The following is a 53,770-nucleotide window of genomic DNA, read 5'->3' on the forward strand; positions in this document are numbered from 1 at the left end:
CTATCAGTACAAGACGCGCAGTTCAGAGCCGGTGACGGTCGGCCAGCAGGTATGGCTGGCGCTCCGGCCCGAGAAGATCCGTATCTCGCATGAGCAGCCCTCCAGCACCGTCAACGTCATCCCGGGCAAGGTCGAGGACATCGGCTATCTCGGGTCGATCTCGCATTACCATGTGCGCACGGCGCCCGGCGAACGGATCACGGCGCTGCGGGCGAATTCTGCACACACCGTCGAGCGGCCGATCAGCTGGGAAGATAATGTCTGGCTCGACTGGCCGATCGACGCGGGCGTGGTTTTGACGGGCTGAGGCAAGGCATGAGCACAAAGACCTCCAGCCTCAAACGCTGGTACGTGATCGCGGCGCCCTATCTGTGGCTGCTCGTCTTCTTCCTCATTCCGTTCTTCATCGTCTTCAAGCTATCGCTTTCCGATCTCGCGACGGCCATTCCGCCGTACGTGCCTGTCTTCAGCTGGTCGACAGGTATTCGCGAATTCATCTCGCAGCTCGATTTCGAGAACTACTCTTTCATTTTCGGCGATCCGCTCTACGTCAACGCCTACTTCTCGAGTTTGAAGATCGCGGCGATCTCGACGGTTCTGACGCTTCTCGTCGCTTATCCGATGGCGTACGGGATGGCGCGGGCGCCGAAGTCCTGGCAGCCGACGCTGCTCATGCTCGTCATTCTGCCGTTCTGGACCTCGTTCCTGATCCGCATCTACGCGTGGATCGCGATCCTGAAGCCGGAAGGCTTTCTTTCGATGTTCCTGATCAAGCTTGGCATCATCAGTGAGCCGCTGCAGATCATGAACACGACGACGGCGGTCTATATCGGCATCGTCTACTCGTACCTGCCGTTCATGATCCTGCCGCTCTATGCGAGCCTGGAGAAGATCAACCCGTCGCTGCTCGAGGCGGCGCAAGACTTAGGCTCGCAGCCGTGGCGGGCCTTCTGGCAGATCACGGTTCCGCTGTCTCTGCCGGGCGTGTTTGCCGGTTGCCTGCTCGTTTTCATTCCGGCTGTCGGCGAGTTCGTGATCCCCGATCTTTTGGGTGGATCCGACACATTGATGATCGGTAAGACGCTGTGGAACGAGTTCTTCAATAACCGCGACTGGCCGTTGTCATCGGCCGTGGCCGTGATCCTGCTGCTCGTGCTGATCATCCCGATCGTGATTTTCCAGCGGCAGCAGGAGAAGGTGCGGGAGGCCGGCCGATGAACCGTCGCTTTTCCTGGTTCAACCTGACGTCGATCACGCTGGGCTTCGCGTTCCTCTACATTCCGATCCTGCTGCTCGTCATCTACAGCTTCAACGAATCCAAGCTCGTGACCGTTTGGGGTGGCTGGTCAACCAAATGGTACAGCTCGCTTCTGGAAAATCAGTCGTTGAAGGATGCCGCGTGGGTGACGCTTCGCGTCGGCTTCATCTCGGCGACCGTGGCAACCGTGCTCGGCACACTTGCTGCGATCACGCTCGTTCGGATGGGGCGCTTTCCGGGGCGGACGCTGTTCTCGGGCATGATCTTCGCCCCGCTCGTCATGCCGGACGTCATCACGGGCCTGTCGCTGCTGCTCGTCTTCGTGGCGCTCGGTTTCGACCGAGGGTTCTGGACCATCACGCTGGCGCACATCACGTTCACGATGTGCTTTGCTGCCGTTGTCGTGCAGGCGCGGCTGCAGGATTTCGATAAGTCCATCGAAGAGGCGGCGATGGATCTTGGCGCGACTCCCCTCGGAACCTTCTTCCAGGTGACGCTGCCGATCATTGCGCCTTCGGTCATCTCAGCGTGGCTCTTGTCCTTCACGCTGTCGCTCGACGACCTCGTGATTGCGAGCTTTACCACGGGGCCTGGTGCCACGACGCTGCCGATGAAGATCTACTCCCAGGTGCGCCTTGGGGTCACGCCAGAGATCAACGCGATCTCGACGATCCTGATCGGCATCGTGACGACGGGCGTTCTTGCCGCGGCCATTTTCACGAGACGTCAGCGCGTCAGGGCCGAACGGGAAGAGCGCTGGGCGTTCGGGGCTACCGGTTGACAATGTCACCCGGCATTGTGTTTGCGAACGCGGCGCGCTAATCACCGGCTCATCGTGACGGCTCAAGATTACATACGCTCGTACTACGCGGCGACCGCAAACGACCAGACGCGCTATCCGGCGCTGGAGGGTACGGTCAAGGCGGACGTGTGCGTCATCGGAGGCGGCTTTTCCGGCGTCGCCACCGCGCTGACGATGGCCGAACGCGGCCGCTCGGTGGTCCTCCTCGAAGCCAAGCGCATCGGCTGGGGCGCGTCAGGCCGCAACGGCGGCCAGATGATCGGCGGCATCAGCGGCGAAGCAACGATCAAGAAACAGCTCGGTGCGGCGGGTGCGAAGCTGGTGCGCGACATTCGCTATCGCGGGCACGAGATCATCGAAAGCCGGATCGCGAAATACGGCATCGCCTGCGATTTGCAGTACGGGTGGATGGAAGTTGCGGCGCGCCCTCGACACATGAACCATATGCGCGCCTATGTCGAAGATCGCATCAAGGATGGCGATGGCGGCGGGCTGGAGATCGTCGAAGCCGATCAGATGCCGCGCGTGCTCGGCACCAGTTCCTATTACGGCGGTTACATCGACCGGCGCAGCGGCCACCTGCATCCGCTCAACCTGGTCCGGGGCGAAGCCAATGCCGCGGCACAGCTCGGCGTGCAAATTTTCGAGAATTCGCCAGCGATCAAAGTTCACGGCGGCGCTAAGCCCTGGGTCGAAACCGAGCGCGGACGGGTGGAAGCGGGCTCCATCGTCATCGGCGGTGAAATTTTCAATCGCTTCGGCCAGCCAGCGCTCAAGGGCCTGATGCTGCCTGCGGGCAGCTACATCATCGCGACCGAGCCGCTCACGGGCAGCGATACGGCGAGCGTCGATCCGCAGAACTTTGCGGTGGCCGACAGCAATGTCGTGCTCGATTATTACCGGATGACGCCGGACCGCCGGATGCTCTTCGGCGGCCGCTGCAACTATACGAACCGCGATCCAGCGGACATTGCCGGCACCATGCGCCCGCGCATGATCGAGGTCTTCCCGCAGCTGAAAGATGCGCGGGTCGAGTTCTCTTGGGGCGGGACGATTGCGATCGTGGTCAATCGCGTCCCGGCCATCGGGCGGCTCGAGCCCAACCTCTATTATCTGCAGGGGTATTCGGGGCATGGTGTCAACGCCACGCACATTGCGGCGGAGATCGTGTCGGATGCGATTTGCGGGACGACGGAGCAGTTCGATCTCTTCGACCGCATCAAGCACACGCGCTTGCCGTTGAGCGATATCGCAGGCAACTACATGCTGGCTCTGGGCATGCTCTACTATCGCATTCGCGATCTGCTTTAGAAAGCTGTCACCAGCGCAGGATGCGAGATCCCGCGAGCGCGCCGATCCCTGTCATCAAGACGAAGCCGATGGTGTACCAGGCTGCAAGAAACAACGGGCTGTCGTCGCGGCAATGGCTGGCGTAGAGGGTCGCCGCGATGCTGGCCGACAATAAACCGCCGATAGCCCCGGCGAGTGCCGGGTTGGCGGGCGCGCCTTGGCGCAGCGCATAGAGAACGGCAGCCAGCGGCGCAAAGGAAAGCAGAGGGATAACGACCAGGCAGGTCAGCGAATTGTAGCCGACCATCTTGGCGTGCCACTGATCGGATGGCACTGCGAGCATCTCGAGACCCATTGCGCTCAAAAGCAGCGCCGGGGCGAGCGCTAGCCACCAGAGCTTATTTCCAGGCTGGAAGTCCGGCCGCGACAGCCCGCGAACGAGAACGTAAGCGGGGATGGCAAGGCTGAACGTCAGCACGTATTTGAAGAGAAACCGGAGCGAAGACACAGCCGACTCCGCGAAGTTGGCGCGCAAGCCCAGGGACCAGAAGAAGATCAGCGTTGAAACCAGCGCGCCCACTCCGACGGCGATCGCGACCGTTTGCGCAATCGGCCGTTCGACGCTTTTGGCGTCGGCGGCGAGGGCATTGATGAGATCGTCCGTCTTCATGCTTTCTTCTCTTGATAGGTCTCTGCGAGAGACTTCAGGCTTCGGTGCAAGGCGACGCGAACGGCCACTTCACTCATTCCCAAACGCATTGCGACGTCCCGGGCCGATTGTCCGTCGATGCTGATCGAGCGGACGATGTCGCGATTCTTGTCCGAAAGCCGGTCAAGTACGCGTCCGACATCGTGGGCATCGATCGACGCTTGCTGATCTTCGCCTTCGAACTCGAAGTCATTCAAATCCACCGGGACCTCAGGACGGCGGCCGCGCCGGCGCAGGTCGTCGATCATCTTGTTGCGGACGATCGCCATGACCCAGGGGCCGAGCGGCAGGGACGGGTCCCAGGTATGCCGCTTCAGGTGGATTGCGAGAAGCACGTCTTGCACCACATCCTCCACGTCGCCGCGGGGCACGCCGACACCGGCAAAGCCTCGGCGGACCACGCCTCTGAGGACCTGCGAAAGCTCAGACAGCAAACGGCGATAGGCGTCCTGATCGCCCGCGATTGCGGCGCGCATTAAGCCTGTCCACTCAGCGTCACGAGCCTTCCGGTCCAAAATCACCCCTTCAAGGTTGTTTTCGGCAGGTGGGAGAGAAACGTTACGTGCGTTCGATAAAATTTAATTGCGCTGTCAGGTTGGCGCGCCATCCCGCGGCTCCGGCCATATGCCAGGGGCACGCGAGGGTGCGCAAGATGCGCAAAAGGGCGCGGGGGCAGCTGTGGTCCGGGCAGGTCTGGGCGGGTCAGGCCAGGGGAAGCCAAATCCAGAGGATGGCGATGTAGGTCAGTCCGTGCAGCAGCTGATCGGTCCCGAGCGCCCACCAGAAATATTTGTCCTTGGGCGTCCAATTCTCGCTGCGAACGATCTGCTCTTTGGTCCAATCAATATGATAATGCAGCACAAATTCGGCTGCGAGGAGGGCCGCCGCGAGCATCGGCCCGCCGCCGGGAAAGAGAAAAACGGGCGCGGTCAACAGGATGTGGATCAGCGCGTGGCACAGCCCGCCTGCGGCGCCGTAGGATCCCTTCTGACGGAAGATCTGATCCGTCTGCAGGATGAAATCGGCAACCGCGTGCTTGACGAGGAGATATGTGACCGCGGCCAAGGCCACGTGAACGGGTGACATAGGTTCCATCGCTGCCTGGCTGCCGGTCCGAGCGCTCTGATCGGAAGCTCCGTGAGGCACGCCGGCCTTAAGTTCACCGGCATGTATAGCGCGATGGTCTACCTGGAGCTGTCACCCAGGGAACAGCGGTCTGCACAACTTGGCGTCGTGCAGACCTGTTTTCTATTTGCAGGCGGTCTGCGGATCAGTTCACGCGCACGACCTCGACCAAGTTATCCGAGTACGTCGGCGCCCGGCCGAGTCCGCTCCAGGCGTCGGACGAGATCGAGTTGACCGACCCATCCGAGCGGTTGAGCGAACGCCAGTAGCCGAGCGTGGCGACGACGACGCCATCCGGCACATCATCAGTCACGCGGGCGACGCCTTCGAAATCGCCGCGATCGTTATAGACGCGGACCGGATCGCCATCGCGCACCGAGCGGCGGACCGCATCGCGCGGCGAGATCATGACGAACTGCTCGCCTTGGATTTTGATCTTGTGCGGCTCGTTGGCGTAGCACGAGTTCAGGAACGCGTGGCTCTTCGGCGAGATGATGTTGAGCGAGTAGAGCTTGGCGCGGGCGGGATCGGCTTCCGCCGTTTCGCGCGGCGCGACGTAGCCTGGCAGCGGATCGACGGGTTCGCCCGACTGCTCGCCCTCGTACATGGCGCGGAAGGGGCCGGCGACGAAGTTCTTGGCGTCGTGCAGCAGGAACTCGACCTTGCCGGACGGTGTTGGGAACTTGCCTTCAGCGTGGGGCGCGCGCGTATCGGCGGAGCCCACGTCGATTTTGAAGTAGCCGTGCTCCTTGAAGTAGTCCATGCCGACGCCGCTCATCTTCGGGTCTTCCCAGTTGATGTAGGCAGCGCACAGTTCGCTGTCGGTCATTTTGAAGACGGGGTCGTCGAAGCCCATCTCCTTGGCGAGCAGGCGCCACATCTCGCTCGTCGGCTTGCATTCGCCCGGCGGATCGACGGCCTTCTCATTGTACGTCAGGTAGAAGTGGCCCCACGACCACATCATGTCCTCGGCCTCGCCCGCCATCGCAGACGGGAGGATGATGTCGGCGTATTTCGCCGTGTCCGTGATGAAGTGTTCGGCAACGACCGTGAACAGGTCTTCGCGCTTCAGGCCTTCGACGATCTTGTTGGTCTCGGGCGATTGGCTGACCGGGTTCGTGCAGAAGACGAACATGCTCATGATCGGCGGATCGAGCTTCATTTCGCCGGTGAGCGCCTGGCCGAGCCGCAGATTGTTGACGACGCGCGTACCGGGCTTGATCCAGTCGGGCCGCGCGGCCTTCACCCAATCGACGGGGAAGTCCCACAGCGGCAGCTGCAGCATGCCGCCGCCGACGTGGCGCCAGGAACCGCAGACAGCGGGAATTGCGTAGACGGCACGGGCCGCCTGCGCGCCGCCGGCTGAGCGCTCGATGGCGACGCCGATGCGGATGGCGGACGGCTGCGAGGTTGCGAATTCGCGGGCGAACGTGGCGACGTCGGCCGCTTTGACGCCGGTGACGCGCTCGACGTATTCGGGCGTGAATTCTGCGGCGCGTTCCTTCAGCTCAGGGAAGCCGTGCGTGTAATTGTCGACGTAGTCCTGGTCGACCAGGCCTTGCTCGACCATCGAATTGATGATGCCGAGTGCGAGGGCGCCGTCCGTGCCGGGCTTCGGGCAGATGTGCCAGTCGGCGGCCTTGGCGGTGCGGGACTTGTAGGAATCGACGACGACGATCTTGGCGCCACGGCGCTGGGCTTCGAGCACGAACGGCCAATGGTGCAGGTTGGTCGAGATCGAGTTGCACGCCCAGATCACGATGTACTTGCAGTGGACGAAGCTTTCCGGATCGACGCCACCCGTGGGCCCGTGCGTCAGCAGCCATGCGGTCGAGGAGCCCGACGTGCAGTAGGTCTTCTCGTTCACCGTGGAGCCCAGGCGATTGAAGAATGGGTCGCCGGAGTTGATGCCCTGCACGAGGCCCATGTTGCCGAGATAGCTTTGGGGCATGATGGCTTGCGCGCCGTAGGTCGCGATGATCTCGCGCCAGCGCCGGCCGATCTCGGAGATCGCTTCATCCCACGTGATTCGTTCGAAATTGTTGCCGCCGTTCGGGCCTGAGCCCTTGGGGCCAACGCGGCGGAGCGGATACATCAGCCGATCGGGATTGGCGTGGTGCTGGGCGAAGTCCTTCAGCTTCACGCAGAGGCCGCCGCGCGTGAACGGGTGTTCCTTGTTGCCGCGCACCTCGACAAGCCGGCCATCCTGGACTTCGTAGATCATCGAGCAGGTGTCCGGACAATCGTGCGGACATGCACCAAAGAATTTCTCGCGGGCCGGTTCGATGTTCATTCATTCCTCTCCAGTCGATGTCAGCCGTTGATCGGCTGTTTTGTCTCGCGACAATCTGACATCGAAATGGGGGTGCGTCCAATCGAAATAAGCCTTGGCTGGTCTGAGCTTTAAGTGGCCTGGGGGCAGGCGATTTTTCCCGCCGAAATGGCGTTCAGCGCGGGAGGGCTCGCCCGAGTTATGGAATTTCCGGGGCGGCGCAGGCGTCTTCGTAGCGATGAGCGCGGCCATTGCGGTCGGAAAAAATTTCAGCGCCGTCCGCGCCGGCCGCCGAGTGACGCTCGATCGGCACCTTGCCGAAGGCACCGGGGAGATCGAGAACGTAGGTCGGGAGGGCCAGACCTGAGAGCCTCTGGCGCAGACCGGCCATCAGCGCGCGGCCTTCGGCGATGGTCGTGCGGAAGTGGGCGGTGCCGGGCGCGAGGTCGCCGTGGTGGAGGTAGTAGGGCTTCACCCGCAGTTCGACGAGGCGGCGCATCAGGGCCTCGAGTGCCTCGACGCTGTCGTTGATGCCTTTCAGCAGGACCGTCTGGCTGACGAGCGGCAGGCCCGCATCGGCAAGGCGCGCAATCGCAGTGGTTGCCGGACCCTCGAGTTCGCGGACGTGGTTGGTGTGCAGGCCGACGAAAACCGTTTTCGTTGTGGCTTTGAGCGCGGCAACGAGATCGTCATTCACACGCTGAGGATCGACGACGGGGACGCGCGTGTGCCATCGCAAGATCTTGACGTGCGGGATGGCCGATAGCGCCGTGGTGACGTCGCGTATACGGCGGGGCGAGAGGACGAGGGGATCGCCGCCTGTCAGGATCACTTCCCAGATGTTCGGATTGGCGGCGATGTAGTCCAGCGCCGCCGCCAGATCTTCAGCCGAGAGGGCTTCGCCGTTCTGGGGGCCGACCATTTCGCGGCGGAAGCAGAAGCGGCAGTAAACCGGGCAAACGCTTGCGATTTTCAGAAGCACGCGGTCGGCGTAGCGGTGGACAATGCCGGGCGCGGGGCTTTTCAGGTGATCCCCAATCGGATCGGCGACTTCGCGCGGATGGGTGCCAAGTTCCCTTTCGCTTGGAACAAACTGGCGCGCGATTGGATCGTCGACGTCAGCTGGGTTGATGAGGTTGGCGATGACGGGCGTCAGCGCAATGGCGTAGCGGGCGGAGACGGCGGTCAAGGCAGCGCGCGCATTCTCGGACGCAAGTTCGGCGGCGATCAGATCATCGACAGAGGTCAGCTTGCGTTCGATGAGTGTCATTTAGGCGGCCAAACATCCGTGTCGCGATCGGGGTGCTGATAGGAAACCAGCGTCTTCAGGAAGGTTCCCGCGTTTCCGTCTGCGAGTGTGTCGTGCTGCGGCAGGCTCGGAATGGTGTCCGTAAAGGCAAGCTTCGCTTCGACGCCCCACTGGACCTTGGGTGCGAGGTTTGCCGGGTTGTCGAATGCTCCGATGGCCAGCGCGATGCCGTCGGGTGCTTCATAGGTGAGCGGCGTGCCGCAATCGGCGCAGAACCCGCGAGCGACGGCATTCGACGATTGGAATTTCTTAGGCTCTCCACGCGTCCAGACGAGTTTGGCGTCGCGTACGCTGACGAGGGGCGCGTAGAACGCGCCGAATGCCTTCTGGCACATGCGGCAGTGGCAGACCGACGCCTCTGTCAGCGCGCCTTCGATGCGAAAGCGGATCGCTCCGCATTGGCACCCGCCTGTATGCGTGTCGTCTGACATCGTGCTCACTCCCTGCTGTCGCCCAAGGTCAATGGCGTCCAGATGACTTGATCGACCCGCTCGGCGCCCGTTGCAAGCATGGCGAGACGGTCGAAGCCAAGCGCGCATCCCGATGCCGGCGGCATGTGAGCGAGGGCTGCCAGAAAGTCCTCATCAATCGGATAGCGCTCGCCGTAGATGCGCTGCTTCTGATCCATCCAGGCTTCGAACCGGCGGCGCTGCTCGGCGGCGTCGGTCAATTCGCCGAAGCCGTTCGCCAGCTCGACGCCGCAGGCATAGAGCTCGAACCGTTCGGCGACCGCGGGATCGTTCGGCACGGGGCGGGCGAAGGCGGCTTCCTCAACGGGATATTCGTAAAGAACAGTGGGGACGGGTGAGCCGAGAAAGGGTTCGATCTTCTCGACGAGGACGCGGCTGAAGATGTCCGTCCAAGTGTCGTCGCTCTCGCAACGGATGCCTTGGGCTTCTGCGCGCTGCAGAAGCTCTTCGCGGGTCGCGCCCTTCAAAGCGACGTTGGCGAACCTCGCGAACGCCTGATCTAGTGTGAGGTGATCGAAGATCGCGTGGGGATCACACGTCTTGTTGCGGAAGCTCCATGGCGTATGTCCCGTCGCCTCGGCGGCGATCCGCAGAATAGCGGCGCAGTCTTCCCACAGTGTCTGGTAGGGCTCGTTCGCCCGATACCATTCGAGCATCGTGAATTCGGGTGCATGCAGGTTTCCCTGCTCGCGATTGCGGAAGACGGGTGCGAACGCGAATATTTTCGTCTCCCCCGCCGCGAGAAGCTTTTTCATCGCGAACTCAGGGGAGGTGTGCAGATAAAGCTCTCGACGCCCAAGATCAGTCTGGATCAGGTCCGTGCGGAAGGCATGCAGATGTGTCTCGTTACCGGGGGAAACCTGCAACAGGCCCGGTTCGACTTCGAGAAAGCCTTGCGAAAGAAACCAACTTCTTATCGCGGCCTTGATGCGGCTCCGGCCAATGAGGAATGGCCTGCGGTCGGCATGGCGATCAGGTCGCCACCAGGGAGAAAGCTGCGACATTCGTACAAGTTGAGGGTTCAGCACAGGGTTGCCGCACTTGGCGGCAAAGAACTTAGCGGGTATGAGACGCGACAGATTCCCTGAAGGCTTCCGCCGGCCGGCCGTCCCACGAGGCGGCTTTAGCGCATGAAATTCAAGATCGGAGACGTTACGTGGTGAAGGTTATTGCAAGCTCGGTTCGTAAAGGCAACGTGCTCGATCTCGACGGCAGGCTTGCTGTCGTCATGCACGCTGAAAACATCCATCCGGGCAAGGGTACTCCTGTCACCCATCTCGAAATGCGGCGCATCGCGGACGGCGTCAAGGTCGTTGAGCGCTACCGCACGACCGACCAGGTCGAGCGCGCTTATCTCGATGAAAAAGACTACAATTTCCTCTACGAAGACGACATGGGCTACAACTTCATGCAGCCCGAGACCTTCGACCAGATCACCATTTCGAAGGACGTTGTCGGCGACCAGGGCCAGTGGCTGCAGGAAGGCATGACGTGCCTCGTGTCGCTGCACGAAGGCAACCCGATCTCGATCGAACTGCCCGCCCGCGTGACGCTCGAAATCGTGGAAGCCGACCCGGTCGTTAAAGGCCAGACGGCGTCGTCGTCGTATAAGCCGGCAAAGCTTTCGAACGGCGCCCGCGTGATGGTGCCGCCGCACATCGGTGCTGGTACGCGCGTCGTCGTCATGACGGCGGACGGCTCCTACGTCGAACGCGCGAAGGACTAAGCGTCCCTCGCGTCTCGCCCCTTACCGTCAGGCCGCCCGGGACGTCAGTTGCTGGGCGCGCTGGGGATTAACTTCCTCGCAGACGACTTTGAATTCGCTCAGGTAATGCTGGCCGAACGAGGTGATCATCGCCACGTCGGCCGCATCGCGTCCGCGCGCGATCACGACGCGGCCGGTGCGCGGGATGTTGTGCCGAGCGTCGAACGTCACCCAGCGATGGTCGATGTAGGCTTCGAACCAGGCGCTGAAATCCATTGGCGCCGGATCGGCCGGCACGCCGATGTCGCCCAGGTAGCCGTTGACGTAGGCTGCCGGGATGTTCAGGCAGCGGCAGAACGCAATCGCCAAGTGGGCGAAGTCGCGGCAGACGCCGGTGCGTTCTTGATAGGCTTCTGCGGCGGTGCGGGTCGAACGGGCGGCCTGATAGTCGAATTTGATGTGGTTGTGCACGAAATCGCAGATGGCTTTGACGCGGGCGAAGCCCGGCTCAACGTTGCCGAAGAGCTGCCAGGCGAGCGGCGTCAGCTCGTCGGTCTCGCAATAGCGGCTGCCGCTGAGGAAATGCATGGCGGAATTCGGCAGCTCGGCCACCGGAATTTCCCGCGCGTTCCAGGGCTGCTCTTCGGGAACGCCGGAGTCGCGCACGACGGCGCGATAGCTCAGCTTCAATGATCCCGGCTGTGCGATGAGGCGCTGCGTCCGGTTTCCATAGAGATCGAGGCCGTGCTCGACCGGAATATCTGGCTCGTTCCGCACGTCTTCATAGACGATATCGCGGCGGCGGCTCGGGTGGACATCGAGAAGCAGAAGAAGCGGGGTCGGCGCATGGAGTTGCAAGCCGATATCATAACCCACATGGATAAGCATTGTGCGTCGCCCCTTGACCCTTAAGTGCAGAGATCGCGAAACGCCGCGGCTGGCTTAAATGTTCCTGTGCTGATTATGGATATTCGCGCCACTATCACGGGAAAACCCGCGAATTGGTTCGCATGCGTCGTAACGCGATTGTGCGCCGCTGAGGCACCCCGGGATGCCTGTCGAGGCTGCCTCAAATATCGAGCTTCAGCACCTGTACCGGCGTTCCGGCGTCTTGGGCGGGTGCGTTCGCCGGGATTACTACAAGACAATCGGCGCGCTGCAGGGATTTGATCAACCCACTGTCCTGGTTCTTGAACGGCGTCACGCGCGGCGGAGCGGCGGACGTGTCGAGCAGTCCTCGCATGTAGTGCTGGCGGGGGCCGTTTGCGGCGAGCGGTTCGGCGAGCACGGCTTCGACGGCTTCGAACGCGGTTTCGCGTCCGAGGAGGCGTCCGATCAGCGGCACGAGGAATACGCGTGCGCAGATCATCGACGACACGGGATTGCCCGGCAAGCCGATGCAGTATTGCGTTTTGCCAGCGGCCGCGCGCAGTCCGAAGAACAGCGGTTTTCCGGGGCGCATCGCGATTTTATAGAACTCGAGCTTGGCGCCTGCCTTTTCGAGGGCGGGGCGGACGAGATCGTGATCGCCCACCGACGCGCCGCCGCTCGTCACGAGAATGTCGGCGCCGTCTGACGCGGCGATGCACTCTTCAAGCGACGCCATTGTATCACGTGCAATGCCGAGAATGCGCGCTTCGCCGCCGGCGGCTTCGATGACGGCTGCGAGGCCGTAGGCGTTCGACGACGAGATCTGCCCCGGCCCGAGCGGAGTTCCGGGGAGAACAAGTTCATCGCCGGTCGATAGAATTGCGACCACGGGCTTGCGCACGACGGGCAACTTCCCGTGACCGCAGGATGCGCCAATCAGCACGTCTCGCGCGGTCAGCAAGCGGCCAGGTTCGAGAAGCGTCTCGCCGGTCCTGAAGTCTTCTCCTTGCGGCCGGATGTTGGCGCCGGTTTTAGCCGTCTCGCGCACGGTGATGGCCGCGCCCGCTGCATCGACGTTTTCCTGGATGACGACGGCGTCAGCGCCGGCAGGCAGTTGGCCGCCCGTGAAAATGCGTACGGCTTCGCCATTCTTCAGCGTGCCGCCGAACGGCCGGCCGGCGCCCGCTTCGCCGATGACGGTCAGGTGAGCCGGAACGTTGGCGACGTCTTCGGCGTGGACGGCGTAACCGTCCATCGCGGAGGCGTCGAAGGGGGGATTGTCGAGCTTGGAAACAACCGGCGCAGCAAGGGTGCGGCCGCGTGCGTGGAGAAGATCGACGTCTTCCGTTTCCAGCGTTGCGGCGGACTCCAGGATGCGCTTCAGCGCATCTGCGACGGGCAGCAGCGCCATGTATCAGGCGCCTCCGGGGCGCTCTGCAGCACGGTAGACGCCGGATTTGCCGCCGTCCTTGGCAATGAGGCGAATGCCCTCGATCACCATGGATTTATCCGCCGCCTTGAGCATGTCGTAGAGCGTGAGGCAGGCGACCGATACGGCGGTTAGCGCTTCCATCTCGACGCCGGTCTGGCTCGAGACTTTCACTTCCGCCGTCACACGGATGCCGGGCGGCGATTGGCTGAGTGCGAAATCGACGGTCGCTTTGGTGATCGCTAAGGGATGGCAGAGCGGAATCAGTTCGTGCGTGCGCTTGGCCGCCATGATGCCGGCGATACGGGCGGTGCCAATGACGTCGCCTTTGTGCGCCTCGCCCTTTTCGACGAGTTCGAGCGTGCTCGGCCGCATCGCGATGAAGCCTTCGGCCACGGCGCGGCGCGCGGTGGTCGGCTTCTGCGAGACATCGACCATCCGGGCTTCGCCCTTCTCGTTGATGTGGGAAAGCTCACTCATGATGCGGTTACCGGCTGGAGAAGGGCCTTCGTAGCGGCGGCCACATCGGCTTGCCGCATCAGACTTTCGCCCACGAGGAACGTTTCGACACCGACTTTCGAGAGGCGCGCCATGTCGGCGGGCGTGAAGATGCCGCTTTCGCCGACAACGATGCGGCCGGGCGGTACCTGGGGTGCGAGAATTTCCGTCGTTTCGAGCTTCACTTCGAAGGTCTTGAGGTTGCGATTGTTGATGCCGATGAGGCGGCAATCGAGTTTCAGCGCGCGTTCCAACTCGGCCGCGTCGTGGACTTCGGCGATCGCATCCATGCCCCAGTCGTTGGCGGCGGCGGCGAGATCGTGCGCGGTCGCGTCATCGACTTCCGCAAGGATGATGAGGATGCAATCGGCGCCCCAGGCTCGGGCCTCGGCGACCTGATAGGTGTCGATCATGAAGTCCTTGCGCAGAACGGGCAGCGATGTGGCTTCGCGTGCGGCGGTCAAAAATTCCGGTGCGCCCTGGAACGAGGGACGGTCGGTGAGGATCGACAGGCAAGCCGCGCCGCCTGCCTCATAGGCTTTGGCGAGCGCGGGTGGATCGAAATCGGCGCGGATCAATCCCTTCGAGGGCGACGCCTTTTTGATCTCGGCGATGAGGGCTGGCTGCTTCTTCGCATGCTTGGCTTCGATGGCCCCCGCGAAGGAGCGGACCTTTGGCGCCGAGCGCGCGTATTCGGCAATTACGCGCAAAGGCTTCAGCGCTTTGGCGCGGGCGACCTCTTCGCGTTTGTAGGCTGTGATCTTGTCGAGGATGTCCGCCATCTTCAAACCCGTTCGTTGGTGACGGCGACAAGCCTGTCGAGGGCGCGCGCGGCGCGGCCACTGTCAATTGATGCTTCGGCCTTCTCGATGCCGTCGGGGAGGCCGTCGGCCTTACCGGCCACGATGAGTGCTGCGGCGGCATTCAAAACGACGATGTCGCGATAGGGACCCGTTTCGCCTTGCAGGAGCGCATGGATGGCAGCAGCGTTGGTTGCTGCATCGCCGCCTCTCAGCGCCTCCATGTTGCTGCGGGGGAGGCCCGCGTCTTCCGGCGTCAGGTCGAAGGCGAAGATATCGCCGTCCTTCAATTCGGCGACGTGGGTGACGCCCGTCGTCGTCAGCTCGTCCATGCCATCGGCGCCATGGACAACCCAAGCGTGAACGGAGCCGAGCTTGCGCAAGACTTCGGCAATCGGTTGGACGAGCTTGGCATCGTAGACGCCGAGCACCTGTCGCGTAACGCGAGCGGGATTGCAGAGAGGCCCAAGCAGATTGAAGATCGTGCGCAGGCCCAAGTCGGCGCGGATGGGCGCCCAGGTCTTGAATGACGGGTGATAGAGCGGCGCCCACAGGAAGCCGACGCCCGCATCGGCAATCGCGAGCGATACGACAACAGGCGGCACGTCGAGTTTGACGCCCAAGGCCGCTAGAACGTCGGACGCTCCCGATAGCGAGGTGACGGCGCGATTGCCGTGCTTGGCGACGATGGCACCGGCTCCGGCTGCAACGAACGTGGCTGCGGTCGAAATGTTATAGGTCCCGCGGCTGTCGCCGCCCGTGCCGACGATGTCGATGGCACCGGGGGGCGCATCGACCGTCGTCATGCGTCCGCGCATGAACTTCGCCGCGCCGGTGATTTCCTCGGTCTTCTCGCCGCGAACGCGCAGGCCCATCAGGAATGCGCCCATCGCCACCGATGGGGCGATGCCCGACATCAGGAGATCGAGCGCCTGCTGCATGCCCTCGTCGCCCAGGGTTTCCCCTTCGGCGATGCGGTTCATGAGGCTCTTCAATTCGCGCGCCGGATTGGCGACGTTTGCTGTCGTTGTCACGGTTCAGGCTGCCTTACGGCTTTTGGGCTCAAAGCCTGCCAGCGAAAGGAAGTTGGCAAGCAGCGCGTGGCCCTGCTCGGAGGCGATGCTTTCCGGGTGGAACTGAACGCCATGGACGGGATGCGTCTTGTGCTGCAGCCCCATGATGATGCCATCGTCGGTTTCGGCCGTGACTTCCAGGCACTCGGGAAGCGTGGCGCGGTCGACGATGAGGGAGTGGTAGCGCGTGATGTCGAAACGCGGCGGAAGACCCTTGAAGATGCCTTTGCCGGTGTTCGAAATCGTAGACAGCTTGCCGTGCATGGGCGTGGGCGCGCGAACGACGTTGCCGCCGTAGGTCTGGCCGATGGACTGATGGCCGAGGCAGACGCCGAGCAGCGGGATCGTGGCGCCCGCCTTCTTGATGAGATCGAGGCAGACACCGGCTTCGTTGGGCGTGCAGGGTCCGGGCGACAGGACGATCGCCTGAGGCTTCATGGCGAGCACTTCCTCGGCCGTCACCTTGTCGTTGCGAATGACGACGCTCTCGGCCCCGAGCTCACCCAGATAATGGACGAGATTGTAGGTGAAGCTATCGTAGTTATCGATCAGGATCAGCATGTTGGCCCTTGGTCTGCTCGCGCGCATCTTCAAGCGCGGAATACGCCCCTTCTAGCAGACCCTGGACGCACCGCGACACGGAAAATATGGCCCGGGAAGCGCTTGATTCAACGGCCACGCCGTTTGGCCGCCTCAAGCGCGGTCGCGGGGCGTGACAAAGGCTTCGAGGTGGCCCGAGGCCGGCGCCACGTCGCGCCAGGTGACCTGGGGGAAGGAGAAGACCGCAAGTGCGCCGGTCGGAAATTTGTCTTCCAGCTTGGAGATCGACTTCGCGTCACCCGTGCCGGCTAGCATCAAGGCGAGGCTGTGGAGACCGGGGTTGTGGCCGACGACGAGGACGCGGCTGACGCCCACAGGAACGGCCTTCAGGCGCTCCAGAATCGTATCCGGGCTCGTAAGATACAACTGCTCGTCAAACGTCACTTCGCCGTCTTTGAGGAACGGCTGGACCAGCGCCAGCGTCTCCCGGGTCCGTTTGGCCGGAGAGCAGAGAATGCGCTCGGGTGCGAACTGGAGTTCCTTCAGAGCCGCGCCCATCACCGGCGCCGCGTTCCGGCCCCGCTCATTCAGGGCACGATCGAAATCGTCGATGTCCGTCGCGTCCCAGCTTGATTTGGCATGGCGGAGGAGGGCAAGAGAGAGCATTGCGGCCTTGGGCTGGCGTTGCGCGACGAACGGACCTTATAGCAGGCCGTCGGTGCCGTTAAGCGATAGGCCATAGATTCGCGCTGCGGTGATGACAAGGTCCATCCGCAATGGATTATCTACTGGCACCGCTTTTTTGGCTCTTGAGCCTTCTCCTCAGCATCGTCTGGTGGATTTTCACGCAACTTCTCTGGATTGTGCTCTGGCTTTTGCTGCCGGTCGCCGTCATCGCCTTCGTTGCGTTGCGGGTGGCCGAGCGCGTGCTGGGGCAGGAGAAGGTCCGTACGTGGGTTAAGGCGCGGAGTCAGAAATACGGGGCATCCGCATCAAACCGGATCCGCCGTGTCGTCTTCGCGCTCGGCGTGCTGCCGATCCGGGTGCTGTTCTGGCTGCCGGTTTACGCGCTCTGGCACAGCATCGTCAGCCTGCTGTGGCGGCCCAAGTGGTCGCCCTGGCAGCGGGCGTGGGCCAAGCGCTGGCGCGCACAGCCGAAGGTCCGCTGATCGATCAGGGGAGCATCCCCGATCAGCGCGCGTTGGATGAACGCGAGGCGAAGCGGACGGCTTCTTCGGCGGCGCGGACGACGGCTTTTGCCTTATTGATGCATTCCTGCTGTTCGTTCTCGGGAATGCTGTCGTGCACGATGCCGGCCCCGGCTTGGACGTGGATCATGCCATCCTTGAGGATGGCCGTCCGGAGCACGATGCAGGTGTCCATCTCGCCGCTTGCCGAGAAGTAGCCGACGCAGCCCGCATAGGGTCCGCGCTTGGCCTTTTCGACTTCGGCGATGATTTCCATCGCTCGGACCTTCGGCGCTCCGGAAACGGTGCCCGCGGGGAAGCCCGCCATGAGCGCGTCGATCGCGTCGTGATTTTTCTCATCCAGCTTGCCGATCACATTGGAGACAATGTGCATGACGTGGCTGTAGCGCTCGATGACGAATTTGTCGGTGACGGTGACGCTGCCTGGTTCGGAGACGCGGCCGACGTCATTGCGGCCGAGATCGAGCAGCATCAGGTGCTCGGAGCGTTCCTTCGGATCGGCGAGGAGGCGTGCCGCCAGTTCCTTGTCTTCGGCCTCGGTTGCGCCACGGCGGGCCGTACCGGCGATCGGCCGGATGGTGACGACGCCGTCGCGGGCGCGAACGAGGATCTCGGGCGAAGACCCAACGAGCTGGAAGTCGCCGAAGTCCAGATGGAACAGGAAGGGCGAGGGGTTGAGCCGGCGCAGCGCGCGATAGAGCGCAAATGAGGGCAGGGCGAACGGCGCCGAGAAGCGCTGAGACAGCACGACCTGAAAGATGTCGCCGGCCTTGATGTACTCCTTCGCCTTCGCGACCATCTCCATGTAGTCGGCAGGCGACGTGTTCGATTGCGGCTCCGGCAGCGTAAGGGCGGGCTGCGGCGCGGGAACGGCGCGGGGAAGGGGCGTATCGAGCGCGGCGATGGCGCCTTCGATGCGAGCTTGCGCTTGCGCATAGGCTTCCGCAGCGGAGGTGTTCTCGCGCGGGCGCACCGGCGTCACCAGGATCATTTCATCCTTGACGTTGTCGAAGATGAGCATGAGCGTCGGGCGGATCAGGATGGCGTCGGGAACGCCGAGCGCGTCCGGCTTCATTTCCGGCAGCTTTTCGATCAGCCGCACGGTGTCGTAGCCCATATAACCGAAAATTCCGGCTGCCATCGGGGGCAACGTTTCGGGAAGTGCGATGGTGCTTTCGGCGAGCAGGTGGCGCAGCGACTGCAGCGCGGGACGGTCCTCGCGCGTGAAGGCGTTAGCGTCCAATTCCGGTGCGCGGTTGATCTCCGCGATGTCGCCGTTGGCCTTCCAGATCAGGTCCGGCGCGAAGCCGATGACGGAGTAGCGGCCGCGTGCCGATCCGCCTTCGACTGATTCCAGGAGGAAGCTCATCGCGCGCTGCTCGCCGAGCTTCAGGTAGGCCGAGACGGGCGTCTCCAAATCGGCGATGAGGCGCGTCCAGACAACCTGGGCTGCGCCGTCATCGTAGATTTTCGCAAACTGATCGGGCGCGGGAAAAATATCCGCGCGCCCTGAATTTGTGCTCGCCTCTGTAATGGAGGAGGAGCCGACAGACGAAGTTTTGGCCGATGCCGGCGCTGCCGTCGAGGCGGTCACGTCAGTTTCACTCTTCGCTTAGGCCGAGGGCCGACTTCAACTCAGCAGCGTTCACGGTTGCGCCGAACCGCTTCTTCAGCGCTTCGGTATATTCCGTCACCGTCTGGTTTGCGAGTTCGGCGTTGAGTTCGCGGGTCAGCTGGTCGGTCTCGGTGAGCGAGGCTTCGGGCGCTGCGATCACATCGGCCACCTGGAAGACGATGTCCGTCGAGCGATCGGGAGAGGCGCCATGACCCGCCTTGCCTTTCGACACCGCAAAGGCCTGTGCGACGATCTCCTCCGATAGGCTCTGCGGCAGGGTCTTGCGCGTCAGAGGCTCTGTCTTCTCGACCTTGTTCTTGGCTTCGGCTTCGAGTGCGGTCATTGGCTCGCCGGCGTTGACGCGGTCGGTGAGCTTCTTGGCAAGCTCGTCAATCAGGCGGTGACGCTCGGAGGTGGTGTAGTCGTTCTTCACCTGCTCCTTCACCTCTTCGAACGGCTTCTGCTTGGGCGGCTCGGCGGAGAGCACATTCACCCAGGCGTAGCCGCCTTCGGCGAGTTCGATGGCGGTGTCGTCCGAGCTGTTGTCGGGTGCGAACGCGCGGGCGACAATCTTGCGAAGGTCAGGCGTTTCCATCACGGGCTTGCCATCGGGCGCGAGGCCCGTTGCGTCCGTCGCCGGGATTTCCTTGAAGGTCAATTTCGAGCTTTCGGCGATCTCCTGCAGCGTCTTGCCGGCGATGCGGTTGTCTTCGACCTCGTCGTGCTTGTTATGCAATTCGGAGCTGGCCTTCTCGGTCGCAAGCTTGTCGCGCACCTGATCCTTCACGTCATCGAGCGTGCGCTTGATGCCGGGATCGATTTGCGTGACGCGCAGGATGACCGTCGCGAAGCGGCCTTCGACAACGTCGGAGAACTTGTCCTTCTCGAGCGAGAAGGCGACGTCGGCGATTTTGGGGTCGATCAGGTTCTTCTTGGCGACAAGGCCGAGATCGACGTCGGTTTCCTTCGCACCGGCTTCCTTCGCAACATCGCCGAAGGTTTTCTTGCCGTCGCGAAGATCCTTCAGCGCTGCTTCCGCCGTCGCTTTGTCCTTGAAGGCGATCTGCTGAATACGCCGCTCTTCGGGCTTGTCGTAGGTATCTTTGGTCGCCTCATAGGACTTGGCGATTTCTTCGTCCGTGATCGTGATCTGCTTCTTGAGATCATCGATACCGAGCGTGAGCACCTGCACCTTGCGGTACTCGGGCGTCATGTATTTCGCCTTGTCCTTGTCGTAGGCCTCTCTAAGCGTGTCCTCGGAGGCTTCCGCGACAGTCACGGCCTCGGGATCGATCTTGACCCACTCGATGACGCGCTTTTCGTCGTTGTAATTGTGCATGAGGTCGAGAAGCGGCTTCGGCACCGTCTGGCCCGTCACCAGCGACCGGACGATCGCCGCGCGCAGCTCATCCTTGCGGCGCAGGTTCAGGAAGCCTTCTTCTGACATGCCGATCTGGCGCAGCAGCGCGTCGAAATCGTTCTTGGAGAATTTGCCGTTGACCTGGAAATCCGGGTCCGACTGGACGCCTTCGACCAGGGTCTTGTCGGAGAGGGCGAGGCCCAGCTTCTTGGCGTGGGCTTCGACGGCGGCGCCACCGAGCATCTGCGCCAGCACACGCTGGTCAAGACCGAAGGCGCGGCCCTGTTCGGCCGTGATGCGCTGGCGGGCCTGCTGCGATACGCGGTCGAGCTCGTTCTGGTAGGCGCGGCGGAATTCTTCGTCGGAGATCGAGGTGTCGCCGACCTTGGCGACGGCGCCACGGCCCCAGCCCCGGAAGACGTCGTTGATGCCCCAGATGGCAAAGCTCAGCACCAGCAATCCGAACAGCAGCTTGGCAACCCAAGTCTGGGTGCCGCGTCTCATAGCTTCGAGCATAGATAAAGACGTCCCGTTGATGGAAGCGTGACGCTGCCGCGGGAGGGCGTTAGGTCATCGAGCTTCGGATGGCATGAGCACTCCGCGGAGCGAAGCGATTGGCGTGATATGAAGCGCAGCCCGTTTCGGATTGCAAGGGCGACCGGGATGAGGTTACGGAGTGTTCACTCCGGCGGGCACTCGCAGTGGCGTTTTCGCGGCTGCAAAAAGAAGGGATAAGAATGGTGAACGAACGGCGCGAGATAAGGCCTCTGGTCGCGGGCAATTGGAAGATGAACGGGCTGAAGGCGAGCGTCGGCGAGCTGCTCGCAGTCGGTGACGCCCTTTCAGGACCGATGGCATCTATCCCAGCCGACGTCATGATTGCGCCTCCAACGACGCTTCTAGCGGGTTTTGCGGCCTCTCTGGAGGGGCGCCCCGTGTTGCTCGCCGGCCAGGACTGCCACGCGGCTGCGAACGGGGCTCATACGGGCGATATTTCGGCGGAAATGCTCAAGGATGCGGGTGCGACGGCCGTGATCGCCGGCCATTCGGAGCGGCGCGCCGACCACGGGGAGACGAACGAGCAGGTGAGGGCGAAGGCAGAGGCTGCTCATCGCGCCGGGCTCATTGCGATCGTCTGCGTGGGCGAAACCAAAGAGGAGCGGGTCTCGGGTGCGACACTCCGCGTGGTGTCTGAGCAACTCAAGGGATCGTTGCCCAAAGGCTCGACCGCGGCCAATACGGTTGTGGCTTACGAGCCGGTGTGGGCGATCGGCACGGGGCTGACGCCAACGCCAGAGGATGTTCGCATCGTGCACGAAGCCATCCGTCGCGATCTCGTTGATCTATTCGGCACGGAAGGTGCGGGCATGCGCATTCTCTACGGCGGCTCGGTGAAGCCGGATAATGCTGCCACGTTGATGTCTGTGGAGAACGTCAACGGCGCGCTGGTGGGAGGCGCCAGTCTCAAGGCTCACGATTTTCTCGCCATAGTTCGCGCGTATGAGTCGACGTGATGCCGCTTTCTCTTCGCCACGCGATTGGGTTTGCAATCGGCGCGATGATTTGCGCGCCCGTTTCCGCGTGGGCGACACAACCCAAAGTCGATCCTGAGACGTGCAGCGCGCTGCGTCTGGAGCAAATCCGGTTCCGGGCATCCGGCGTGCTCGACGACATGAGCAAGGGTGCGCAGTGGGCAAAGGCCAATCTGCCGCCCGAGCGGCTGCGCGAGATCGAGCACTACATTCAGCTCGACGAGCAGGTGAAATTCGGCTGCCGCGACGCCAAGCTCTCGCCTGAGGCGGAGCGGGCGAGCGAGGCAGCCGCTCGCATCGAAATCAATTCGGACGCCGATCCGACCGCGCCCGCCGCAAATGACCCGCCCAAGCCCGGCGCGTCCGCCAAACCGGCAGCGGCCGAGAAAAAGAAACCCGCCAAGCCGGCTGCCGATAAAGCTGCCGAGAAGCCTGAAAAGAAGGACCCGCCGAAGAAGGCGAAGCCGCCGCCGCCCAAGGCCGAGAATGCGGCGCCGGCCAAGCCAGCGAAGCAGAAGGTTTCCCAGGAACGGGCTGCGCCGGCCCCGCCGGTCATCGTGGAACGTAGCGCAGGCACGCGGGCCTCGGACGCATACAGTCCACCTTACGTGCCCGACCCCTCACTGCCCCAGTTCGGTTTTGGCGAAACGGTGGTCACGCCGCACGCGGGTGACTAATAGTCCCAAAACCGCCGCCCGGCCTCAAGGGGCTTGAAACGGGCACCATAGCGCCCGAGGTCGACTGGGTTGACATTCGCGGCCCTTTGAACGCACCCAAGGGCTGGTTCATCGCCCCAGGCTAGTGTATACGCGCACGCTTGCAGGGCCTGCCGCCCGCTCAATCCGGATCAAAATACCTATGGCTACCGTACTGCTCATTATCCATTTGATGATCGCCGCGGCGCTCGTCGCTGTCGTGCTTTTGCAGAAGTCCGAGGGCGGTGCGCTCGGCATGGGCGGCGGCGGCGGTGGTGGCGGCGGCTTCCTGACGGGCCGGGGAACGGCCAACCTTCTGACGCGTACGACGGCCGGCCTTGCCGCCGCGTTCTTCGCGACCAGCATCCTGCTGACGATCCTGGCGAATCACTCGGCCCAGCGGGGTTCCGCCTTCGATCGCGCTCCCCAGACCGGCACGCAGGCGCCGGCGACCGGCGGCGAAGCACCAACGACCGAGCCCGGCCGTGGCGGCATTCTGGACAAGCTCGACGCGCCCCGCGCGCCACTCGTCCCCCAGAATCAGTAAGGCACGCCTCAGTTTCATGTGCGCGGCCGGGTCCATGCGTCCCGGCCAGCTAGACCCTCCGCGATTTCCCTGCGACACTGGGGAAATCTCGGGGGAGACAACATGGCTGACCTCAATTCGATCCGGCTGAGAGGGTTACACCTCGGTGCGTGGCGCATTCCGGCGTTGGGCGCAGGAGCAGCCGCTCTTCTTCACCTTGGCGGCTGTGGCGCCTCTCTCGGCGATCTGACGACGGCGTCGGTGACGAATTACCAGGCCGCCAATCTGTTCGCTCCGGCCGGGTACAGCATCTCGAACAACCCAGACGGCAGCATTCACGTCACGGCTGCCGGATCTCCCGGAACGCCCTCCGATCGGCTTGAGAAGATCGCTCTCGCTGCTGCGGCCGACTATGGCTTGGCGCAGCATCAGAAGACGTTCACGGCGACGCCCCCGCAGACGACGTTCAAATGCGGGAAGACGAAGACGACCGACAAAGGCAACCAAATCTCGATCAAGCCGGTCGATCTCCGCGTCGTCGCGATCGACGTTACCTATGGCCGCGACGGCATCGCACCCGCGGCGCGCAACACGCGTGAAACGGCCGACGCCCTCAAAGCGCAGATCGCCAGCGAAACGGTGCCTCCGGACGTGCAGGCTGCCGCAACGCAAGAGGTTTCACAGCAGTGCGGCAGGCCGCTTTAACGCCGCACTCCGTTAACGTCTGAGCCTTGCGACCTTTTCGTTTGGTGAAGGTGCAAAAAAGCCGCTTCCGAATCCGGGGTCGGCTGTGCCAGAACCAAGGCCCATGCAGCGGTATATCTTCATCACCGGCGGCGTGGTCTCCTCCCTCGGCAAAGGCCTCGCGTCCGCAGCCCTAGGCGCGCTTCTACAAGCGCGCGGCTATTCAGTTCGGCTCAAGAAGCTTGATCCCTATCTGAATGTCGATCCCGGGACCATGAGCCCCTATCAGCACGGCGAAGTTTTCGTCACCGACGACGGTGCGGAGACGGACCTGGACCTTGGCCATTACGAGCGCTTCACGGGCGTGCCGGCGAAACAGTCGGACAACGTCACGACGGGGCGCATCTATCAGGACATTCTCGCCAAGGAACGGCGCGGCGATTATCTCGGCGGCACGGTGCAGGTCATTCCGCACGTCACCGACGCGATCAAGAATTTCGTGCTGTCGGGCAACGAGGACGTCGACTTCGTGCTCGTCGAGATCGGCGGCACGGTCGGCGACATCGAGGGCCTGCCGTTCTTCGAAGCGATCCGCCAGCTCGGCAACGAGTTGCCGCGCGGCGCGTCCGTCTTCATTCATCTGACGCTGATGCCGTATATACCGTCGGCGGGCGAACTGAAGACGAAGCCGACGCAGCACTCCGTCAAGGAACTGCGCTCGATCGGCATTCAGCCGGACATTCTGCTCTGCCGCTCGGATCGCGAAATTCCCGTCGGCGAGCGCAAGAAGATCGCGCTCTTCTGTAACGTGCGGCCCGAGGCTGTCATTCAGGCGCTCGACGTGGCCTCGATCTACGATGTGCCGCTCGCCTATCATCGCGAGGGGCTCGATCGCGAGGTGCTCGCCGCGTTCGGCATCACCGGCGCGCCGAAGCCGGATCTGATCCGCTGGGAGACGATCTCGCGCGGCATCGCGCAGCCCGAAGGCGAAGTAACGATCGGGATCGTCGGCAAATATACCGGTCTCAAGGATGCCTATAAGTCGCTCAACGAAGCGCTCGTCCACGGTGGCCTTGCCAATCGCGTGAAGGTCAAGCTCGAGTGGATCGAAAGCGAGATCTTCGAGCGCGAAGATCCCGCGCCCTATCTCGAAGGCCTCAACGGCATTCTGGTGCCTGGCGGCTTCGGCGAACGCGGTTCCGAAGGCAAGATCCTGGCGGCGAAGTTCGCGCGCGAGCGGCGGGTTCCCTATTTCGGCATTTGCTTCGGCATGCAGATGGCGTGTCTCGAAGCGGCGCGCAACTTGGCGGGCATCAAAGACGCCAGCTCGACGGAATTCGGCGACACGGGCGAGCCCGTCGTCGGCATGATGACCGAGTGGATGCGCGGCAACGAGCTCGAAGAGCGCCGCCAAGGTGGCGAACTCGGCGGCACGATGCGGCTTGGCGCTTATGAGGCCACGCTCGCCGAAGGCAGCCACATCGCGAAGATCTATCATTCAACGCAAATCTCGGAGCGCCACAGGCATCGCTACGAGGTCAACATGCGCTATCGCGAAGCGCTCGAACGCGCTGGGCTTAAGATCGCCGGCTTATCGCCGGACGGTCTTCTGCCCGAGACGGTCGAATATCCCGATCACCCGTGGTTCATCGGCGTGCAGTATCACCCGGAATTGAAGTCGCGGCCGTTCGATCCGCATCCGCTGTTTGCGAGCTTCATCGCGGCGGCCGTGGAGCAGTCGAGACTGGTTTAAGCCAGATCTCGACCGGTCCCTCGGCTCTGTGTGTCAGCGGGTCTGGTTGTGGAGCTCGAACGCGGCGGCGAGTGCTTTAGCGCCGTCGAGCTTGGCCTCCAGTTCCATCTTGGCATCGGTCGCGGCGATGAGCTTTTCGACCGTGTTGTTCTGGACGGCGATGAGATTGCGCTCGAACCCATGGCGCTGGAAGAAATTCGCAGTCGGAATTTTCTTCTTCATCGCATCCGGCATGGAGACCATGTCGAAGCCGTTGCCGTCGCCCGTCAGGTTGAACATTTCCAGTTCGGCGGCGGAGAGGGACTTCGTGTAACCCATGCGCTTGGCGTAATTGAGCGACGTCAGCAGCTTTTCGACCTGCATCAGCGGGCTGATGTCGATGTCGAGGACGAGCGCGTGGATGCCCTGGCCCTTGGGTGTTTCGGCGAGCTTAACGTGCGCGCTCCACTCATCGGGTACGGTGCGCGTGAATGCGATCATCTTCTTCAGGGTCGCAATTTTCTTCAGCAAGCGCTCCTTGCGCTCGCCGTCTGCCGCGTTGGCTTTGGCGCGCAAGGCGGCCACGAACTTATCGCCATTCTTGGCCAGAAGACCGACGCTATTGGCGCCGAGAAGCTGATTGTAGCCGAGCGCCGTTGAGATCGCGCGCTCGGTCGGCAGGCCGTACTCCAATCCGGCTTGGATGTCGTAGCTGCCGTTGCCCGTGGATTCGAAGGCGTAGATTTTAACCGCCTGTTCGGGCGTCAATCCGGCCGCGAGAGCGAGCTGCGCGTAGGCATGGCGGTACTGCTCGTCGTTCGCCGGGCGTTCGGGCGTGAAGCCGAAGTGCTCTTTCGCGTTCCTCAGGAAGTCTTCGACGACCGGAATGTCGCGCGGAGCTTTCTTTTCCGGATCTTCTGGTTTCGGCGGGCCGCTATAGACGGGCGGCTGCGCGAGCACGTAATCCGCCGGCGTCGTTTTTTCTTTCCGCTGCTGTTTCGCCCGGCGAAGGGTGCGCTTTCTGGCGATCTCGTCCCAATAGGGGCCGGCCACGACTTCATAGGCGGCGCGCGCTTTGTTGTATTCGGCGAGCTTCTCGCGGTACTGCGCAATCTTCTGAGCCTGATTGGACGGTGCCGTTTGCGCCATGCTCGTTGCCGGTAGCGCGGCCACAGCTGCAGTCGCGATGGCGCAGACCGCGGGGATGAACGAACGAGGTGAAATCAATAAAAGCTTGTTCAAGAGAGTCTCTCCCTCAGTTTTTCTCGCAGTGTGCCCTCTTGCCGCTGCAATCGCATGTCCCTTTTGGTCTGGCGGGACAGGGCATTTCTCATCTTCATAGTGATCAATTGTTGGGGGTTCTCATGTTCAGTCGTGATTCACGAGCAGAGACGCGTGCGGAAACTGCCAGAACCAACGCGACGCCTGTGGCGCCGCCACGCTTTTCGGGTCCGATCGGCGTTGTGGCCAATGCCGCATCAACGCCGGGCTATCAGCCCACTTCGACGGACAGGCCCACATCCATTCTGGGGCCCGACATTTCCATCTATGGCCAGCAGCTTATCCTGAAAACCAAAGGTTCGCTGCTGATACAAGGTCACATCGAAGGCGACGTACACGGAGAATCTGTCACAGTCGACGATGGCGCCCACGTCAAAGGCATCATCACTGCGCGCACAATCGCCATACAGGGCGGCGTGAAGGGCGAACTCAAAGGCTCCAACGTCATTCTTCACGAGCATTCGGTCGTGGAAGCGAACATCGTGCAGGAGCGGCTTACGGTCGCTGAGGGCGCGCACTTCGAAGGCAGCGTTAAGAAAGCGAAGGACGCCAGCGAAGTGACGCCGGATTTATCGTAAGCGCGACGCGGCGTCCAAACGAAAAATCCCGGCGTCATGCGCCGGGATTGATGATCAAGCGATGATCGCCGACCGTTCAGCCCTTCGTTATGGCGTCGTTGCGGGCGGCGGCGTTGCCGGTTCACTCGTCGTCGTCGTGACATCGGTTCTCACGTCGAGCTTTAGAACTTCCGTGTAGAGCAGAGCGCCGAATACGATCGCGAACACAACCGCTGTTGCGAAGGCGTTCAGTACGCGGTTGGAAAACGAAATCATATTGCCGATCAGGTCCAGGACGAAGACGATTGCAGCGCCGATCAGAACGGGCTCGAGGTAAGGCCGGACAGGCTCAAGCCAAGTGACGTTGTCGAGCATTTGATGGTCTCCACGTGCTTTTGTTATGCCGCCTTCTTCGAGTCGCGGCTTGCTTTATTGGATTAGCACGCGATAAGGCCGCCAAAAGTGACGGTGCATCTGCGAATGCGTGTGAGGCTGGTCAACTGAAGCACCGAAACAACAGTTTTCGTGAGCGCGAACCCTTTGCCAGAGTTTTGATATGATATAACAATTCGACTTTTCGATCACGAAAAGTTTGACCGCTGTCAGAAAAAAGAGATTGGTAATTGAGGGGTTGTTTCACTAACTAAGCATCCAACAGGAACAACCTGTATAAAATAGACGGAGGACGCACATGAAAGTCTGGACGAAGCCCGCAGTTCGCGAGCAGGAAGTCGGTCTCGAAGTCACCAGCTATCTGCCGGCTGAAATCGACCTCATCTAAAGAATTCAAACCTTCGGGTTTCTGAACGGCGGCCATCGGCCGCCGTTTTTGTTTGGGGTATGCGCTCTCAGGGCTCGCGAGGCGGCGCCGCGGCGGCTATAAACCCGCCCATGACTCAACATGAAATTTTGAAGCCTGCCGCCCAGGTTCGCGTCCGCGACGTGGTTTTCGGCAACGATCAGCCCATCGCGGTCCTCGCCGGACCCTGCCAGATGGAAAGCCGCGCGCACGCCCTCGAGATGGCAGCGGCTTTGAGCGAAATCTCGCAAAAGCTCGGGTTTGGTCTTGTCTACAAGTCGTCGTTCGACAAGGCGAACCGTACCTCGCTCTCCGGCCGCCGGGGGATCGGGCTCGAGGCCGCCCTGCCGGTTTTTGCGGAAATCCGCGAGACGTACGGGCTGCCGGTCGTCACGGACGTTCACGAGGCGCGCCAGTGTGCGGCCGTCGCCGAAGTCGCCGACGTGCTGCAGATCCCAGCTTTCCTTTGCCGCCAGACCGATCTGCTGATCGCCGCCGCCAAAACGGGGCGGGTGGTGAAGATCAAGAAAGGCCAGTTCCTGGCGCCGTGGGACATGAAGAATGTCGTCGCCAAGGTGACCGGGTCGGGCAATCCGAACGTGCTCGTCACCGAGCGCGGTTCGAGCTTTGGATACAACACGCTGGTCGTCGATATGCGGGCTCTTCCGCAGATGGCAGAGACGGGTGCTCCGGTCATTTTCGATGCCACCCACGCCGTCCAGCAGCCGGGCGGGCAGGGGACATCATCGGGCGGGGACCGGCGCTTCGTGCCGGTTCTGGCGCGCGCAGCGGTGGCCGCCGGTGTCGCCGGGCTTTTCATCGAGACGCATCAGGATCCGGACAAGGCGCCGTCCGACGGGCCGAATATGGTGCCGCTGAAAGAATTCGGCGCGCTCATTTCCGAGCTGCAGGCCATCGACCGGGTCGTCAAACAGCAAACGAGCGCGAGCCACGCCTAGCTCGCGCTCATTCCAGTTGCTGATTTTCTAGAGGCAGGTTGGCATTAGGTTCGGCCAGTTAGATCCCGGCCGGGCAGTCGGGCATTTCCTGAGTGCAGTGTTTTTGGCAGTTGAGACTTCGAAGCTTCTTCGACTGAGCCACCGTGCGCTGCGGATGGCTTTTTGTGTTCGTGCTTTTACTTCACTTGCCGCGCGCCAAGACGCAGGTCCGCTTTCCCGGGTAGATGCGGATGTTTCGGCGAACGTATTTCTTGAGGTTGTTTCTTCGTTAGATGACCGGCCAGAATTTGGCCGCCAGCGAGGCGACGTGCGCCTTGCTTGTCAAAGCACCCAATTGAGCTTCGGAGCCAACGCGAATGCCGGCGAGGCAGGCATTGGGATGGCAGGAACTGGGGTGCACTCTTCCGACGTTGATTGCGGCGATCGCCACCGACGTCAAAAGCAGGCTGGTTGTTGAAATACACGAGGCGTAGGCAAGTGCACGCGAGACAAGTTCGTAGTGCATGGTCAACCTCACAACGCGAGACCAGGGATGACAACACTTCGCTTGCAACTTGGCTTCGGGTTTTGGGAAGAGGCTGGTGCCGAAGCCGATGAGTTGAGACTATGTCAACCTTGGTTAAGGACGCGTTAAGACTAACCAAACGTGAAGATTATTTTTGCTCTAGTTGAGGCTGGGCGGTTTCTCGGCTCTGATTAGCTCTTCATTTCAGCGCGAATGGCGCGGGCGAGAGCGCCGGCGCGTTCGTCGATCAGCTGGGGAATTTCACAGGCGATCGGAATGTTGGCCTGCTTCTCCTGGAAGGCACGTACCTCCCACTTGTACTTTTCTTCTTTGCTCGAGAGCTCGGAGATCTCGCCTGCAGGGGCGTGTGTATCCTGCGCCGGCGCACCGTTCTCATCGAGCGGGGGAAGCTCGATACCTTCTTTCTCGATTTCCTTGGCGCGCTCGAGCTGGCGCTTGTGGAAGCGCTCGATGCCCGACATGACGAGCCTGCGATCTTCGTTGGTGCGGGTGAGGACGGCAGCGAACAGCTCCGTCAACTTTGCGTCACGAGCATCAGGCGGGACGCCCTCCGCAAACTTCTTGATCGCAGCATCAGCCTCTTCCTCGGTGACGCGGCGCGAGATCAGGTACTGCGAAAGCTTGCGGATGGTCTCGTCCTTGCGCCAGCTCGACGTGTCCTTGATCTCGGGACCATCCCAAATCGTTGCCGCGCTCAGGACCGGGACTTTGCGGTAGACGCAGGGCCATTCGGGTTTCGCCGGCTCGTCGCCAAGGGCCGGAGCCGCAATGGCTGCCAAGGCCCCGAACGCTGTCAGGATGTGCAAGCTGGCGCGAAGAGAGTGTCCGAACGTTTTCATTTCCAACCTCAAGCTGAACTGCCGGGGCCGCCGCGCCGAGCGATCAACCCTTTCGACGGATTGTAGGCGAAAACCGCCGCGGCAAGGAAGACGGCCGTGCAACCGACGACGATCGCGAGCGAAACCAAATCGACCTGTCCATAAAGCCCGAAGCGGATCAATTCTACCGCATATGTGAAGGGATTGAGCCGGCAGATTTCGTAGAGCGCGGGGCTTGCCTCGCGGATGCGCCACAGCGGGTACAAGGCTGAGGAGGCGAAGAACATCGGGAAGATGACGAAGTTCATCACGCCAGCGAAGTTCTCGAGCTGCTTGATGACCGACGACATGAAGAGGGCCAGCGAGCCCAGCATCAATCCGGCCAGGATGATCGCAGGAATGACGGTGATGTAGCCGGCGAATGGCTGCATGAAGCCCGGCACAGAGAAGAGCGCGGTCAGGATCGGCTCGCCCATTGGCGGTATGGCGCCTCCAGCCCATGTGGGCGGATCGAAGAACGTGAAGAGTTTCACGTCCGTGATCGGGGGTGGTTCGATGCCCCAGAACCATGCAACCAGGAGGAAGGCGTAGACCTGCAGCAATGCAACCGAGACGCCGCCCAACAGCTTCGACAAGAGCAGGAACGAACGCGGGAAGGGGCTGATGAGAAGGGTCCGCATCGAGCCCGTTTCGCGGTCATAGACCATCGAGAGCGACGACTGCATCGCATTGAAGAGCAGGATCATGGCGACGAGGCCGGGCGCGATATATTCCTCGTAGAGAACGTAAGTCTCGTACGGCGGGATGATCGATACGCCGAGGGTTTGACGGAATCCTGCTGCGAAAATGAAAAGCCAGATCAGCGGCCGCACGAGGGCGGACAAGAACCGTTCGCGCTGGTGCAGGTAACGAAGGATTTCACGCCAAACGATGCCTTTGAAGCAGGCCCAATAACCTGCAATTCCCAGGCGGCGGCGGGCCGCATCGTCGCTTTCGTGATAGGTCCGGACAAGAGGCGCCGCATGCGTCGTCATCAGGCGGCCTCATCAATCGTTGTTTTCGTGCCGGTCAGGTTGCGGAACGCTTCCCGTACGCTCGTCGTGCCGGTCTGGGTTAGGAGCTGTGGGACTGGTCCATCGTAGAGAACCTTGCCCTTGTGCAGAACGACGACTCTATCCGTCGGCAGAACCTCATCCATCAAGTGCGTCGCCCAAAGGACGCCGACGCCTTCGTGGGCGACGAGGTCGCGAACGATCTTGATGACGCTTTCGCGGGAGCCGAGATCTAGGCCGACGGTTGCTTCGTCGAGCAGCAGCAGGTCAGGGTGGTGCATCATCGAGCGGGCAATTTCCACGCGCCTAAGCTGGCCACCGGAGAGAGCCCGGATCTTCTCATTGGCGCGATCCGCCAATCCGACGAGTTCCAGTGCCTGGCGGGCGCTCTCTGCTGCCGCCCTGCCAGCGAAGCCATGCAGCGCCGCGTGATAGCGAAGGTTCTGCATCAGGGTCAGGTCAATATCGAGCGTGCGGCTTTGAAAGACGACACCCAGGCGCTGCAGGGCCTCGGAAGGCTTGCGGCGCACGTCGAAGCCGCGAATGGCGATCTGGCCCGAGACGTTGTCGTAGAGGCGCGTGATGAGCGAGAAGAGGGTCGACTTACCCGCCCCGTTGAGGCCGAGCAGGACGACGAAGGCGCCCTGCTCCACGGTCAGCGAGACGTTGTCGAGGACCTGCCTGTCGCCAAAGCTGTGGCTCACGCCGCTCACGACGAGGGCTGGCGTCCGTTCGGCTTCCGCCGGCGCTTTCGATGCCATCGCGCAGTGCCTCACATTTGTTTTTCGCAACCGCTCAGTTGGGCGAAACCACAACGCCCCAGGGATAGCGGCCGACCTTGATCGATTTGATTGCCTTCTGATTGGCAACGTCGATCACGGTCACATCGTTCGAGGCGCCGTTGGTCGTGAGCAGGAGTTTTTCGTCCGGCGTGAAGTACATCTGCCAGACGCGCTGGCCAACAAGAATGTACTTAAGCACCTTCAACGTCGCCGTATCGATCACGGCCACGCGATTTGCCGGCCCAAGCGCCACGAAGGCCGTCTTGCCGTCCTTCGTGATGCGGATGCCGACGGGCTGGATGGCTTCCTTCTCGACGCCCGGGATTTCAAAGTTGACCTTGCCGACAATCTTGCGGTCGGCGGGATTGATGACGGTCACGGTGCCGCCGATTTCTGCTGAAACCCAGAGCTGTGTCTGGGCGGCGTTGAAAATTGCGACGCGCGGACGGCTGTCGACGAGGACGTTATCGAACGTCTTGTGGTTTGCCGTGTCGATGAAGTGGGCCATGTTCGTCGTCTCAGACGTGTTGACCAGCACCTTGCCATCGGGGCTCATGCCCATGCCCTCCGGCTCGACGCCGACCGGGATTTCCGTGATGACCCTTGAGGTTTCGATGTCGACGACCGTCACGAGGTTGTCGTCCTCGTTCGCCACGTAGAGCCGCTTGCCGTCCGGATGCAGCGTCAGCAACTCGGGGTCGGGACCTGAGGGGAGGCTTTTGACGTACTCGAGCGTCTTGGCGTCGTAGATCTTCACGTCGTCGTCGTCGCTGGTGCAAATGATGATCCATTTGCCGTCGTTGGACATGACGATGCCGCGCGGACGCTGCCCGACCTTCGCGGTCTTGATGACTTCCATCTTGTCCGTGTCGATGACGGAGACGGTGTTGTCCTTCTCATTCGTGATGTAGGCGGTATAGGCGCTCGCGGAGGTCGCGTAAGACGATGTCAGCAGGGCAGCGACGGTCACGGACAAGGCTTGCGAAAATCGGGGCATTCTCGTCTCCAGGTGGAAGTATTTCATGGGGCGTAGGTCTGCAGGCGCGAAAGGTCGGATCCGGTCATTGCGTGTAGGCCTTGCATTTGCTCTCGGGTTTATCGAGGCCCAGCGTGTCGAGCACGCTGAACTGATGCAGGAAGCCCACTTGCGGTGAGACGCTGACCAGGTGCTTGGGTGTCGATACGAGGAGCGGTTCGCGCAATTGGCCGTTCCAGGCGCGGAAATTCGTGGCGACGCCCTTGAAGGCTGCGACCTGGAATTCGGGCGAGCGGATGTAGTCGCGAAGCGTTTTGAAGTCGCTCGTCTGCTTGCGCGTCGCCGCCTCGCCGATGGCGCGTGTGGCGACCCAGGCGTCATAGTCGATCGGGCGGATGATGCGGCCGCTCAACTTTTTGAAGCGGTTCTGGAACTGGGTTCCACCCCACAGCTCGAGTGCCGGATGCCAGCTTGAGGGCACGAGGCCAGCCGAGCCTGCGATCGGGCGGGGAATCCAAGTCCGGAAGGGGAAATAGTCAGCGAACACTTCGTCATCGTCCGCGACGACGACGACGTCATGATCCTTGGCGCCCTGCATGAACTGCGGGATCTGTTGCTGGATCTGCTCGTAGCCGCCGTCGGCCCGGCGGTTGCCGGTGTCGATCTTGAAGTGGCGTTCTTCAACGATCTTGGCGCCGAACTTTTTGGCGGCCCGTTTGTAGGCGTCGGCGAGCAGCTGGTCATTCGGGCTCGGGCCCACGACCAGGAGCCAGTTCGGCCATTTCTTCCAGACGAGGTACTGGGCGAGCGCGTCGGCAAGCATCGAGCGGGTCGGAGCCGTGTGCAGGACGTTGGCGCGGCAGTTCTCCTCGCGAACGCTGTCGTCGGCATTGCCGGCGTTGAAGATGAGCGCTGGTTTGTCCTTGAGGGCATCGGCGAACTTCAGAAGCGAGGCCGGCTCCATATCAGCGATAACGAAACTGTCGCCGCTCGCGACCTTCTCCTCGGCGCCCTTGATCAGTTCATCGACGTCGCCTTCCAGAACGTCCATGTGGAAGGTCTGATTGAGGAAGCGGCCCGTCGTATTATTGTCTGCAATGCCGAGCTTGGCGCCGGCGATGCCGTCATCCGGGTTGGGCTGGTCGAGCAGCGAGAGGGGAAGCTCCTTCTGCCTCTTCTCCTTAACGTAAAGGATGTGGACGTTTACGCCCTCGGGTTGTGCCGAGGGGATTGGGATCGGCGCAGGTTCGGTACTGGTGCCCTGGGCCAAGGCCGGCGCGGCTCCGGCCAGCGCGAATAAAAGAGCGGCCGAGACGGTCTTCCAGCCTGATGCTCGTGTGTGTTCAGCGGTTCGGGTGCTCAGGAATGCCAATGATCAACTCCAATCGGCTTTTGGCTAAGCCAGCCTCGTGACGCTAACTGTTACTGTGTTGCTAAAAGGGGGCCGGGCTCCGTGTTGTCAAGTTGATGACTTCCGGCTCGCGCGTTTGTGACCGGGAATGGTCAGCAAAGCGAACCGGGACCTCTTGCAATGGCGGGGGGTAAACGGGCACCTACAGTTGGCGCTTGGACAGGCGCGTCCAATAAACCGTGAAGTCCCAGATCGCTCAAACACTTGGAAACGACCGTCCATGTTCTCGTTTAAGCACTTCTTATGCTTGCTCCTACCGTTTCTTATTGGCTCGCCAGCCTACGCAGCGCCGACCAAAGCCGCCGTTTTTCCCTTCGACATGCACGATGCGCAGCAGGACGGGGAAATCGTTCCGCAATACAACCCGGAGGATTTGCGGCGCCTGAAGCTCGTGGCGGATGAGCTGAAGTCGTTAATGGCGAAGGACGGGAGGTATGCCGTCGTCGACTTGAGTGCGCAGGCGGGGGAGATCGAAAAAGCTTCGCCGTTCCATGATTGCGGCGGCTGCGAGGTTCCGATCGCCAAGGAAGCCGGGGCGGATCTTGCCGTTACCGGTTATGTCGACAAGGTGACCGATGCGTTGCTCAGCGTGCGGATTGTGGCGCGGGACACCAAAACCGGCGAACTGACCAAGACCATGTCGGCGACCGTCAACGGCAACACCGACGAACTTTGGCTGCACGGCGTTCGTTATCTCTGGAGGAACCGCTTCAACGTCGAGGCTCCAGCGCAATGATGACGTTGACACGCCGCAGCGTTCTGGCCGCTGGATCCGCACTCGGCGCGGCGTCGCTGTGGCCGCGTTTTGCGGCCGCCTCCGTCCCGGTGCGGCTGACCTCTGTGAAGTTCGGTTCGGTCAGCTGGCTCATCGACACGATCCGCCAGGATGGAATCGACAAGAAGCACGATCTCGATTTGCGGATCGTGGAGGTTGCGAACAACCAGGCAGCCCCGGTCGCGCTCCTTTCGGGGGCGGCAGACGTGATCGTCAGCGACTGGACCTGGGCGCTCCGGCAACGTGCCAAGGGGGACGACCTGAAGTTCGCTCCCTATTCTTCTGCGCTCGGCAGCCTGATGGTCAGCAAGGACAGCCCGGTCAAATCGCTGGCCGACCTCAAGGGCAAGAAAATCGGGGTTGCCGGTACGGGCATCGATAAGAGCTGGATCATGCTGCGTGCGTACTCGCGCAAGACGCTTGGCGAAGACATCGCAAAAGTGTCGGAGCCCGTCTTCGGCGCAGCTCCGCTGGTGTCGGAAGAATTCAAGAACGGCCGGCTCGACGCCGTCTTGAACTTCTGGACGTACGCCGCGCGGCTCGAAGCCGGAGGCGCGCATGAACTCCTCACGATGGCGGACGTGGTGCAGGGGCTCGGCATCAGCCCGACGCCGCCGCTCGTCGGTTTCATATGGTCTGAAAGAGAAGTCCGCGACAACAGCATTCCGGTCACCAAGCTGCTGACGGTCGTCGCCGAGGCTAACCAGGTGCTCGCTTCTTCTGATGCGGCCTGGGAGCGGTTGCGGCCGTTGATCAAGCCGGCTTCGGATGCCGAACTTGTTGCGATCAGAGATTACTACAGGTCCGGTATCACGGGCTCGTGGGGAGAGGCGCAGACGGCGGCTGCAAAGAAGCTGACAGACCTGCTCATTGAACTCGGCGATACGGAACTCGTTGGCGATGGCACACACTTCGACCAGAATCTCTTCCACACCTAGGCCGTTCACCGCGCCGCTTGGTTTTACGGCTGCGATGGAGCGTCTGGCGTGGATGGCAGGCTCCCTTTTGGCGCTGGCGGTGCTGTGGTATCTCATCGCCGCCTACGCGCAGAACCGTTACCTGCCGACTCCGATTGCTGTTTTCGATGTTCTATGGCGTGAGAGCGCGAGCGGTGATCTCTGGGTGAATATTTCCGCGACGCTCCTGCGCGTCGCCATCGCATTCCTGGTTTCGATGCTCATCGGCACGGCGATCGGTCTGGCGCTGGGCCGCTTCAAGACCGCCGACAAGTTCTTCGACGCCTGGCTCATTCTCTTTCTCAATCTGCCGGCGCTCGTCACGATCACGCTTTGCTACATCTGGTTCGGGCTGACGGATCTCGCGGCGATCACGGCGGTGGCGCTCAACAAAATTCCCAACGTCGCCGTCAATATGCGGGAGGGCGCGCGCAGCCTTTCCCGGGACCTCGACGAGATGGCGAGGATCTACAAGTTTGGGCGTTGGAAAACGCTGCGCCACGTCATCCTTCCGCAGCTCGCACCCTTTTTCGCAGCGGCGGCGCGGTCGGGTCTGTCGCTCGTCTGGAAGATCGTGCTGGTCGTCGAAGCCTTCGGACGGTCGAGCGGTGTGGGCTATCGCTTGAGCATTGCGTTTCAGGAGTTCGACGTGAGCACCATCTTGGCCTACGCGCTGGCCTTTATTCTGATTGTCCAAGCCATCGAATTCTTGGTGTTGCAACCGTTGCAGGCACGGGTGACCGCATGGCGGCGTTGAACGCGTTGGAACTCGAAAAGGAAGCCAGCCAAGGAGCGGCGATCCACGTCTCGGTTCGCTCCAAGATCTTCCCGCCGGTCGGAGACCGCGAAGCTCAGCTCGTGCTGAAGGATATTTCCTTCGATGTCGCGCCGCGGTCGTTCCTCGTCATCACGGGGCCTTCCGGGTGCGGGAAGTCGACTTTGCTGAACATCATCGCCGGGCTTGACCGGGACTATGACGGCAGCGTCGATCTCGGGCCGGCGACAGACCGCTTAGCGTTCATCTTCCAAACGCCGCGCCTGCTGCCGTGGCGCACGGTCTACGAGAACATCGCGCTGGCGTTGCCTAAGGGCGATCCGCGGCACGCTCGGATTGCGGGCATGCTGGAGCGCGTGGGGCTCGGGCAGGCGATGAATGCCTATCCTGAGCGGCTGTCGCTCGGCATGCAGCGGCGTGCGGCCCTGGCTCGCGGCTTCATTCTGGAGCCCGAAATTCTGCTTATGGACGAGCCGTTCGTGTCGCTCGACGAGCAAACCGCCGACAGCCTGCGGTCGCTCCTGATGGAGCTCTGGCACAGCCACCCCACCACCGTGATTTTCGTAACCCACGACAGGACCGAGGCAATTCAGCTCGGGACGCGCATCTTGCGCTTGGCGCCCGGAAAGGCGAGTGTCATCCAGGATGTGAGCATCGATTTGACCGAGGCGCAGCGCCGGGACCGTGCTGCCGTGCTTCAGGAGCAGAATCGCATCTTCGCCGCCTGATACGGCCGGCGCCGGGTCAATCTTGGAACGATGGAATGATCGAAGGTTTGAGACGAGGCAAGCCCGCCTTTCTCGCCAGCGTCACGAACGCGGACGAGGCAGAGATCGCGCTGCAGGGCGGAGCCGACATCATCGACTGCAAGGATCCGGCATCCGGCGCGCTGGGTGCGCTGCCGCTCGACACAGTTCGCGAGATCGTCCGCCGAGTCGACGGCCGTGCGCCGGTCAGCGCGACGGTTGGCGATCTGCCGACGGAACCACGGGTGATGACCGTGGCTGCTGTTGCGATGGCCGAGACGGGCGTGGATATCGTGAAGATCGGGTTCTTCGGAGAGGATGACCCGCGCGCCGCGATTGCCACCGTCGGTGCTCAGTTGCCGTCCGCGAAACTCGTTGCGGTTTTGATGGCGGATCGTGCCCCGGATTTCTCCGTGCTGCTGGCGCTGGCCGCAGCTGGATTTGCCGGCGTGATGCTGGACACGGCCGGTAAGGAATCCGGCAGCCTGACCACGGTCCTTGGTCCGGGGCGGTTGACAGAATTCGTCCGCACAGCGCGTGACAATGGTCTCTTTGCGGGGCTCGCGGGTTCGCTCAAGGAAGGGGATATTCCCGGCCTCGTGCGGCTGCAACCCGACATGCTTGGGTTTCGCGGCGCTTTGTGCAGCGGCGGCCGCAAAGGCGCCATTGAAGCGGCCCGTGTAAGTGCGGTACGCCGTGCCATCGATAACGCCAAACTCGCCAACGTGCCGCCGGAGACGTCAGTCGCATGAATGATAAGAAGAAGCCTGCAAACGCTGACGACGTGAAATCCGAAATCCGCGAAGTCGCCGACAGCATTTTCGTCCGGGACTTCATAGTCGATTGCAATGTCGGCGTTTACGCGGAAGAGCAGGGCGTAACGCAGAAAGTGCGTTTCACCGTTGAGGCTCGGTTGCGCAAGGATGTCTTCAGCGCCGAAGACGAGATTGCCGAAGTTCCGTCCTATGCCGACATCATCGATATCATCGTCGCGCTCGCGCGTGGCGGGCATATCAACCTCGTCGAGACTTTTGCGGAGAAAATTGCCGCGCAGGTGCTGGCCGACAAACGCATTGCAGCCGTTCGAGTCGTGCTCGAGAAGCTGGAGCGCGGCCCGCTGCGTGGCGTCGAGATCATTCGTCCGCCGACGAAAGAGGCCGCACGCGAGTTCGGACGTGCCTGAACAGCCGAGCGGGGTTCGCCCGCTCGTCATCAAAGTCGGCGGAAGCCTTTCGGAAACCGGACGCCTCGGTGGCGCACTGGAGAGGCTCAGTGCAGCGCAGGTTCCGGTCGTGATCGTGCCGGGCGGTGGCCCGTTTGCCGATGCAGTTCGCAACTTGCAGCGCGAGATGGGTTTCGACGATGCCGTGGCGCACCGGCTTGCCATGCTGGCGATGGAGCAGATGGCAGAATGGATGGCCGCTCAGCAACCGGGCCTGAAAGTCGCCCATACGCTCGAGGAAATTTCCGAGAGCATCATGGACGGGCAAATTCCCGTCTGGGCGCCGCTGCGCATGATTGGAGACGATGAGACGGTTCCCGGCAGCTGGTCGGCCACTTCGGACAGCCTGTCTGTGCGTCTGGCGGAACTCCTCGACGCCCGCCTCATTCTGCTGAAGTCCGTCACCTTGGAGAGACAATCGTCCGCTGAGGAACTGGCCGGCCAGGGCGTCGTCGATGCGCACTTCCCCGAGATCGTTGCGCGGTCCGAGGTTTCGTGGTCCATCTTCGGACCATCGGACGATGCGGCGCTCGCCGCAATTCTGGCTGGCGAAGGAGGCGCGTGATGCCGCGTATCGTCGAGACGATCGTCACGACTTTCAACAGCGAAGGCGTCGCTCATATTGCGCCTCTAGGCCTCATCAATGACGGCGAGCATTGGATCATTGCGCCGTTCCGGCCTTCGACGACGCTGGAGAACTTGCGGATCAACCCGGTTGCGGCGGCGAGCCATACGGACGACGTTCGCGTGTTTGCCGGTGGCGTGACGGGGCGGAAAATCTGGCCGTTGCTGCCGACGCGGACGATCAAGGGAGAGCGGCTTGCCGACTGCGTGTCGCATTGGGAGCTGAAGGTCGACAGCGTCATCGAGGACGAGCAGCGGCCGCGTTTTCTTTGCTCCATTGTCGACGAGCAGATGCACAAAGCCTGGCAGGGCTTCAATCGTGCGCAAGCTGCGGTCATCGAGCTTGCGGTGCTGACGACGCGGCTTCACATGCTGCCGCCCGAGAAGATCGAAGCGGAATTAAAGTATCTCGAAATCGCAATTTCAAAGACCGCCGGCCCGCGCGAAGAAGAGGCATGGGAATGGCTGATGGAAAAGATCACGGCGTGGCGTCAGGCGCGGTTCGATCAGACGACGTCATGAAGCGAGACGGCGATGCCAAGCAGGCATTCATGACGGCGCTTTCGTCCGCCCTCAATGACGGATCGTTCGCGAAGCTCACGCTTGGAAAGTTTCGCGGGCCAGGCGAAGCCTCGAAAGCTGTGGCGACGCTCGTGATGCTAAAAGACGCGCCGCATCTCAAGGTCGTCACGAGCTTTCCGCGCAAGGACGAGACGAAGACCTACAAGATCGAAGAGGGCTTGCGTGCGATCGGTTCGTTGATCGGCGATACGTACATGAGCGCGACTCTCTTTTCGACGGCGCGCGACGTGCGCCTCGATTACAGCCGCAAGGGCGTGCCGCATCTCGCGGTTGGAAAGGCGACGTTGAAGAGCGCACAACCCGCAGCGCACGACCGGAAGAAAGACTATCTCGTCCCGCCGGACAGGCCGTATCTGAAGGCATTGCAGGTTGCCGATAGCGAGGGCCGCATCAAGCCGTCGATGCAAGGCAAATACCGGCAGATTTGCCGTTTTATCGAGCTTGCGGACGACCTGATCAAGGACAGTGAATTAAGAGGCGATGCGCCACTGACCGTCATCGATATTGGCTCGGGGAAAGGATATCTCACGTTTGCGTTTTACGATCATGTGACGACGCAAATGGGCCGGCGTTGCCAGATGACCGGAATTGAAATGCGCCCTGAGCTTGTCGATCTTTGTAATCGCCTCGCGCGCGATCTCGATTTCGATGGATTGTCATTCGTTGCCGAAGAAGCATCGCGGGCATCACCGCCGCGCGCTGACATCATCATCGCGCTTCACGCCTGCGACACCGCTACGGACGATGCGATGGCGCTGGGCGTCCGCGGAAAGGCATCACTTATTCTATCGGCGCCGTGCTGCCAGCATGAAATTGCCCCGCAGGTGAAAGACACGGGCGAGGGCCTGCAAGGGCTCATCAAGTTTCCGCTGCTGAAGCAACGCCAAGCCGATCTCGTCACGGATGCCGCCCGTGCTCTGCTTCTTGAGGCGTCGGGTTACAAAGTGAAGATGATCGAATTCGTTTCGACTGAACACACCTCCAAAAACATTTTGATTGCAGCGGTGAAATCTTCGCACGCCGATCGTGTAGCCGCGCGCGCGCAATATCAAGCGTTGAAAAGTATGACGGGTTTTTCGACACAACATCTCGAGTCACAACTCAAGGATGCCGAATAAGTCTCTGTGTGCGTTTTCTATTCATCGCCTCATTTGTTGCTCACTGCCGTGGAAAGCGTATAGAGGGAACCTAACCGCGCTTCATAATGTTTGATGCTCGGCACCCCCCACCTGAATTCACCAGAGAAGGCAGAACTCATGATTGACGTCTCCCGTATCGTACGGCTCGCTTCGGCTGTGGCAGTCCTTGGCATCGCCACGGCAATCCCTGCCAGCGCCGGCCACCGTGCTCCTCCGGAAGATCCCGCGATCGTTGCTGAGAGACTGCGCCACATGGGCTTCGTCGAGTGGCGCGATCTGCGCTGGTCGCACGGATATTGGAAGGTCAACGATGCGCGCCGTGAAAACGGACACGTCTACGACCTGAAGATCGAAGCCGGTTCGTTCGATCTCGTGAAGCTCACGCGCGAACGCGACTGAGACTCACGATCTCTGAAAAAAGTTCTGGCCGCGATGGAAACATCGCGGCCTTTTTTATTTGTGAGCGAGGAGCGCTACGGCAACGGCGGGCGCGCATCGCGTGGCCCAGAGGCGCGCATCGTCATGGGCATCAACGAGCGCGCCGAACGTGATTGCCGGAAGACCAAGACGCATTGCAATTTGTTCGGCATAGTCCGCGCCGATGCCGGCGAGGACCACCGCGTTCACGTCTTCGGCCGGGCGTGAGAGAACCTGCAGCGCGCCGTCGTGAATCGAACGCAACTGACGTTCGGAAACGTAAGCGGCGGAAACCTGCCACGCGGGCAAGTGGCGCATCTCCGCGTCACGCCCGAAGCCGCGCGCGAAGCGGACGAGGCTTTCCTCTTGCGACTTCCCTCGCCCATCCGCCGTTGGATGCTGATCGACGTCATCGGGAAGATCGCCGAGGATGCGGCGCACGTCGGCCATCGTTGCAAAGCCGTCACGCGCGAGGCCCTGCCATTGACCAGCTAGCGGGGCACGGTTTGCGATGGACGCAACGCTTGTGCGCGTGAGCCCGGTATAGACGAGCTCGCCCGTCTGCAAGCGTTCCGCATCAGTCAGGCCGAGTGGCCGGTCGCAGGCGATAATGTCGGTCGTCGTCGAGCCCATGTCGATCAGCAGCGATTTCGGCTGCCGGCGCGCGATGAGGAGGGCGGTTGCGATGAAATTCGCCGAAGCAACCGAAAGCGGATCGCCGCGGGCGGCTTGCGGCGAGGCAAAGCCTTTGAGGCCCATGAATATGCGAAGCTCGCCCGTGAGTCGCTCGCGCAGCCGTTCGATGAGCGCGAGGACACCCGATTCGCGGCTGTCGAAGATTTCGGTCAACTCGCCCGTCATGGTGACGGCGCAAACGGTATGATTTGCGAGGAGCGCTTCCGCTTCGCGCAGCGCCCTATCGAGCCGGTCCAATCCTTCCCACAGCGGACAGGCGATCTGGCGAACGGCAACGACGCGGCCATCCTCAACGCGCGCGACTTTCAGGTGCGCGCCGCCCACATCCAAGCCGATCGTGACGTTCGTCATTTGCACCTTCGCCTCACCAGTGCTGCTCGTGATACACTCAAGGCCCGAGGAGGCAAGCAGTGGACGTCATTCCGGTTATCGATGTCGCGCACGGCCAGGCCGTTCGTGCGGTGAAAGGCGATCGTTCGGCCTATCGGCCGATCGAAACACCCCTTTCGGCCAGTGCCGACCCGGCGGATTTGGCGCGGGGGCTGGCCCGGCTTTTTCCGTTTCGCACACTGTACTTGGCCGATCTCGACGGCATCGAAGGCAGGGGGCGCAACAAGCACCTGGTTCCGGCAATCAGCCAGGTTCTTCCTGGCGTTGAAATCTGGGTGGATGCGGGGACAGATTCGCGGGGCGCATCGCGAGCTGTGCTGGCCGCCCCTGTCGCTACGCTGGTTGTCGGATCGGAGAGTGTCGAGACGGAGCGCGTGTGGACGGACATCGCGGCGGAAGCGCCGGGGCGCACGATCCTGTCGCTCGACTTCCGGCACGATGCGTTCATGGGGCCGGATATGCTTCTGGCCGATGCTTCGCTTTGGCCCTCGCGCGTGATCGTCATGACGCTCGATCAGGTGGGCGCGAATGCCGGACCGGATTTCAAAAGGCTGGAAGATATCGTGTCGCGTGCTGCAGGGCGCAGCGTCTACGCGGCTGGCGGTGTCCGCAATCGCGCGGATCTCAATGCCCTGCAAAAGATCGGCGTCAAAGGCGCGCTCATCGCCTCGGCACTGCACTCTGGAAAGATTACGGCCGGCGACCTCAAGGAAGTCGCCGGCCGATAATTTCGAGTCCGGAATTGGCAGCAGCCGCTCCAGCCGAGTCAAAGCCAAGTTGCGGCCTTGGCTTCGGCTCGGATGTCAACCGCTGTAACGGCCCGAGAGCAGTCTACCCAATCGCTGCAGCAGACCCCCCTTCATAGGAGGGGCAGTATCATTTTTGTTTTCAACCTGCTGAGGACGGTTTCCGCTTCAAGCCTTCGCAGCGAACGGATGCGAAGCCGAGTTACGCTGTGCCGTTGCTTCAGCAGCCGTCGGCTTGCCAGCAACTGCGCGTGCGATCGATTCCTTGACGGCGCGGTAGTTGTAGTCCTGGATCTTGGCGTCGTCGGCAGCTTCCCAGTGGATGAACACGCCAACGCAGATGTAGAGATCATCAGCTTCAGCAGCCGGGATCACGCCTTCAGCGACCGAGTCCTGAACGGCCTTAGCGACGCCGTACTGAGCAGGTCCGAACATCTGAACGGCCTGGCGGGCGTCCTTGATGGTGACCTTGTTGTAAAGGATCGTGTTCGGCTTGCAGGGGAGGTTCGGCGCGATAACGGCGAGGAGCGTCGTGAAGCCGTCCTTGTTGTTCGTCAGCGCGTTGCAGAAAGCCGTTTCAGCAGCCGAACCGCGGGGTCCGATGATGAGGTCGATGTGAGCGACTTCGTTGCCGTCGCCGACGAGCGACTCGCCGACCATGACTTTGTTGATTTTGGCCATTAGGGGGGTTCCTCCCACGAAATAAACGATACGAGCACCAACGCTCCCCCGTCAAAAAGCCGGGACTTCGCTGTATTGCTCTGGCGATGATTATCCAAGCACGTCGGCGCCCTGGTGTCATGAGTACCAGCGTCGGCACAGGGATAGGTCCGCAGAGAATGCGGACACGGGCCTGTATTGCCCTAGGTCACCGGGCGAGACAAGCCCTTAAAATCGGCCGCGACGGCATTCACAAATGTTTCCGCTCGATCAGCGCATCGGCGAAAAGGGTCGTGACTACAAAATCGGCAGTGGTGCCGGGGTTGAGACGCTTCCGTTTCAGCTTTGCATCAAATTCCAGGAGCGCCGGTAATGTTTGCGGGGTTGCAATGGGAAACCAGCACGACCTCAAGGCGCGCGCTTCCTGCTGCACATCCGCTGCGGTCTCAGAATCGTATTTGCGCGCGATGTGGGTGTCGGGGAACTCTGCAAGCAGCGCCATGTGCAAGGTCGTGATCGCGAAGTCGGGATTGCTGCCGTCTGCAGCGCGGGCCGTATTCAGGGCCGGCAAGGCGAAGTCGAAAATGTCGGAGAAGACATCGACGTAGGCGTTTGCGATGCGATCGCGGCCGGCGGCAAGCTGCATTGCAGCAATGAGTGTGAGATCGCTGGAGGCTGTCCGCACATCGCCTTGGCGCACGGCGCCGAGACCGGCGGGATTGGCGATGCGGATCGCTTCGAACGCATCTTGCGCGTCCTGCACATCGAGAGCGGAGAGAATGGAGCCAAGCCGCCTGCGCAGGCCGACATCGAACGTCGTCTCGTGTGCGGCTTTCGCGAGAGGTGCGCAGAGCAGCACGATTCCGAGGTTGGTGTTGAGCCCCGCCGCTGCCACGCTCGCTTCAGTCGCGCGCAGGATGCGCTTGCCGACGCTCAAGGCCGGATCGGCGATCGGACCAGCGGCGGCCTTTGCCGCCTGCTCGAAATGGAGAACCTCCATGCCGTGGCCAGGTGCGTAGCGATGGACGTTGCCGGGCTTCAAGGCATTGAGCTCGGCGTGGCACGCATCGAGGAATGCTGCAGTGATTTCTGCGGGCTGCCGGGGTCCCGTCATGGCACCGCGGTAACCGGGATGCCGGATGCTTCGCGATGGGCGAGGACGGTCTTCAAGAAGTCTTCGGCAATGGCCCACGCAATGTTGATGTCGGCCACCGTTTGCAAGCCGCGCCAGGCGGGATTGGAATTGACTTCCAGTACCTGCAGCTCGCCTTCGGCCGTGCGGATGATATCGATGCCCGCATAATCGGCGTCGACGGCGCGCATCGCGGCCATCGAAATGCGTGTCATTTCGTCATCGGGGAGATGAACGCGCGCTTGCCCGCCCTGATGGATGTTCGTCACCCAATCGGTGCCGCGCCGGGTCATGGCGGCGATGACGCGATGGCGTGTTGCGAGCACGCGCCAGTCTTCATACAGACCATCGCGCGGCGCGACGTAGTCCTGCATATAGTACATCTGATCGACGGTCTCGGGCGCGGGCAATTCGCTTTGGCTCGCGATCTTGCCGATGCCCTTGCCTTGGCTGCCGAAGAGGGGCTTCACGACGAGCGGGCGATCGAGCCCTTCGGTGTATTCCTGCGCGTGCGCAAGCGTTTCGCAGACGCGCGTACGCGGGGTTGCGATACCGTTCTTGTGCAGAAGAAACGTGGTTTGCGATTTGTCCACGCAGCGCTCGATAGCGCGAGCGTCGTTCCAAACGCGTACGCCACTTTCGCGCAACGCATGCAGCAGGCCTAAGCGAAACGTGATCTGCTCGAGCGTGCCTGCCGAGATCGAGCGAACGAAAACGCCATCAGGCAAGCGGCCTTTGAAGCCCGGAATATCTATGCCGCTTTCGAGGCCGGTATCGAATGCGCAATGGGGAAGGGATGAAACGGTGACGCGCGCGCCCATGGCTTCGAGCGAGCGCACGATGCGACGCGCGTGCCATTCGCCCCGCCCTTCCTCGATCAGAAGGGCGAGGTGAAGACCAGTGCCAGGGCCTGGCTGAGACTGAGGCTCAAGCTCAGCTGAAGCTCGCATCGACGATCTCCGGCGCCAGCTCGCCTGCGCGGAAGGAGTTGCCCGTCTCGACGTTCGAGACGATCACCTGAGCGGGTGAGAACAGCATCGGATCGATTTTGTAGAAGTCGCCCTGGACGTCGGCGAAAATCTCAGCGAAGGGCTTGCCGTAGACGCTGCACGTGCTCGACGGCAGGTTTTTCGCCAGACGCTCGGCGTCGGAGTCCGGGCCCTTGACGAAGAGATGGATGCGGCCGCCGTAGATGATCGCATCATTCGTTCGGCCCATGGCCTTGACGAAATCGGGTACGGGCGGTGCGATCGCCGTCGTGCCGGTGCCATCGAGAATGTTCTCGAGCGGGAAGTGAAGGGCGTGCGCCTTGTGGATCGCCACTTCCAGAACGCGCGCTGCGATCTGCACGGTACCGGCGAGGCTCCATGTCGTCGCGTAGATCACGGTGAGGCCGGTCGGATCGACGCCGCATGCCGTCGCGAGCTTGGCGATGACGGTGGACGGCGGGGCTTTATCGCCTTCGATGACGAGCGTTGCCTGCTGGCTGTGGTCGGCGTAGCCCAGTTCCTTGTACAAGTCTTCGACGCGCGAGAGCGCGCGGGCGGGACCGGAGCCGAGTGCGAAGAAGCCCGAGGATTCGTCCGTGATCGTCCAGCCGGCGTACTGGCTGCCGAGGCAGGCGATGACCGGATTGTTCGACGAGACGACGACGCCGAGCGGCCAATTGGGAAGGCCCGACGACTGCGTGAAGGCGACCGTGCCGAGACCGCCCATGCAGACTTCACCGAGGAGGCGGCCAGCTTCGAGTCCACCGACGACTTCTGCGCCCATATCGATGAGGCGCTCGCCAAGCGAGCCTTTCGTGACGGAGATGCGGAGAGCATCGGCGTTGGCCACGATATCGTCGACGATCTTTGCGGCACCTGCCGACACGCTGGGCTGCTTTACCATGTAGGGAAACTCCGGGTCATGATTTGGCGTGTCCGTATATCAGGTCTTCGAGTTCCGCCAAGCGTTTACGGACGAGGGCTTCTGCCGCATCGGCTGTTGGAGCCTCGGCGAGAGCCGTTGCGACTGGTGCGCCTTGCGGGATGAACGTTCCGGGCGAAGCGCGGTCGGCGCTCCAGTCGGGCCAGGGAATATCGCCGAGAGTGACCTGACCCCGGTCTGCATGCAGAATCGCCATCGTCTTCGCACATTTCGTTTTTTCCTCCATGAGCGGGAGGCCAGCTCCGATCCAAGCCGCAATGTGACCGGCAAACATTCGGCCTTTGCTATCATCGAGCACATCTAGGGACGCGCCGGGACGAGCGTTGATTTCCAGGAGGTTGGCAGCGCCGTTTTCCGAGACAATGAAGTCGAAGGAGGCCATGCCGCGCAACTTGAGGTCGCCGGCGATGGTGTCGACGGCATTAATGATCGTTCCGCGTAGACCGTCCTCGAGTTCCGGCGTGGATACGCAGCCGCCGAAACGAAAGGGATGCTCGGCCGAGGGCGAGATCCACTGGCGGGTGAGGGAAACCGTGTTTCCATGCGGAGTAAATACGCCGCCCGCTGAAATGCGATCACCGTCGATGAGCTTCTGGAAATAGCGGCGCGGTTTCGCGGCTTGGGGACCGTGACAGACGCGAATGTGCCGGCCGCCACTGCCGCCAATGCGTTTTGATATCCAACCTGTGGGATCGGCGGGCGGCGCCGTCTGCGTTTGCGGATGCGGGATGCCGAGCCTATCCAGCCGGGCGAAAAAGCTGTGAGGGTCCTTGCACGCCTTATAGGTCGCATCGCCGGAACCAAGCAGATTGAAGCGGCTTGCGAGCGCTGCGACGAGGCGCGGTTTGTCCTCAAGGCCCGAGCCGAGGACGAGGCCGACCGGTTTCGATTGAGCGGATCGGGAGAGGTCTTCGAGGGCCGCAATCAGCGGCTTCGTGCGGAAGCCCGTCGGCATGGCGCCGTCGAGGACGCGGAAGTCCCCGGCGGCTTGTCTTGTATCGAGGTCGCCAAACGCGTCGGCGACGAGCGGCTCAAATCCGGCGCGCCGGGCGGATTGCGCGAGGCTCCGCCCGGAAAACGCGGCGATGAGAACCGTCTCGCCGCTCACTGTTTGGCTCCAGTGATTGACCTCAAGCTAGGCCGACGAGCTTCTTGGCGTACGTGTAGGCGTCGCGGAAGTCGAGAACGAGCGGCTTGTCGGAATCGATCATCTGCTTGAAGAGGCCAGACTCGCACTTGTACTTGATGTCGCCGATGGCGAGCGGGCCGACGCCGAGCGCGTCGCATCCGGGAAGCTTTTCGCCATTCATGAAAAGCTCCATGCCTTCGACGCCTGCGGGCGGCACGGCGTTGACGTCGGCGATGACCTTCAGCTTCTTGGCGAGCTGCTTGTGCTCCTTAGAGACGACCTGAACGCCTGCAGCAGCTGCTGCGAAAATGACGTCAGCGTTGGCGATGATTTCCTGCTTCTGCGCGTCCGTTTCGCCGGGCACAGCCTTCAGGTCAACGCCGAAACGAGCCTTGGAAATCTCGGCGTTCTTGATGACGCGTTCAACGCCGCGGTGGGCGACGAGCTGAACTTCGGCGCCTTCGAGCGCGGAGATGATCGAGGATGCGAATCCGACGACGCCGGTTGCACCGAAGACAGCAACCTTCGTGCCCTTCCAGCCCGTGTTGAACTTCTCTTTCAAGAGCTTCTCAACGCAGGCGACCATGGCGGCAGCCGTCGTGAACGAGCCGGCGGGATCTGCGAACACGGAGCATTCGAACGGGGGCACCATTGCCTTCTTGGCAGCGTCGAGCATGTCGAGCGCGAGAATCGCATCCTTACCGCCCATGAAGAAACCGGTGCGCACGCCGTAGTTCGGGGGACGCGAGAAGATGGCATCCTGAATGAGGCCTGTGACCTCGCCCAGTTCGACGTTGATGTAGGGAACGATCACCTTGTAGCCAGCATCGGCGGCCATGTTCACATCGAACGGGCTCATGTGCTTCTGCGGCGCGAGCATATGAAGAATAGGGGTGGCGTCGCTCATTTATCTAGTGCTCCATTCGTTTTTGGATTTCGCAGCGTTTCGATGCGGGCGCCAGAGTTGCGGCCGTGTGCGATAAGGATTTCGAGCCCGACGCCTTTAGCCTCTTCGTATAAAGAATGATAGAGGCGTTCTGCCGCTTTTTGGCTGTCGACAAAGGCGAAGCCGGTTGGCCCCCAGGAGCTCTGTCCGATACCGGTTGCACCCAGCTCTCGCATACGCAACGCGAGGTTTCCGACGGCCTTGCTCGTCCATGCACTCCCGCCCTGTTTTGAGGCGAAATGGCCGCCGACGATTTCTTGAATCTCGGTCAGGGCCGAACCGAAAGCGGTAATGTCTTGTTCCTTCAACCCGGGCATCAGCCTCATCAGCACCAGATGGCAGATGTGAGCTGCGCTCGATTCGGGGAAAGGGGGCAGGCCCGCAAAGGCGCTCACCTCGGCTTCGCCCGAGACGCCAGCGTTGCTGCGATCGAAGATCAGCATCACGCGCCACTCTGCCGGGAAATCACAGCGGAGCGTCACGGGCGGGGGCCTGTCGGTCTTGCCCTTGCCGCCGTCGATGATGAAGCCGCCGGAAGTGAACGCTTCGACGCCAATTCCGGATCGTGCACCGCGTTCGCCAAGCGAGGCGATGTCGGCTGCCGACAATTCGCGCCCTTCGAGGGCTGCCACGGCTGCACCGATTGCGAGGGCAAGTTGCGTGCCCGAGCCGAGGCCAGCGTGGGCTGGAATCGCTTCGGTAATATTTATGGCGTAGCCGTTGTCCGGCCGCTCGCCGGTGAACTTGCGGATGAGTGCAAGGGCGCGCTCGCTTTCGTGTCCGGTTGCCGAATGCTGATCGGCCCGCGCAACGGCGAGTTCGGTGGCCGGGCGGTCGATACTCAAGCCAATGCTACCGTAGCGCCGTCCCAGGTCCCCGTTCAAATCGAGGAACCCTAAGTGCAGACGCGCGGGAGCCGTGACGCGGATCGCGGCAGAGGACGCCGGAAAAGGCCTCACGTTAAAACGGTCCTTTCTAGAAAACCGCTGTTGGCACCCGTTTGCTTTCGCGGGTGCGGGGGCGGTAGAATTTAAAGAAGCTGGTTGTCCGATAATTGGAGGTCGAGGGCAAGATGAGTGCGGAACGCGAAAAACCAATGGCCGATGACGACGTTAAGGCTTGGCTTGAAGCCAATCTGCCGACCTGGAAGCTCGAGAATGGCTGGATAAGGCGTACCTACAAGACGGCAAGCTGGAAAAGCACGCTCATGGTGGTCAATACCGTCGGCCATCTTGCCGAGGCGGCGTGGCATCATCCGGATATGACACTGTCTTATGCCTGGGTCGAGGTTCGTTTGATGAACCATGCGTCCAAGGGCATTACGTCGAAGGATCTCGAGCTTGCAAAGAAGATCGAAGAGGTCGTGCACTGGCAGCCCGGCAAGGAGGGCAAGGGCCTCGAAGGCACGCCGCAGGGCGACATGCGCTTTGCCTATATCAAGTACGACTGATTGCTGGCCGGGAGACACGCTCAATGAGGCAAGTCGGCCGCGCTGAAGCGCAGCTGCGCGGCGAGGGGGGCGCGTTCGATGCCATTCTTGGGTTAGGCACCAATCTCGGAGACCGCGTTCACAATATCGAGGAGGCGATCCGGCTGCTGACGGCAGACGGTTCCGTCCGCGTGGTTTCGCGATCGAAGCTTTATCGTTCGGCGCCGTGGGGCGTTACCGATCAGGAGTGGTTCGTCAACGCCTGTGTGGCTGTTCAAACCGAGCTGTCGCCGCACGATCTCCTTTTGCATTGCCAAGCGGTCGAGAATGAGATGGGGCGCGTCCGCACGCTCAAATGGGGGCCGCGCGTCATCGATGTCGACATTCTGACGTTTCGGGATCTCGAGATTTCGGAGCCTGATCTCAAGGTGCCGCATCCGCTCATCGGCGAGCGGGCGTTCGTGCTGGTGCCGCTCAAGGATATTGCGCCGGAGCTGAGGCTCGGCGGCCGGACGATCGATCAGATGCTCGAGAAGCTCGATAGCAGAGAGGTGCAGCCGCTCTAAGGGGTAACAAAAAAGCGCCGCGGGGATCACGTCCTCGCGGCGCTTTTGATTTTGTCAGACGATGAAGCTTACTTCAGCGTCTTGAGATATTCGATGAGGTTGGCACGATCGTCCGGATCCTTGATGCCAGCGAAGATCATCTTGGTGCCGGGAACGTCCTTCTTGGGATCCGTGATCCACTTGTCGAGTGCTGCCTCATCCCAAGTGATGTCGGACTTCTTCAGCGCTTCGGAATAGTTGTAGCCTTCGACGCTTGCAGCCTTACGGCCAACAACGCCATCGAGATGCGGGCCGACGCCGTTCTTGCCGACCTGGTGGCAAGCCTTGCACTTGTTGAAGATCGTCTTGCCGGCGTCCGCATCGGCGGACATGGCGACGGTCGGACCCGCTGCGATCATTGCGACCGCCAGAACCCACTTGCGCATTCTATTTTTCCTTCCCGTTTCGCCTGAGAGCGTACACCTCAGAAACGCAGCACTCTTAGCTCAGTCGCAGGAAGTTGCCATTTTTTTTCTGAACCAGACCCGAACACAATGCCGCACCGGGCGCATAAAAATTTAGCCGTTTATGCTGCACTGCACGGTCACGCTCATATTGAATGCGATGTCTCAACTGGAGGCTGTCAACCGGCCGTGGCCTTCGCGGGCGCCATGCGCCGGTAGACGAACGGCGGAGGATTGGCGACGCCGCTTTCGGCTTCTGCCGCCGCAACAAACGCCTGATGGTGGGGCGAGAGCTTGCAGGCCGGATCGGTATTCGTCGCGTCGCCGGTGAAGGCCATGGCCTGGCAACGGCAGCCGCCGAAATCGATCTCGGCGCGCGGGCAGCTGCGGCAGGGCTCCTTCATCCAGCTGGTGCCACGGTACTTCTGGAACGCCTGACCGTTGAGCCAGATGTCCGCTAAGCGCCGGTCTTTGACGTTGTCGAACTCGAGGCCCGGGACCGATTCTGATGCATGGCAGGGAAGGACCCGGCCTTGCGGGGTGACGTTCATCACGCCGCGTCCCCAGCCGCCCATGCAGGGTTTCGGGGTCTTGGCGTAGTAGTCCGGGACGACGAAGTCGAAGACCATGATGCCCTTCAAACGCTCTTTGGCTTCTTCGACGATTTCGGCGCTCTTCAAAACCTGCGCGCGGGTCGGCATGAGGCTCGCCCGGTTTTTCAGAGCCCAGGCGTAATACTGGATGTTCGCCACTTCGATGCGGCCGGCGCCCATCTCAACGGCGAAGTTGATGATGTTGGGCAGGTTCTCGATGTTGTGGCGATGAATGGGCGCGTTGATGGTCAGCGGCATATCGAATTCGCGCACCCACTTGCCGACTTCACGCTTCTTCGCGAGGCCGTTCTTGTAGGCGGAAATCCTTTCGGCGTTGGCTTCGTCTACGTCCTGGATCGAGAGCTGGACGTGGTCGAGGCCAACATCCTTCATGCGGTTCAGGCGATCGCGTGTCAGCGTCACGCCGGCGGTGATGAGGTTGGTGTAAAGGCCAGCCTTCGCGGCGACCTCGATGATGTCTTCGAGGTCCTTGCGAACCGTCGGCTCGCCACCTGAAAGATGGATTTGCAGAATGCCGAGATCGGCGGCCTGACGCATCACGTCCTGCCACTGCTCGGTCGTCAATTCAGTGTTGACGCGATCAAGCTCAAGCGGGTTCGAGCAGTACGGGCACTGCAGCGGGCAGCGGTGTGTCAGCTCAGCCAGAAGGCCAACAGGCGCGCGAGCGCAAGCCTCAACCAAGGGCTTCTCGGAGAACTGCTCCATCGGTGCGACTTCATTCATAACGTCAGCTCCGTTTCCACCCAGGTTTCCCGGTTCAACTGCTAGGCTCTGATGACGCCCTTATCCGAGAGCTCCTGGAGCATAGATATAGTATCTGCGAGGATTTCCTGCAGTGGTGCGTTGTAGTCTTTTGCAAGTTCGGTCGCGATGTCTTCGACCGAGTTCACACCATCGCAGCGTTTTAAAATCTCGATGGCGATCGGATCGGGTTCGAACACGCGTTCTGGGGCGAGCACGTGCCACCGGCCCCGTCCAGGATCGTGCCTGAGCTTAATGTGGGGTGGCATTCCCGGCTTTGAAGCCGGTGTGATCATCACACGTGCGCGACTGGGGTTTGTTTCGACGTTCATTGGTCAGGTCTCTGGACGGAATGCGCCGGGCGGAATGTGGCCGGCGATGTAAGCGTGATAGAGCGCGTCGAGCTGAACCCAAAGGACATTGCATTTGAAGCGGACCGCTTCGATG

General features: G+C 61.8%; 63 protein-coding genes (2 of these 63 only partly in view). 27 read left to right on the forward strand and 36 right to left on the reverse strand.

Translation table 11 applies throughout. The features are described from left to right. The 4 genes in view from VFG26_RS00675 to VFG26_RS00690 are tightly spaced (at most 54 nt apart) and all read left to right on the forward strand, a layout consistent with a single transcriptional unit that may run on beyond the window. Nucleotides 1-307 carry the 3' end of an ABC transporter ATP-binding protein gene (locus tag VFG26_RS00675; protein WP_325021180.1) on the forward strand. Its footprint begins 890 nt before the window's first position, so the window shows 307 of its 1,197 coding nt (coding positions 891-1,197); the start codon falls outside the window, past its left edge; the stop codon is at nt 305-307. Between the two features lie 8 nt (nt 308-315). Beyond that, entirely contained in the window at nt 316-1,218 is a 903-nt protein-coding gene (locus VFG26_RS00680) for an ABC transporter permease (protein ID WP_325021182.1), read from the forward strand. Then, nucleotides 1,215-2,039: an ABC transporter permease gene (locus VFG26_RS00685; protein ID WP_325021184.1), complete on the forward strand. Its 825-nt coding sequence runs from the start codon at nt 1,215-1,217 to the stop codon at nt 2,037-2,039. Before VFG26_RS00680 ends, VFG26_RS00685 begins: the two co-directional genes overlap by 4 nt. A gap of 54 nt (nt 2,040-2,093) precedes the next feature. Further along, nucleotides 2,094-3,371 carry an FAD-binding oxidoreductase gene (locus VFG26_RS00690; RefSeq protein ID WP_325021186.1) on the forward strand — a complete coding sequence of 426 codons (1,278 nt, stop codon included), beginning with the start codon at nt 2,094-2,096 and terminating at the stop codon, nt 3,369-3,371. 7 nt (nt 3,372-3,378) lie between these two features. On the opposite strand, the gene VFG26_RS00695 is transcribed toward VFG26_RS00690, so the two are convergent. From VFG26_RS00695 to epmA, 7 genes are all read right to left on the reverse strand, one after another. Further along, nucleotides 3,379-4,020, reverse strand: coding sequence for an NrsF family protein (locus tag VFG26_RS00695; protein WP_325021188.1), 642 nt, complete (start codon nt 4,018-4,020; stop codon nt 3,379-3,381). Then, nucleotides 4,017-4,574, reverse strand: a complete 558-nt coding sequence (locus VFG26_RS00700) for a sigma-70 family RNA polymerase sigma factor (RefSeq protein ID WP_325021190.1) — start codon at nt 4,572-4,574, stop codon at nt 4,017-4,019. The genes VFG26_RS00695 and VFG26_RS00700 overlap by 4 nt, the downstream gene beginning before the upstream one ends. A gap of 187 nt (nt 4,575-4,761) precedes the next feature. After that, a complete protein-coding gene (locus VFG26_RS00705; protein ID WP_325021192.1) occupies nt 4,762-5,145 on the reverse strand; it encodes a DUF3307 domain-containing protein in 384 nt (127 codons plus the stop codon). Between the two features lie 184 nt (nt 5,146-5,329). Continuing rightward, the gene (locus VFG26_RS00710) at nt 5,330-7,477 is read right to left on the reverse strand and encodes a molybdopterin oxidoreductase family protein (RefSeq protein ID WP_325021194.1); all 2,148 of its coding nucleotides are present in this window, start codon (nt 7,475-7,477) and stop codon (nt 5,330-5,332) included. Between the two features lie 178 nt (nt 7,478-7,655). Further along, complete coding sequence (locus tag VFG26_RS00715) at nt 7,656-8,726, reverse strand: lysine-2,3-aminomutase-like protein (RefSeq protein WP_325021196.1); 1,071 nt, start codon at nt 8,724-8,726, stop codon at nt 7,656-7,658. After that, the gene (locus VFG26_RS00720; protein ID WP_325021198.1) at nt 8,723-9,196 is read right to left on the reverse strand and encodes a GFA family protein; all 474 of its coding nucleotides are present in this window, start codon (nt 9,194-9,196) and stop codon (nt 8,723-8,725) included. The genes VFG26_RS00715 and VFG26_RS00720 overlap by 4 nt, the downstream gene beginning before the upstream one ends. Before the next feature lie 5 nt (nt 9,197-9,201). Further along, the gene (gene epmA, locus VFG26_RS00725; protein WP_325021200.1) at nt 9,202-10,239 is read right to left on the reverse strand and encodes an EF-P lysine aminoacylase EpmA; all 1,038 of its coding nucleotides are present in this window, start codon (nt 10,237-10,239) and stop codon (nt 9,202-9,204) included. 152 nt (nt 10,240-10,391) lie between these two features. Between epmA and efp the strand changes: the two genes are divergently transcribed. After that, a complete protein-coding gene (gene efp, locus VFG26_RS00730; protein WP_325021202.1) occupies nt 10,392-10,961 on the forward strand; it encodes an elongation factor P in 570 nt (189 codons plus the stop codon). Between the two features lie 27 nt (nt 10,962-10,988). On the opposite strand, the gene VFG26_RS00735 is transcribed toward efp, so the two are convergent. From VFG26_RS00735 to VFG26_RS00765, 7 genes are all read right to left on the reverse strand, one after another. Then, nucleotides 10,989-11,828: a transglutaminase family protein gene (locus tag VFG26_RS00735; protein ID WP_325021204.1), complete on the reverse strand. Its 840-nt coding sequence runs from the start codon at nt 11,826-11,828 to the stop codon at nt 10,989-10,991. Nucleotides 11,829-12,009: 181 nt separating this feature from the next. Further along, nucleotides 12,010-13,221, reverse strand: coding sequence for a gephyrin-like molybdotransferase Glp (gene glp, locus VFG26_RS00740; protein ID WP_325021206.1), 1,212 nt, complete (start codon nt 13,219-13,221; stop codon nt 12,010-12,012). A 3-nt stretch (nt 13,222-13,224) separates the two neighbouring features. Next, nucleotides 13,225-13,719, reverse strand: coding sequence for a cyclic pyranopterin monophosphate synthase MoaC (gene moaC / locus VFG26_RS00745; protein WP_325021209.1), 495 nt, complete (start codon nt 13,717-13,719; stop codon nt 13,225-13,227). Then, complete coding sequence (gene trpC / locus VFG26_RS00750; protein WP_325021211.1) at nt 13,716-14,519, reverse strand: indole-3-glycerol phosphate synthase TrpC; 804 nt, start codon at nt 14,517-14,519, stop codon at nt 13,716-13,718. The genes moaC and trpC overlap by 4 nt, the downstream gene beginning before the upstream one ends. Nucleotides 14,520-14,521: 2 nt before the next feature. Then, the gene (gene trpD, locus VFG26_RS00755) at nt 14,522-15,520 is read right to left on the reverse strand and encodes an anthranilate phosphoribosyltransferase (protein WP_325021990.1); all 999 of its coding nucleotides are present in this window, start codon (nt 15,518-15,520) and stop codon (nt 14,522-14,524) included. Nucleotides 15,521-15,574: 54 nt separating this feature from the next. Continuing rightward, a complete protein-coding gene (locus VFG26_RS00760; RefSeq protein ID WP_325021213.1) occupies nt 15,575-16,171 on the reverse strand; it encodes an aminodeoxychorismate/anthranilate synthase component II in 597 nt (198 codons plus the stop codon). Between the two features lie 132 nt (nt 16,172-16,303). Next, nucleotides 16,304-16,816 carry a histidine phosphatase family protein gene (locus VFG26_RS00765; protein WP_325021214.1) on the reverse strand — a complete coding sequence of 171 codons (513 nt, stop codon included), beginning with the start codon at nt 16,814-16,816 and terminating at the stop codon, nt 16,304-16,306. 110 nt (nt 16,817-16,926) lie between these two features. Here VFG26_RS00765 and VFG26_RS00770 point away from each other — a divergent pair, with 110 nt between their 5' ends. Continuing rightward, the gene (locus VFG26_RS00770) at nt 16,927-17,319 is read left to right on the forward strand and encodes a hypothetical protein (RefSeq protein WP_325021216.1); all 393 of its coding nucleotides are present in this window, start codon (nt 16,927-16,929) and stop codon (nt 17,317-17,319) included. Between the two features lie 22 nt (nt 17,320-17,341). On the opposite strand, the gene trpE is transcribed toward VFG26_RS00770, so the two are convergent. Then, nucleotides 17,342-18,856 (reverse strand): anthranilate synthase component I, encoded by a 1,515-nt coding sequence (gene trpE / locus VFG26_RS00775; RefSeq protein WP_325021992.1) that lies wholly within the window; start codon nt 18,854-18,856, stop codon nt 17,342-17,344. A gap of 103 nt (nt 18,857-18,959) precedes the next feature. Next, entirely contained in the window at nt 18,960-20,837 is a 1,878-nt protein-coding gene (locus VFG26_RS00780) for a peptidylprolyl isomerase (protein ID WP_325021218.1), read from the reverse strand. A gap of 233 nt (nt 20,838-21,070) precedes the next feature. Between VFG26_RS00780 and tpiA the strand changes: the two genes are divergently transcribed. The 5 genes from tpiA to VFG26_RS00805 all read left to right on the forward strand — a co-directional run bounded on the left by tpiA (nt 21,071) and on the right by VFG26_RS00805 (nt 25,523). Then, complete coding sequence (gene tpiA, locus VFG26_RS00785) at nt 21,071-21,847, forward strand: triose-phosphate isomerase (protein WP_325021220.1); 777 nt, start codon at nt 21,071-21,073, stop codon at nt 21,845-21,847. After that, a complete protein-coding gene (locus VFG26_RS00790; RefSeq protein ID WP_325021222.1) occupies nt 21,847-22,542 on the forward strand; it encodes a hypothetical protein in 696 nt (231 codons plus the stop codon). The genes tpiA and VFG26_RS00790 overlap by 1 nt, the downstream gene beginning before the upstream one ends. Nucleotides 22,543-22,723: 181 nt before the next feature. Beyond that, complete coding sequence (secG, locus tag VFG26_RS00795; protein WP_325021224.1) at nt 22,724-23,107, forward strand: preprotein translocase subunit SecG; 384 nt, start codon at nt 22,724-22,726, stop codon at nt 23,105-23,107. Nucleotides 23,108-23,209: 102 nt separating this feature from the next. After that, entirely contained in the window at nt 23,210-23,791 is a 582-nt protein-coding gene (locus tag VFG26_RS00800) for a hypothetical protein (protein ID WP_325021226.1), read from the forward strand. 103 nt (nt 23,792-23,894) lie between these two features. Further along, on the forward strand, nt 23,895-25,523 hold the full coding sequence (locus tag VFG26_RS00805; RefSeq protein ID WP_325021228.1) for a CTP synthase: 1,629 nt from the start codon (nt 23,895-23,897) through the stop codon (nt 25,521-25,523). 33 nt (nt 25,524-25,556) lie between these two features. Here the strand turns inward: VFG26_RS00805 and VFG26_RS00810 are convergent, their stop codons facing one another. Beyond that, nucleotides 25,557-26,744 (reverse strand): hypothetical protein, encoded by a 1,188-nt coding sequence (locus VFG26_RS00810; RefSeq protein WP_325021230.1) that lies wholly within the window; start codon nt 26,742-26,744, stop codon nt 25,557-25,559. 122 nt (nt 26,745-26,866) lie between these two features. Here VFG26_RS00810 and VFG26_RS00815 point away from each other — a divergent pair, with 122 nt between their 5' ends. Then, the gene (locus VFG26_RS00815) at nt 26,867-27,361 is read left to right on the forward strand and encodes a polymer-forming cytoskeletal protein (RefSeq protein WP_325021232.1); all 495 of its coding nucleotides are present in this window, start codon (nt 26,867-26,869) and stop codon (nt 27,359-27,361) included. A gap of 87 nt (nt 27,362-27,448) precedes the next feature. Here VFG26_RS00815 and VFG26_RS00820 read toward each other — a convergent pair whose 3' ends face one another. Continuing rightward, nucleotides 27,449-27,715: a hypothetical protein gene (locus VFG26_RS00820; RefSeq protein WP_325021234.1), complete on the reverse strand. Its 267-nt coding sequence runs from the start codon at nt 27,713-27,715 to the stop codon at nt 27,449-27,451. Nucleotides 27,716-28,031: 316 nt separating this feature from the next. Here VFG26_RS00820 and pqqA point away from each other — a divergent pair, with 316 nt between their 5' ends. Together pqqA and kdsA are read left to right on the forward strand one after the other, a co-directional pair. Further along, a complete protein-coding gene (gene pqqA / locus VFG26_RS00825) occupies nt 28,032-28,121 on the forward strand; it encodes a pyrroloquinoline quinone precursor peptide PqqA (RefSeq protein WP_015597947.1) in 90 nt (29 codons plus the stop codon). A 110-nt stretch (nt 28,122-28,231) separates the two neighbouring features. After that, entirely contained in the window at nt 28,232-29,098 is an 867-nt protein-coding gene (gene kdsA, locus VFG26_RS00830) for a 3-deoxy-8-phosphooctulonate synthase (protein WP_325021238.1), read from the forward strand. Nucleotides 29,099-29,366: 268 nt separating this feature from the next. On the opposite strand, the gene VFG26_RS00835 is transcribed toward kdsA, so the two are convergent. The 6 genes from VFG26_RS00835 to VFG26_RS00860 form a co-directional block, all read right to left on the reverse strand. Then, nucleotides 29,367-29,603, reverse strand: coding sequence for a hypothetical protein (locus VFG26_RS00835; RefSeq protein WP_325021240.1), 237 nt, complete (start codon nt 29,601-29,603; stop codon nt 29,367-29,369). Nucleotides 29,604-29,794: 191 nt separating this feature from the next. Then, nucleotides 29,795-30,463 (reverse strand): hypothetical protein, encoded by a 669-nt coding sequence (locus VFG26_RS00840; protein ID WP_325021242.1) that lies wholly within the window; start codon nt 30,461-30,463, stop codon nt 29,795-29,797. An 8-nt stretch (nt 30,464-30,471) separates the two neighbouring features. Continuing rightward, a complete protein-coding gene (locus tag VFG26_RS00845) occupies nt 30,472-31,476 on the reverse strand; it encodes an ABC transporter permease (protein WP_325021244.1) in 1,005 nt (334 codons plus the stop codon). Further along, complete coding sequence (locus tag VFG26_RS00850; protein WP_325021246.1) at nt 31,476-32,255, reverse strand: ABC transporter ATP-binding protein; 780 nt, start codon at nt 32,253-32,255, stop codon at nt 31,476-31,478. Before VFG26_RS00850 ends, VFG26_RS00845 begins: the two co-directional genes overlap by 1 nt. 34 nt (nt 32,256-32,289) lie before the next feature. Further along, on the reverse strand, nt 32,290-33,273 hold the full coding sequence (locus tag VFG26_RS00855; RefSeq protein ID WP_325021248.1) for a YVTN family beta-propeller repeat protein: 984 nt from the start codon (nt 33,271-33,273) through the stop codon (nt 32,290-32,292). Nucleotides 33,274-33,337: 64 nt separating this feature from the next. Next, the gene (locus tag VFG26_RS00860) at nt 33,338-34,522 is read right to left on the reverse strand and encodes an ABC transporter substrate-binding protein (protein ID WP_325021249.1); all 1,185 of its coding nucleotides are present in this window, start codon (nt 34,520-34,522) and stop codon (nt 33,338-33,340) included. A 229-nt stretch (nt 34,523-34,751) separates the two neighbouring features. Here VFG26_RS00860 and VFG26_RS00865 point away from each other — a divergent pair, with 229 nt between their 5' ends. The 10 genes from VFG26_RS00865 (at nt 34,752) to VFG26_RS00910 (ending at nt 41,881) form a co-directional block, all read left to right on the forward strand. After that, nucleotides 34,752-35,399 carry a DUF3280 domain-containing protein gene (locus tag VFG26_RS00865; RefSeq protein WP_325021251.1) on the forward strand — a complete coding sequence of 216 codons (648 nt, stop codon included), beginning with the start codon at nt 34,752-34,754 and terminating at the stop codon, nt 35,397-35,399. After that, nucleotides 35,396-36,376 (forward strand): ABC transporter substrate-binding protein, encoded by a 981-nt coding sequence (locus tag VFG26_RS00870; RefSeq protein ID WP_325021254.1) that lies wholly within the window; start codon nt 35,396-35,398, stop codon nt 36,374-36,376. The genes VFG26_RS00865 and VFG26_RS00870 overlap by 4 nt, the downstream gene beginning before the upstream one ends. Beyond that, nucleotides 36,339-37,151, forward strand: coding sequence for an ABC transporter permease (locus VFG26_RS00875; protein WP_325021256.1), 813 nt, complete (start codon nt 36,339-36,341; stop codon nt 37,149-37,151). Before VFG26_RS00870 ends, VFG26_RS00875 begins: the two co-directional genes overlap by 38 nt. Further along, complete coding sequence (locus VFG26_RS00880) at nt 37,139-37,897, forward strand: ABC transporter ATP-binding protein (RefSeq protein ID WP_325021258.1); 759 nt, start codon at nt 37,139-37,141, stop codon at nt 37,895-37,897. Before VFG26_RS00875 ends, VFG26_RS00880 begins: the two co-directional genes overlap by 13 nt. 35 nt (nt 37,898-37,932) lie before the next feature. Then, the gene (locus VFG26_RS00885; protein ID WP_325021260.1) at nt 37,933-38,667 is read left to right on the forward strand and encodes a (5-formylfuran-3-yl)methyl phosphate synthase; all 735 of its coding nucleotides are present in this window, start codon (nt 37,933-37,935) and stop codon (nt 38,665-38,667) included. Continuing rightward, nucleotides 38,664-39,098: a dihydroneopterin aldolase gene (locus tag VFG26_RS00890; RefSeq protein ID WP_325021262.1), complete on the forward strand. Its 435-nt coding sequence runs from the start codon at nt 38,664-38,666 to the stop codon at nt 39,096-39,098. Before VFG26_RS00885 ends, VFG26_RS00890 begins: the two co-directional genes overlap by 4 nt. Continuing rightward, nucleotides 39,091-39,702, forward strand: coding sequence for a uridylate kinase (locus VFG26_RS00895; RefSeq protein WP_325021264.1), 612 nt, complete (start codon nt 39,091-39,093; stop codon nt 39,700-39,702). The genes VFG26_RS00890 and VFG26_RS00895 overlap by 8 nt, the downstream gene beginning before the upstream one ends. Continuing rightward, entirely contained in the window at nt 39,702-40,283 is a 582-nt protein-coding gene (locus tag VFG26_RS00900) for a DUF447 domain-containing protein (RefSeq protein WP_325021266.1), read from the forward strand. Before VFG26_RS00895 ends, VFG26_RS00900 begins: the two co-directional genes overlap by 1 nt. Next, on the forward strand, nt 40,223-41,461 hold the full coding sequence (locus VFG26_RS00905) for an SAM-dependent methyltransferase (RefSeq protein WP_325021268.1): 1,239 nt from the start codon (nt 40,223-40,225) through the stop codon (nt 41,459-41,461). The genes VFG26_RS00900 and VFG26_RS00905 overlap by 61 nt, the downstream gene beginning before the upstream one ends. A 138-nt stretch (nt 41,462-41,599) precedes the next feature. Further along, on the forward strand, nt 41,600-41,881 hold the full coding sequence (locus VFG26_RS00910) for a hypothetical protein (RefSeq protein ID WP_325021270.1): 282 nt from the start codon (nt 41,600-41,602) through the stop codon (nt 41,879-41,881). Between the two features lie 54 nt (nt 41,882-41,935). Here VFG26_RS00910 and VFG26_RS00915 read toward each other — a convergent pair whose 3' ends face one another. Continuing rightward, on the reverse strand, nt 41,936-42,946 hold the full coding sequence (locus VFG26_RS00915) for a hydantoinase/oxoprolinase family protein (RefSeq protein ID WP_325021272.1): 1,011 nt from the start codon (nt 42,944-42,946) through the stop codon (nt 41,936-41,938). Between the two features lie 59 nt (nt 42,947-43,005). Here VFG26_RS00915 and VFG26_RS00920 point away from each other — a divergent pair, with 59 nt between their 5' ends. After that, complete coding sequence (locus tag VFG26_RS00920) at nt 43,006-43,713, forward strand: HisA/HisF-related TIM barrel protein (RefSeq protein WP_325021274.1); 708 nt, start codon at nt 43,006-43,008, stop codon at nt 43,711-43,713. A 186-nt stretch (nt 43,714-43,899) separates the two neighbouring features. Here VFG26_RS00920 and fae read toward each other — a convergent pair whose 3' ends face one another. From fae to VFG26_RS00955, 7 genes are all read right to left on the reverse strand, one after another. Continuing rightward, on the reverse strand, nt 43,900-44,412 hold the full coding sequence (fae, locus tag VFG26_RS00925) for a formaldehyde-activating enzyme (protein ID WP_325021276.1): 513 nt from the start codon (nt 44,410-44,412) through the stop codon (nt 43,900-43,902). A gap of 229 nt (nt 44,413-44,641) precedes the next feature. Further along, the gene (locus VFG26_RS00930) at nt 44,642-45,505 is read right to left on the reverse strand and encodes a triphosphoribosyl-dephospho-CoA synthase (RefSeq protein WP_325021279.1); all 864 of its coding nucleotides are present in this window, start codon (nt 45,503-45,505) and stop codon (nt 44,642-44,644) included. Further along, complete coding sequence (locus VFG26_RS00935) at nt 45,502-46,473, reverse strand: RimK family alpha-L-glutamate ligase (RefSeq protein WP_325021281.1); 972 nt, start codon at nt 46,471-46,473, stop codon at nt 45,502-45,504. The genes VFG26_RS00930 and VFG26_RS00935 overlap by 4 nt, the downstream gene beginning before the upstream one ends. Continuing rightward, the gene (gene mch, locus VFG26_RS00940; protein WP_325021283.1) at nt 46,457-47,416 is read right to left on the reverse strand and encodes a methenyltetrahydromethanopterin cyclohydrolase; all 960 of its coding nucleotides are present in this window, start codon (nt 47,414-47,416) and stop codon (nt 46,457-46,459) included. The genes VFG26_RS00935 and mch overlap by 17 nt, the downstream gene beginning before the upstream one ends. A gap of 16 nt (nt 47,417-47,432) precedes the next feature. After that, nucleotides 47,433-48,563, reverse strand: coding sequence for an ATP-grasp domain-containing protein (locus VFG26_RS00945; protein WP_325021285.1), 1,131 nt, complete (start codon nt 48,561-48,563; stop codon nt 47,433-47,435). Between the two features lie 22 nt (nt 48,564-48,585). Beyond that, nucleotides 48,586-49,491 carry an NAD(P)-dependent methylenetetrahydromethanopterin dehydrogenase gene (locus VFG26_RS00950; protein ID WP_325021287.1) on the reverse strand — a complete coding sequence of 302 codons (906 nt, stop codon included), beginning with the start codon at nt 49,489-49,491 and terminating at the stop codon, nt 48,586-48,588. After that, nucleotides 49,488-50,489, reverse strand: coding sequence for a beta-ribofuranosylaminobenzene 5'-phosphate synthase family protein (locus tag VFG26_RS00955; RefSeq protein WP_325021289.1), 1,002 nt, complete (start codon nt 50,487-50,489; stop codon nt 49,488-49,490). Before VFG26_RS00955 ends, VFG26_RS00950 begins: the two co-directional genes overlap by 4 nt. 113 nt (nt 50,490-50,602) lie before the next feature. Between VFG26_RS00955 and VFG26_RS00960 the strand changes: the two genes are divergently transcribed. Both VFG26_RS00960 and folK read left to right on the forward strand, forming a co-directional pair. After that, nucleotides 50,603-50,980 carry a 4a-hydroxytetrahydrobiopterin dehydratase gene (locus VFG26_RS00960; RefSeq protein WP_414653241.1) on the forward strand — a complete coding sequence of 126 codons (378 nt, stop codon included), beginning with the start codon at nt 50,603-50,605 and terminating at the stop codon, nt 50,978-50,980. Between the two features lie 23 nt (nt 50,981-51,003). Then, nucleotides 51,004-51,525, forward strand: coding sequence for a 2-amino-4-hydroxy-6-hydroxymethyldihydropteridine diphosphokinase (folK, locus tag VFG26_RS00965; RefSeq protein WP_325021293.1), 522 nt, complete (start codon nt 51,004-51,006; stop codon nt 51,523-51,525). A 68-nt stretch (nt 51,526-51,593) separates the two neighbouring features. Here folK and VFG26_RS00970 read toward each other — a convergent pair whose 3' ends face one another. From VFG26_RS00970 to pqqC, 4 genes are all read right to left on the reverse strand, one after another. Then, nucleotides 51,594-51,950, reverse strand: coding sequence for a cytochrome c family protein (locus tag VFG26_RS00970; protein WP_325021295.1), 357 nt, complete (start codon nt 51,948-51,950; stop codon nt 51,594-51,596). Nucleotides 51,951-52,147: 197 nt separating this feature from the next. Then, nucleotides 52,148-53,305 carry a pyrroloquinoline quinone biosynthesis protein PqqE gene (gene pqqE / locus VFG26_RS00975; protein ID WP_325021297.1) on the reverse strand — a complete coding sequence of 386 codons (1,158 nt, stop codon included), beginning with the start codon at nt 53,303-53,305 and terminating at the stop codon, nt 52,148-52,150. 41 nt (nt 53,306-53,346) lie between these two features. After that, a complete protein-coding gene (gene pqqD / locus VFG26_RS00980; RefSeq protein ID WP_325021299.1) occupies nt 53,347-53,655 on the reverse strand; it encodes a pyrroloquinoline quinone biosynthesis peptide chaperone PqqD in 309 nt (102 codons plus the stop codon). Between the two features lie 3 nt (nt 53,656-53,658). After that, a protein-coding gene (gene pqqC, locus VFG26_RS00985) for a pyrroloquinoline-quinone synthase PqqC (RefSeq protein WP_325021300.1) crosses the window boundary here: on the reverse strand, nt 53,659-53,770 show its end. 665 nt of this gene lie beyond the right edge of the window; only the last 112 of its 777 coding nucleotides appear in the window; its start codon lies beyond the right edge, outside the window; its stop codon occupies nt 53,659-53,661.

This window comes from Hyphomicrobium sp. (assembly GCF_035687085.1).
Taxonomy (GTDB): domain Bacteria; phylum Pseudomonadota; class Alphaproteobacteria; order Rhizobiales; family Hyphomicrobiaceae; genus Hyphomicrobium_B.

Coding starts and splice junctions, on each gene's coding strand:
- VFG26_RS00680 (WP_325021182.1), top strand. CDS start 316: ATGAGCACAAAGACCTCCAGCCTCAAACGCTGGTACGTGATCGCGGCG.
- VFG26_RS00685 (WP_325021184.1), top strand. CDS start 1,215: ATGAACCGTCGCTTTTCCTGGTTCAACCTGACGTCGATCACGCTGGGC.
- VFG26_RS00695 (WP_325021188.1), bottom strand. CDS start 4,020: ATGAAGACGGACGATCTCATCAATGCCCTCGCCGCCGACGCCAAAAGC.
- VFG26_RS00705 (WP_325021192.1), bottom strand. CDS start 5,145: ATGTCACCCGTTCACGTGGCCTTGGCCGCGGTCACATATCTCCTCGTC.
- VFG26_RS00710 (WP_325021194.1), bottom strand. CDS start 7,477: ATGAACATCGAACCGGCCCGCGAGAAATTCTTTGGTGCATGTCCGCAC.
- VFG26_RS00715 (WP_325021196.1), bottom strand. CDS start 8,726: ATGACACTCATCGAACGCAAGCTGACCTCTGTCGATGATCTGATCGCC.
- VFG26_RS00720 (WP_325021198.1), bottom strand. CDS start 9,196: ATGTCAGACGACACGCATACAGGCGGGTGCCAATGCGGAGCGATCCGC.
- epmA (WP_325021200.1), bottom strand. CDS start 10,239: ATGTCGCAGCTTTCTCCCTGGTGGCGACCTGATCGCCATGCCGACCGC.
- VFG26_RS00735 (WP_325021204.1), bottom strand. CDS start 11,828: ATGCTTATCCATGTGGGTTATGATATCGGCTTGCAACTCCATGCGCCG.
- glp (WP_325021206.1), bottom strand. CDS start 13,221: ATGGCGCTGCTGCCCGTCGCAGATGCGCTGAAGCGCATCCTGGAGTCC.
- moaC (WP_325021209.1), bottom strand. CDS start 13,719: ATGAGTGAGCTTTCCCACATCAACGAGAAGGGCGAAGCCCGGATGGTC.
- trpC (WP_325021211.1), bottom strand. CDS start 14,519: ATGGCGGACATCCTCGACAAGATCACAGCCTACAAACGCGAAGAGGTC.
- trpD (WP_325021990.1), bottom strand. CDS start 15,520: ATGAACCGCATCGCCGAAGGGGAAACCCTGGGCGACGAGGGCATGCAG.
- VFG26_RS00760 (WP_325021213.1), bottom strand. CDS start 16,171: ATGCTGATCCTGATCGATAACTACGATAGCTTCACCTACAATCTCGTC.
- VFG26_RS00765 (WP_325021214.1), bottom strand. CDS start 16,816: ATGCTCTCTCTTGCCCTCCTCCGCCATGCCAAATCAAGCTGGGACGCG.
- VFG26_RS00770 (WP_325021216.1), top strand. CDS start 16,927: ATGGATTATCTACTGGCACCGCTTTTTTGGCTCTTGAGCCTTCTCCTC.
- VFG26_RS00780 (WP_325021218.1), bottom strand. CDS start 20,837: ATGAGACGCGGCACCCAGACTTGGGTTGCCAAGCTGCTGTTCGGATTG.
- tpiA (WP_325021220.1), top strand. CDS start 21,071: ATGGTGAACGAACGGCGCGAGATAAGGCCTCTGGTCGCGGGCAATTGG.
- VFG26_RS00790 (WP_325021222.1), top strand. CDS start 21,847: ATGCCGCTTTCTCTTCGCCACGCGATTGGGTTTGCAATCGGCGCGATG.
- secG (WP_325021224.1), top strand. CDS start 22,724: ATGGCTACCGTACTGCTCATTATCCATTTGATGATCGCCGCGGCGCTC.
- VFG26_RS00800 (WP_325021226.1), top strand. CDS start 23,210: ATGGCTGACCTCAATTCGATCCGGCTGAGAGGGTTACACCTCGGTGCG.
- VFG26_RS00805 (WP_325021228.1), top strand. CDS start 23,895: ATGCAGCGGTATATCTTCATCACCGGCGGCGTGGTCTCCTCCCTCGGC.
- VFG26_RS00815 (WP_325021232.1), top strand. CDS start 26,867: ATGTTCAGTCGTGATTCACGAGCAGAGACGCGTGCGGAAACTGCCAGA.
- VFG26_RS00820 (WP_325021234.1), bottom strand. CDS start 27,715: ATGCTCGACAACGTCACTTGGCTTGAGCCTGTCCGGCCTTACCTCGAG.
- pqqA (WP_015597947.1), top strand. CDS start 28,032: ATGAAAGTCTGGACGAAGCCCGCAGTTCGCGAGCAGGAAGTCGGTCTC.
- kdsA (WP_325021238.1), top strand. CDS start 28,232: ATGACTCAACATGAAATTTTGAAGCCTGCCGCCCAGGTTCGCGTCCGC.
- VFG26_RS00835 (WP_325021240.1), bottom strand. CDS start 29,603: ATGCACTACGAACTTGTCTCGCGTGCACTTGCCTACGCCTCGTGTATT.
- VFG26_RS00840 (WP_325021242.1), bottom strand. CDS start 30,463: ATGAAAACGTTCGGACACTCTCTTCGCGCCAGCTTGCACATCCTGACA.
- VFG26_RS00845 (WP_325021244.1), bottom strand. CDS start 31,476: ATGACGACGCATGCGGCGCCTCTTGTCCGGACCTATCACGAAAGCGAC.
- VFG26_RS00850 (WP_325021246.1), bottom strand. CDS start 32,255: ATGGCATCGAAAGCGCCGGCGGAAGCCGAACGGACGCCAGCCCTCGTC.
- VFG26_RS00855 (WP_325021248.1), bottom strand. CDS start 33,273: ATGCCCCGATTTTCGCAAGCCTTGTCCGTGACCGTCGCTGCCCTGCTG.
- VFG26_RS00865 (WP_325021251.1), top strand. CDS start 34,752: ATGGTCAGCAAAGCGAACCGGGACCTCTTGCAATGGCGGGGGGTAAAC.
- VFG26_RS00870 (WP_325021254.1), top strand. CDS start 35,396: ATGATGACGTTGACACGCCGCAGCGTTCTGGCCGCTGGATCCGCACTC.
- VFG26_RS00875 (WP_325021256.1), top strand. CDS start 36,339: ATGGCACACACTTCGACCAGAATCTCTTCCACACCTAGGCCGTTCACC.
- VFG26_RS00880 (WP_325021258.1), top strand. CDS start 37,139: ATGGCGGCGTTGAACGCGTTGGAACTCGAAAAGGAAGCCAGCCAAGGA.
- VFG26_RS00885 (WP_325021260.1), top strand. CDS start 37,933: ATGATCGAAGGTTTGAGACGAGGCAAGCCCGCCTTTCTCGCCAGCGTC.
- VFG26_RS00890 (WP_325021262.1), top strand. CDS start 38,664: ATGAATGATAAGAAGAAGCCTGCAAACGCTGACGACGTGAAATCCGAA.
- VFG26_RS00900 (WP_325021266.1), top strand. CDS start 39,702: ATGCCGCGTATCGTCGAGACGATCGTCACGACTTTCAACAGCGAAGGC.
- VFG26_RS00905 (WP_325021268.1), top strand. CDS start 40,223: ATGGCTGATGGAAAAGATCACGGCGTGGCGTCAGGCGCGGTTCGATCA.
- VFG26_RS00910 (WP_325021270.1), top strand. CDS start 41,600: ATGATTGACGTCTCCCGTATCGTACGGCTCGCTTCGGCTGTGGCAGTC.
- VFG26_RS00915 (WP_325021272.1), bottom strand. CDS start 42,946: ATGACGAACGTCACGATCGGCTTGGATGTGGGCGGCGCGCACCTGAAA.
- fae (WP_325021276.1), bottom strand. CDS start 44,412: ATGGCCAAAATCAACAAAGTCATGGTCGGCGAGTCGCTCGTCGGCGAC.
- VFG26_RS00930 (WP_325021279.1), bottom strand. CDS start 45,505: ATGACGGGACCCCGGCAGCCCGCAGAAATCACTGCAGCATTCCTCGAT.
- VFG26_RS00935 (WP_325021281.1), bottom strand. CDS start 46,473: ATGCGAGCTTCAGCTGAGCTTGAGCCTCAGTCTCAGCCAGGCCCTGGC.
- mch (WP_325021283.1), bottom strand. CDS start 47,416: ATGGTAAAGCAGCCCAGCGTGTCGGCAGGTGCCGCAAAGATCGTCGAC.
- VFG26_RS00950 (WP_325021287.1), bottom strand. CDS start 49,491: ATGAGCGACGCCACCCCTATTCTTCATATGCTCGCGCCGCAGAAGCAC.
- VFG26_RS00960 (WP_414653241.1), top strand. CDS start 50,603: ATGAGTGCGGAACGCGAAAAACCAATGGCCGATGACGACGTTAAGGCT.
- folK (WP_325021293.1), top strand. CDS start 51,004: ATGAGGCAAGTCGGCCGCGCTGAAGCGCAGCTGCGCGGCGAGGGGGGC.
- VFG26_RS00970 (WP_325021295.1), bottom strand. CDS start 51,950: ATGCGCAAGTGGGTTCTGGCGGTCGCAATGATCGCAGCGGGTCCGACC.
- pqqE (WP_325021297.1), bottom strand. CDS start 53,305: ATGAATGAAGTCGCACCGATGGAGCAGTTCTCCGAGAAGCCCTTGGTT.
- pqqD (WP_325021299.1), bottom strand. CDS start 53,655: ATGAACGTCGAAACAAACCCCAGTCGCGCACGTGTGATGATCACACCG.